53 protein-coding genes and 1 tRNA gene (2 of these 54 running past the window's edge) are annotated in these 55,429 nt (G+C 69.6%); 26 read left to right on the top strand and 28 right to left on the bottom strand.

Annotated elements, in window-relative coordinates; translation table 11 throughout:
* The 3 genes in view from ACZ7OI_RS14535 to ACZ7OI_RS14525 are tightly spaced (at most 26 nt apart) and all read left to right on the top strand, a layout consistent with a single transcriptional unit that may run on beyond the window.
* On the top strand, nt 1-6 hold the 3' portion of the coding sequence (locus tag ACZ7OI_RS14535) for an NAD(P)/FAD-dependent oxidoreductase (RefSeq protein WP_470265173.1). The gene continues 1,380 nt to the left of window position 1, outside the view; 6 of the gene's 1,386 nt are visible here — the last part of the coding sequence; its start codon lies off the left edge, out of view; its stop codon occupies nt 4-6.
* 26 nt (nt 7-32) lie between these two features.
* A complete protein-coding gene (locus ACZ7OI_RS14530) occupies nt 33-1,343 on the top strand; it encodes a cytochrome P450 (RefSeq protein ID WP_470264664.1) in 1,311 nt (436 codons plus the stop codon).
* Complete coding sequence (locus ACZ7OI_RS14525) at nt 1,340-1,750, top strand: VOC family protein (protein ID WP_067588281.1); 411 nt, start codon at nt 1,340-1,342, stop codon at nt 1,748-1,750. Before ACZ7OI_RS14530 ends, ACZ7OI_RS14525 begins: the two co-directional genes overlap by 4 nt.
* A 20-nt stretch (nt 1,751-1,770) precedes the next feature.
* Here ACZ7OI_RS14525 and ACZ7OI_RS14520 read toward each other — a convergent pair whose 3' ends face one another.
* Together ACZ7OI_RS14520 and ACZ7OI_RS14515 are read right to left on the bottom strand one after the other, a co-directional pair.
* A complete protein-coding gene (locus ACZ7OI_RS14520; protein WP_470264663.1) occupies nt 1,771-2,625 on the bottom strand; it encodes an acyl-CoA thioesterase in 855 nt (284 codons plus the stop codon).
* A 3-nt stretch (nt 2,626-2,628) separates the two neighbouring features.
* A complete protein-coding gene (locus ACZ7OI_RS14515) occupies nt 2,629-4,068 on the bottom strand; it encodes an MFS transporter (protein WP_470264662.1) in 1,440 nt (479 codons plus the stop codon).
* Between the two features lie 83 nt (nt 4,069-4,151).
* Here ACZ7OI_RS14515 and ACZ7OI_RS14510 point away from each other — a divergent pair, with 83 nt between their 5' ends.
* Nucleotides 4,152-4,610, top strand: a complete 459-nt coding sequence (locus tag ACZ7OI_RS14510; RefSeq protein ID WP_470264661.1) for a VOC family protein — start codon at nt 4,152-4,154, stop codon at nt 4,608-4,610.
* On the opposite strand, the gene ACZ7OI_RS14505 is transcribed toward ACZ7OI_RS14510, so the two are convergent.
* Genes ACZ7OI_RS14505 through ACZ7OI_RS14495 form a run of 3 tightly spaced genes read right to left on the bottom strand, consistent with a single transcriptional unit; the run spans nt 4,585 to nt 7,336 of the window.
* A complete protein-coding gene (locus ACZ7OI_RS14505; protein ID WP_470264660.1) occupies nt 4,585-5,049 on the bottom strand; it encodes a PaaI family thioesterase in 465 nt (154 codons plus the stop codon). The two genes, ACZ7OI_RS14510 and ACZ7OI_RS14505, sit on opposite strands and share 26 nt — an antisense overlap.
* On the bottom strand, nt 5,046-6,635 hold the full coding sequence (locus ACZ7OI_RS14500; protein ID WP_470264659.1) for a (2,3-dihydroxybenzoyl)adenylate synthase: 1,590 nt from the start codon (nt 6,633-6,635) through the stop codon (nt 5,046-5,048). The genes ACZ7OI_RS14505 and ACZ7OI_RS14500 overlap by 4 nt, the downstream gene beginning before the upstream one ends.
* Nucleotides 6,636-6,652: 17 nt before the next feature.
* A complete protein-coding gene (locus tag ACZ7OI_RS14495; protein ID WP_470264658.1) occupies nt 6,653-7,336 on the bottom strand; it encodes a GNAT family N-acetyltransferase in 684 nt (227 codons plus the stop codon).
* A 162-nt stretch (nt 7,337-7,498) separates the two neighbouring features.
* Here ACZ7OI_RS14495 and ACZ7OI_RS14490 point away from each other — a divergent pair, with 162 nt between their 5' ends.
* Nucleotides 7,499-7,987 carry an enediyne antibiotic chromoprotein gene (locus ACZ7OI_RS14490; protein WP_470264657.1) on the top strand — a complete coding sequence of 163 codons (489 nt, stop codon included), beginning with the start codon at nt 7,499-7,501 and terminating at the stop codon, nt 7,985-7,987.
* Between the two features lie 387 nt (nt 7,988-8,374).
* Here the strand turns inward: ACZ7OI_RS14490 and ACZ7OI_RS14485 are convergent, their stop codons facing one another.
* Nucleotides 8,375-8,872 carry a nuclear transport factor 2 family protein gene (locus tag ACZ7OI_RS14485; protein ID WP_470264656.1) on the bottom strand — a complete coding sequence of 166 codons (498 nt, stop codon included), beginning with the start codon at nt 8,870-8,872 and terminating at the stop codon, nt 8,375-8,377.
* Between the two features lie 50 nt (nt 8,873-8,922).
* On the opposite strand from ACZ7OI_RS14485, the gene ACZ7OI_RS14480 reads away from it, so the two are divergent.
* The gene (locus ACZ7OI_RS14480; RefSeq protein WP_470264655.1) at nt 8,923-9,558 is read left to right on the top strand and encodes a TetR/AcrR family transcriptional regulator; all 636 of its coding nucleotides are present in this window, start codon (nt 8,923-8,925) and stop codon (nt 9,556-9,558) included.
* A 132-nt stretch (nt 9,559-9,690) separates the two neighbouring features.
* Here the strand turns inward: ACZ7OI_RS14480 and ACZ7OI_RS14475 are convergent, their stop codons facing one another.
* From ACZ7OI_RS14475 to ACZ7OI_RS14450, 6 genes are all read right to left on the bottom strand, one after another.
* Nucleotides 9,691-10,326, bottom strand: a complete 636-nt coding sequence (locus ACZ7OI_RS14475) for a TetR/AcrR family transcriptional regulator (protein WP_470264654.1) — start codon at nt 10,324-10,326, stop codon at nt 9,691-9,693.
* 4 nt (nt 10,327-10,330) lie between these two features.
* Nucleotides 10,331-10,900: a D,D-peptidase/D,D-carboxypeptidase VanY-N gene (gene vanY-N, locus ACZ7OI_RS14470; RefSeq protein ID WP_470264653.1), complete on the bottom strand. Its 570-nt coding sequence runs from the start codon at nt 10,898-10,900 to the stop codon at nt 10,331-10,333.
* A gap of 611 nt (nt 10,901-11,511) precedes the next feature.
* Nucleotides 11,512-12,288 (bottom strand): alpha/beta fold hydrolase, encoded by a 777-nt coding sequence (locus tag ACZ7OI_RS14465; RefSeq protein ID WP_470264652.1) that lies wholly within the window; start codon nt 12,286-12,288, stop codon nt 11,512-11,514.
* A gap of 37 nt (nt 12,289-12,325) precedes the next feature.
* Nucleotides 12,326-13,225: an aldo/keto reductase gene (locus tag ACZ7OI_RS14460; protein ID WP_470264651.1), complete on the bottom strand. Its 900-nt coding sequence runs from the start codon at nt 13,223-13,225 to the stop codon at nt 12,326-12,328.
* Nucleotides 13,222-14,067, bottom strand: coding sequence for a helix-turn-helix domain-containing protein (locus ACZ7OI_RS14455; RefSeq protein WP_470264650.1), 846 nt, complete (start codon nt 14,065-14,067; stop codon nt 13,222-13,224). The genes ACZ7OI_RS14460 and ACZ7OI_RS14455 overlap by 4 nt, the downstream gene beginning before the upstream one ends.
* Before the next feature lie 955 nt (nt 14,068-15,022).
* The gene (locus tag ACZ7OI_RS14450) at nt 15,023-17,131 is read right to left on the bottom strand and encodes a hypothetical protein (RefSeq protein ID WP_470264649.1); all 2,109 of its coding nucleotides are present in this window, start codon (nt 17,129-17,131) and stop codon (nt 15,023-15,025) included.
* Nucleotides 17,132-17,660: 529 nt separating this feature from the next.
* Between ACZ7OI_RS14450 and ACZ7OI_RS14445 the strand changes: the two genes are divergently transcribed.
* The gene (locus ACZ7OI_RS14445) at nt 17,661-18,590 is read left to right on the top strand and encodes a hypothetical protein (RefSeq protein WP_470264648.1); all 930 of its coding nucleotides are present in this window, start codon (nt 17,661-17,663) and stop codon (nt 18,588-18,590) included.
* A gap of 1,014 nt (nt 18,591-19,604) precedes the next feature.
* Nucleotides 19,605-19,853 carry a tyrosine-type recombinase/integrase gene (locus ACZ7OI_RS14440; protein WP_470264647.1) on the top strand — a complete coding sequence of 83 codons (249 nt, stop codon included), beginning with the start codon at nt 19,605-19,607 and terminating at the stop codon, nt 19,851-19,853.
* 136 nt (nt 19,854-19,989) lie between these two features.
* On the opposite strand, the gene ACZ7OI_RS14435 is transcribed toward ACZ7OI_RS14440, so the two are convergent.
* The 3 genes from ACZ7OI_RS14435 to ACZ7OI_RS14425 form a co-directional block, all read right to left on the bottom strand.
* Nucleotides 19,990-20,063, bottom strand: a tRNA-Pro gene (locus ACZ7OI_RS14435).
* Nucleotides 20,064-20,311: 248 nt separating this feature from the next.
* A complete protein-coding gene (locus ACZ7OI_RS14430; protein WP_470264646.1) occupies nt 20,312-21,082 on the bottom strand; it encodes an enoyl-CoA hydratase/isomerase family protein in 771 nt (256 codons plus the stop codon).
* A complete protein-coding gene (locus ACZ7OI_RS14425; RefSeq protein ID WP_470264645.1) occupies nt 21,079-21,969 on the bottom strand; it encodes a PaaX family transcriptional regulator in 891 nt (296 codons plus the stop codon). The genes ACZ7OI_RS14430 and ACZ7OI_RS14425 overlap by 4 nt, the downstream gene beginning before the upstream one ends.
* A 121-nt stretch (nt 21,970-22,090) precedes the next feature.
* Between ACZ7OI_RS14425 and ACZ7OI_RS14420 the strand changes: the two genes are divergently transcribed.
* Complete coding sequence (locus ACZ7OI_RS14420) at nt 22,091-23,728, top strand: ABC-F family ATP-binding cassette domain-containing protein (protein WP_470264644.1); 1,638 nt, start codon at nt 22,091-22,093, stop codon at nt 23,726-23,728.
* A gap of 75 nt (nt 23,729-23,803) precedes the next feature.
* Here the strand turns inward: ACZ7OI_RS14420 and ACZ7OI_RS14415 are convergent, their stop codons facing one another.
* Entirely contained in the window at nt 23,804-24,751 is a 948-nt protein-coding gene (locus tag ACZ7OI_RS14415) for a methionyl-tRNA formyltransferase (protein ID WP_470264643.1), read from the bottom strand.
* 137 nt (nt 24,752-24,888) lie between these two features.
* Between ACZ7OI_RS14415 and ACZ7OI_RS14410 the strand changes: the two genes are divergently transcribed.
* Both ACZ7OI_RS14410 and ACZ7OI_RS14405 read left to right on the top strand, forming a co-directional pair.
* Nucleotides 24,889-26,226, top strand: coding sequence for a lysine N(6)-hydroxylase/L-ornithine N(5)-oxygenase family protein (locus ACZ7OI_RS14410; protein WP_470264642.1), 1,338 nt, complete (start codon nt 24,889-24,891; stop codon nt 26,224-26,226).
* A 23-nt stretch (nt 26,227-26,249) separates the two neighbouring features.
* The gene (locus tag ACZ7OI_RS14405; protein WP_470264641.1) at nt 26,250-26,459 is read left to right on the top strand and encodes an MbtH family protein; all 210 of its coding nucleotides are present in this window, start codon (nt 26,250-26,252) and stop codon (nt 26,457-26,459) included.
* A 50-nt stretch (nt 26,460-26,509) separates the two neighbouring features.
* Here ACZ7OI_RS14405 and ACZ7OI_RS14400 read toward each other — a convergent pair whose 3' ends face one another.
* The 3 genes from ACZ7OI_RS14400 to ACZ7OI_RS14390 form a co-directional block, all read right to left on the bottom strand.
* Nucleotides 26,510-28,270 (bottom strand): ABC transporter ATP-binding protein, encoded by a 1,761-nt coding sequence (locus tag ACZ7OI_RS14400; protein ID WP_470264640.1) that lies wholly within the window; start codon nt 28,268-28,270, stop codon nt 26,510-26,512.
* 424 nt (nt 28,271-28,694) lie between these two features.
* On the bottom strand, nt 28,695-30,386 hold the full coding sequence (locus ACZ7OI_RS14395; protein WP_470264639.1) for an ABC transporter ATP-binding protein: 1,692 nt from the start codon (nt 30,384-30,386) through the stop codon (nt 28,695-28,697).
* Between the two features lie 514 nt (nt 30,387-30,900).
* Nucleotides 30,901-31,788, bottom strand: a complete 888-nt coding sequence (locus ACZ7OI_RS14390) for a DMT family transporter (RefSeq protein ID WP_470264638.1) — start codon at nt 31,786-31,788, stop codon at nt 30,901-30,903.
* Between the two features lie 43 nt (nt 31,789-31,831).
* Here ACZ7OI_RS14390 and ACZ7OI_RS14385 point away from each other — a divergent pair, with 43 nt between their 5' ends.
* The 6 genes from ACZ7OI_RS14385 (at nt 31,832) to ACZ7OI_RS14360 (ending at nt 37,241) form a co-directional block, all read left to right on the top strand.
* On the top strand, nt 31,832-32,332 hold the full coding sequence (locus ACZ7OI_RS14385; RefSeq protein WP_470264637.1) for a mycothiol transferase: 501 nt from the start codon (nt 31,832-31,834) through the stop codon (nt 32,330-32,332).
* Nucleotides 32,333-32,356: 24 nt separating this feature from the next.
* Nucleotides 32,357-33,067, top strand: coding sequence for an MBL fold metallo-hydrolase (locus tag ACZ7OI_RS14380; protein WP_470264636.1), 711 nt, complete (start codon nt 32,357-32,359; stop codon nt 33,065-33,067).
* A gap of 521 nt (nt 33,068-33,588) precedes the next feature.
* The gene (locus tag ACZ7OI_RS14375) at nt 33,589-34,404 is read left to right on the top strand and encodes an ABC transporter permease (RefSeq protein ID WP_470264635.1); all 816 of its coding nucleotides are present in this window, start codon (nt 33,589-33,591) and stop codon (nt 34,402-34,404) included.
* Nucleotides 34,389-35,093, top strand: coding sequence for an ABC transporter ATP-binding protein (locus tag ACZ7OI_RS14370; RefSeq protein ID WP_470264634.1), 705 nt, complete (start codon nt 34,389-34,391; stop codon nt 35,091-35,093). The genes ACZ7OI_RS14375 and ACZ7OI_RS14370 overlap by 16 nt, the downstream gene beginning before the upstream one ends.
* Nucleotides 35,080-36,090 carry an ABC transporter substrate-binding protein gene (locus tag ACZ7OI_RS14365; protein ID WP_470264633.1) on the top strand — a complete coding sequence of 337 codons (1,011 nt, stop codon included), beginning with the start codon at nt 35,080-35,082 and terminating at the stop codon, nt 36,088-36,090. Before ACZ7OI_RS14370 ends, ACZ7OI_RS14365 begins: the two co-directional genes overlap by 14 nt.
* Nucleotides 36,087-37,241 (top strand): LLM class flavin-dependent oxidoreductase, encoded by a 1,155-nt coding sequence (locus ACZ7OI_RS14360; RefSeq protein WP_470264632.1) that lies wholly within the window; start codon nt 36,087-36,089, stop codon nt 37,239-37,241. The genes ACZ7OI_RS14365 and ACZ7OI_RS14360 overlap by 4 nt, the downstream gene beginning before the upstream one ends.
* 51 nt (nt 37,242-37,292) lie before the next feature.
* Here ACZ7OI_RS14360 and ACZ7OI_RS14355 read toward each other — a convergent pair whose 3' ends face one another.
* The 3 genes from ACZ7OI_RS14355 to ACZ7OI_RS14345 form a co-directional block, all read right to left on the bottom strand.
* Complete coding sequence (locus ACZ7OI_RS14355; RefSeq protein WP_470264631.1) at nt 37,293-37,964, bottom strand: GntR family transcriptional regulator; 672 nt, start codon at nt 37,962-37,964, stop codon at nt 37,293-37,295.
* Nucleotides 37,965-38,024: 60 nt separating this feature from the next.
* Nucleotides 38,025-39,287: an alpha-hydroxy acid oxidase gene (locus ACZ7OI_RS14350; protein WP_470264630.1), complete on the bottom strand. Its 1,263-nt coding sequence runs from the start codon at nt 39,285-39,287 to the stop codon at nt 38,025-38,027.
* Between the two features lie 141 nt (nt 39,288-39,428).
* Nucleotides 39,429-40,373: a helix-turn-helix transcriptional regulator gene (locus tag ACZ7OI_RS14345; protein ID WP_470264629.1), complete on the bottom strand. Its 945-nt coding sequence runs from the start codon at nt 40,371-40,373 to the stop codon at nt 39,429-39,431.
* A 152-nt stretch (nt 40,374-40,525) separates the two neighbouring features.
* Here ACZ7OI_RS14345 and ACZ7OI_RS14340 point away from each other — a divergent pair, with 152 nt between their 5' ends.
* A complete protein-coding gene (locus ACZ7OI_RS14340; RefSeq protein ID WP_470264628.1) occupies nt 40,526-41,983 on the top strand; it encodes an amidase in 1,458 nt (485 codons plus the stop codon).
* Here ACZ7OI_RS14340 and ACZ7OI_RS14335 read toward each other — a convergent pair.
* The gene (locus ACZ7OI_RS14335) at nt 41,952-42,806 is read right to left on the bottom strand and encodes an alpha/beta hydrolase (protein WP_470264627.1); all 855 of its coding nucleotides are present in this window, start codon (nt 42,804-42,806) and stop codon (nt 41,952-41,954) included. The two genes, ACZ7OI_RS14340 and ACZ7OI_RS14335, sit on opposite strands and share 32 nt — an antisense overlap.
* Entirely contained in the window at nt 42,803-44,020 is a 1,218-nt protein-coding gene (locus tag ACZ7OI_RS14330) for a metal-dependent hydrolase family protein (protein ID WP_470264626.1), read from the bottom strand. Before ACZ7OI_RS14330 ends, ACZ7OI_RS14335 begins: the two co-directional genes overlap by 4 nt.
* A 53-nt stretch (nt 44,021-44,073) precedes the next feature.
* On the opposite strand from ACZ7OI_RS14330, the gene ACZ7OI_RS14325 reads away from it, so the two are divergent.
* On the top strand, nt 44,074-44,646 hold the full coding sequence (locus ACZ7OI_RS14325) for a TetR/AcrR family transcriptional regulator (RefSeq protein ID WP_470264625.1): 573 nt from the start codon (nt 44,074-44,076) through the stop codon (nt 44,644-44,646).
* Here the strand turns inward: ACZ7OI_RS14325 and ACZ7OI_RS14320 are convergent, their stop codons facing one another.
* The gene (locus ACZ7OI_RS14320; RefSeq protein ID WP_470264624.1) at nt 44,647-45,402 is read right to left on the bottom strand and encodes an IclR family transcriptional regulator; all 756 of its coding nucleotides are present in this window, start codon (nt 45,400-45,402) and stop codon (nt 44,647-44,649) included.
* Nucleotides 45,403-45,441: 39 nt separating this feature from the next.
* Here ACZ7OI_RS14320 and ACZ7OI_RS14315 point away from each other — a divergent pair, with 39 nt between their 5' ends.
* Entirely contained in the window at nt 45,442-46,344 is a 903-nt protein-coding gene (locus tag ACZ7OI_RS14315) for an acetaldehyde dehydrogenase (acetylating) (RefSeq protein ID WP_470264623.1), read from the top strand.
* Entirely contained in the window at nt 46,341-47,366 is a 1,026-nt protein-coding gene (gene dmpG, locus ACZ7OI_RS14310) for a 4-hydroxy-2-oxovalerate aldolase (RefSeq protein ID WP_470264622.1), read from the top strand. The genes ACZ7OI_RS14315 and dmpG overlap by 4 nt, the downstream gene beginning before the upstream one ends.
* Here the strand turns inward: dmpG and ACZ7OI_RS14305 are convergent.
* Entirely contained in the window at nt 47,360-47,965 is a 606-nt protein-coding gene (locus ACZ7OI_RS14305; RefSeq protein ID WP_470264621.1) for a TetR/AcrR family transcriptional regulator, read from the bottom strand. The two genes, dmpG and ACZ7OI_RS14305, sit on opposite strands and share 7 nt — an antisense overlap.
* A gap of 91 nt (nt 47,966-48,056) precedes the next feature.
* Here ACZ7OI_RS14305 and ACZ7OI_RS14300 point away from each other — a divergent pair, with 91 nt between their 5' ends.
* The 5 genes from ACZ7OI_RS14300 (at nt 48,057) to ACZ7OI_RS14280 (ending at nt 53,634) form a co-directional block, all read left to right on the top strand.
* Nucleotides 48,057-48,986, top strand: a complete 930-nt coding sequence (locus ACZ7OI_RS14300; RefSeq protein ID WP_470264620.1) for an oxygenase MpaB family protein — start codon at nt 48,057-48,059, stop codon at nt 48,984-48,986.
* Nucleotides 48,987-49,053: 67 nt separating this feature from the next.
* A complete protein-coding gene (locus ACZ7OI_RS14295) occupies nt 49,054-50,079 on the top strand; it encodes an LLM class F420-dependent oxidoreductase (protein ID WP_470264619.1) in 1,026 nt (341 codons plus the stop codon).
* 186 nt (nt 50,080-50,265) lie between these two features.
* On the top strand, nt 50,266-51,573 hold the full coding sequence (locus ACZ7OI_RS14290; protein WP_470264618.1) for an MFS transporter: 1,308 nt from the start codon (nt 50,266-50,268) through the stop codon (nt 51,571-51,573).
* The gene (locus tag ACZ7OI_RS14285) at nt 51,570-52,985 is read left to right on the top strand and encodes a pyridoxal phosphate-dependent decarboxylase family protein (RefSeq protein WP_470264617.1); all 1,416 of its coding nucleotides are present in this window, start codon (nt 51,570-51,572) and stop codon (nt 52,983-52,985) included. Before ACZ7OI_RS14290 ends, ACZ7OI_RS14285 begins: the two co-directional genes overlap by 4 nt.
* 46 nt (nt 52,986-53,031) lie before the next feature.
* On the top strand, nt 53,032-53,634 hold the full coding sequence (locus tag ACZ7OI_RS14280) for a hypothetical protein (RefSeq protein WP_470264616.1): 603 nt from the start codon (nt 53,032-53,034) through the stop codon (nt 53,632-53,634).
* 12 nt (nt 53,635-53,646) lie between these two features.
* Here ACZ7OI_RS14280 and ACZ7OI_RS14275 read toward each other — a convergent pair whose 3' ends face one another.
* Both ACZ7OI_RS14275 and ACZ7OI_RS14270 read right to left on the bottom strand, forming a co-directional pair.
* Nucleotides 53,647-54,372: a dienelactone hydrolase family protein gene (locus ACZ7OI_RS14275; protein ID WP_470264615.1), complete on the bottom strand. Its 726-nt coding sequence runs from the start codon at nt 54,370-54,372 to the stop codon at nt 53,647-53,649.
* 133 nt (nt 54,373-54,505) lie between these two features.
* On the bottom strand, nt 54,506-55,429 hold the 3' portion of the coding sequence (locus ACZ7OI_RS14270; RefSeq protein ID WP_470264614.1) for an MFS transporter. It continues 783 nt past the right edge of the window; 924 of the gene's 1,707 nt are visible here — the last part of the coding sequence; the start codon falls outside the window, past its right edge; its stop codon occupies nt 54,506-54,508.

The raw sequence follows: 55,429 nt of genomic DNA, 5'->3' as shown, positions 1-55,429 counted from the left end.
TGCTGAGGGCGGCCGCCGGGAAGGACGGCAGCGTGCGCACTGACGAACCGGCGGGGTGCCCGTTCACCTCCGCCGCCGACGAGGACTTCGACCCGTTCAGCGGCGCCTACCACGAGGACCCGGCGGAGGCGCTCGCCGCGGCGCGCGCGGAGCGGCCGGTGTTCTACAGCCCGCGCATCGACCACTGGATCGTGACCCGCTACGCCGACGTGCAGCGCGTTTTCTCCGACGCGGCAACGTTTTCCGCGGCCAACGCGATGGACTCGATCCGGCCGCCGGGCCGGGTCGCGCTGCGGGCGCTGGTGCGGCGCCGGTTCGCCGGAGCCCCGGTGCTGGCGGTGGAGGACGAGCCGGGGCACCGGCGGCGGCGCCGCGCGCTGGCGCGGCCGCTCACCCGGACCCGGGTGCGCGCGTGGGAACCGCGCATTCAGGCGCTCGCCGCCGCGCACATCGACCGGTTCGCCGAGCGCGGGCACGCCGACCTGATGGCGGAGCTGCTGTGGCCGGTGCCGTCGCACGTGATCCTGGCGTTCATGGGGATTCCCGCCGAGGACATCCCGAGAGTGCACGAGTTCTCCGTGTCGCAGGCCCGGTTCACCTGGGGCGAGCCCACCGAGGAGGACCAGGAGCGGTCGGCCGACGCGCTGGGCCGGTATTGGGAGTACACCGAGGGATTCGTGGCCCGGCTGCGCGAACAGCGCTTTCCTCCGGGCTGGATCGGCCACGCGGTGCGCGCCCAGCGGCGTGATCCCGAGCTGTTCTCCGACAACTACCTGCGGTCCCTGGTGCTCAACGGATCGACCGCGGCGCACGAAACGACCGCCGGGGCCGCGGCGCACGCGGTGCGCGAACTGGCGTCCCGTCCCGGCCTCTGGGCCGCCGTGGCCGCGGATCCGCAGCTGGCCGCCCGCGCGGTGGAAGAAACGCTGCGCTACCGGCCGGCGGTGGTGTCCTGGCGGCGCCGGGCCCGGCACGCCACGACACTCGGCGGGGCGGAGCTGCCCGCCGGGGCGAATCTGCTGCTCGTCACGGCGTCGGCGAACCGCGACGAACGAGCCTTCGACCGTCCCGGCGAATTCGACCCGGACCGTCCCGGCGCCCGGCGGCACCTGACCTTCGGCGACGGCGACCACGTGTGCCTCGGCGCGCACCTCGCCCGGCTCCAGGTGCGCGTGCTCGTCGAGGAACTCGCCCGCCGCTTCCCGGACTTGCGCCTCGATGCGGCCGACCCGGCCGGGCACGCGCCCAACACGTCGTTCCGCACCCCGGCGCGGCTGCCCGCGCGGTGGTCGGTCGCACGCCCTGTCCCGGACCCGTCCGGGACTCTAAAATCGTTGCCATGACTGAGAAATCTTCCTTTTTCCCGTGCCTGCTCTACCGGGACGCCGCGGCCGCGATCGACTGGCTCAAGGAGACCTTCGGGTTCACCGAGAACTTCCGCGTGCCGGGCCCGGACGGCAGCGTCGTGCACGCCGAGCTGGGCTGGCGCGGCGACACCGTGATGGTCAACTCGGCGGGCGACGGGCCGCGGCTGGCGACCGAGATCGGCCAGGCGGGCACGTACCTGGTGGTCGACGACCCGGACGCGCACCACGCCCGCGCGGCGGCCGCGGGGGCGGAGATCGTGCGCGAGCTGAAAGACGAGGACTTCGGCGCGTCCCGCGGCTACGCCGCGCGGGACCCCGAGGGCAACGTGTGGGTGATCGGCACCTACCAGCCGGGCACGGTGCCGGTTCCGCCGCCTGCGTGACCGGGCGCCGGGCGGACCGGCTAGAGCCGGTCCGCCCGCTCCCGCACCGCGGTGCCGAGCATCTGCTGCCCGGCCGACGCCAGCAGCCTGCCGTCGCGCGTCCACACCGAGCCGCGGCCGTGGAACGTCCCGCGGTGCGCGGCGGTCCCGGTCGTTTCCACCAGCAGCCATTCGCTGTCCGAGCCGCATCCGTGGAACGCGACGTACAGGTCGATGCTCGGGGCGAACAGCACCGTTTCCCGCTCGGGGAACGCGTTCATCACGGCGGGCCATTGCAGGCTGTCGAGCAGGATCACCGAGCGCCCGGCGTCGACCCAGCAGTCGTCGAAGCGCCGGCGCGGCTCGAACCGGGCCCAGCAGCGCACCCGGGGCTCGCCGTCCGCCCCGCCGGTGCGCCCGGAAAGCTCGCGCAGGGTCACGTTCCGGTGCCAGGCCGGGACTCCTCGTCCTTCGGCGGCGAGATGGGTGCGCAGATCGGGCACGCCGTCGGGCCCGGGAGCCGAGGGAGCGGGCGTCCAGTCCGCGTTGGGCCCGTCCAGGCCGGACTGCGCCGCCCAGACCAGCGCTTCCAGCACCGGACGATCCGCCCCTTGCTCCATCCGCACTCGCACGGCGGTCGCGCGCCGCGACGCCCGCAGCACCTCCGTTCGCACCCGCACCGGCCCGAATCTCGGCCGGGCGAGGAATTGGCAGGAGAGGCTGACCGGCTGCGCCTGCCCGGCGTCCGCCGACGCCGCGCGCAATGCGATCGCCGCGAGATATCCGCCGTTCGGGCCCATGAGGTCCCAGTCGCGGCTCAGCTCCGCTTGAAAGCGACGTTCGCCGGGTTCAGCGGGCAGTTCGGAGAGTGCGGTGTCCTCGGCCAGGTCTCCCACGCTTCACTCCGTCGCCGCGGACGCCTGCTCGGCGGGCGCCGTCCGGCCCGGCAGCAGGAAAGCCACGAGCGTCCCGGCGAGCAGCAGCGCGCAGCCCACGAGCATCGCCCGGGTATACCCGGCGGTCAGCGTTTCGGCCGCCGGGCCGGCGAGGCCCGCCGTGGTGGTCGCGGCGACAGCGGTGAGCACGGCGAGCCCGAGCGCGCCGCCGAACTGGCGCGTGGTGGAGATGATCCCGGACGCCAGGCCCGCTTCCGCCGGCTCGATCCCGGACGTCGCGGCGGCGGTGACCGGCACCATCACGAGGCCCATCCCGAGCCCGATGGCGAGAGTCGGGCCGAGCAGGTCGGCCGCGAAGCTGCCGCCGGCGGGACATTGGGCCAGCCACGCGGTCCCGGCGGTCGCGATCAGCCCGCCCGCGATGAGCAGCGGCTTCGGCCCCCGGGCGGGCAGCAGTTTGGTGGAGATCCCGGTGCCCGCGGCGATGGCGACCGACATGGGCAGGAAGGCGAGGCCTGCCTGCAGCGCGTCGTAGCCGAAGACCCGTTGCAGCAGAAGCGAAACGAAGTAGAAGACGGCTATCGTGCCGGCGCCGCCGAGCGCGGCGAACAGGTTGGCCGGCCCGACGTTCCCGCGCCGGAAGATGCCCAGCGGAACGATCGGCCGCGGCGCCCGGGTTTCGGCGACCGCGAACGCCGCGAGCAGCAGCACGCCCGCCGCGAGCGGGACGAACACCGCGGGCGAACTCCACGAATTACCCTCGAGCTGGGTGACCCCGAGGATGACCGCCGCGAGCCCGGCGGTGACGGCGACCGCGCCGGCGAAGTCCGGCTTGCCCCGGTCGCGTCCGGGGACGAATTCGGTGAGCGACCCGAGGGCGAGCAGCAGGATGACCGCGCCGAGCGGCACGTTCACGAACAGCACCCATTGCCAGCCCGCGGCATGGGTGAGCAAGCCGCCGATCACGGAGCCGACGGCGCCGCCCGCGGCGGCGGTCGCGCTCCAGACGCCGATGGCCTTGGTGCGCCAGGCCGGATCGGCGAATCCGGTGGTGACCACGGTGAGCGTGGCCGGAGCGAGGACGGCGCCGCCGAGGCCTTGCACCGCCCGGGCGACGACCAGCCACGTGCCGTTCTGGGCGAAGCCGCCGAAGAGGCTCGCCGCGATGAAGAGCACGAGCCCGAACAGGAACATCCGGCGCCGGCCGAACAGGTCGGCGAACCGGCCGCCGAGCAGGAGGAAACCGGCGAAGGCGACGGCGTAGGCGTTGACCACCCACTGCAGGCCCGCCGGGCTGAGCCCGAGGCTGTCGCGCATGCTCGGCAATGCGACGTTCACGATGGACACGTCCAGCACGACCATCAGCTGGGCGAGGCACGCGACTGCGAGCACGATGCCGTTGCGCGCGGGTTTCCCCGCTGGGGTCAGTCCGCCTTCGGCCATGACAGTCCCTCCAGAGAAGATCGGCTTGCCATATAGTGGCGGCGGAACCGACGCCACCGCAACGAACAACCGGGGGAATCGACATGGCAGGCAACGACAATGCCGGATTCCGCGGGATCGGCCCGTACTTGTACTACGAGGACGCGGCGGCCGCGCTGGAATGGCTGGCCGAAACGTTCGGATTCACCGAGGTCGCGCGCTATGCCGACGAGGGCGGCGTCGTGCGCGAAGCCGAAATGCGGGCGGGCGACGCGCATATCTCGCTGCACGGTGCGGATCCGGGTTATTGGGCGGAACAGGGCGTGCCCGGTCCGGTGGGGCACATGTGCATTGTGTACGTCGACAATGTGGACGCGCAGTGGGAACGGATCCGCGCGGCCGGCGTCGACGGGGTCGCCCCGGAGGACAAGCCGTACGGCGCGCGGATCGCGATGGTCACCGATCCCGGCGGGCACCAATGGACGTTCTGGCAGCACCTGAGCGACACTGTCGAACTGGACGACGGATGGAGCGAGATCAAGGCCGAGCCACCCGGGCTTTGAGCCGCTGGGCGGTCGCCGCGGAGAGCACGCGGAACGACGCTTCCGCGTGGGTGCACGCACGCGCCGAATCGTCCGTGATCGTCGCTTCGGCGCGCACTTCCCCGGAGCCGCGGGAAAGCACGGCGCCCCGCACGGAGTAGCCGGAGCCGATGCGCAGCGGACGCCGGAAGTCTGTCGTCATCGAGGCCGCCACGGCGAAATCGCCCGTTTCGCTCACCACCGCCCAGGCCATCGCCTCGTTCAGCACCGCGAGCGCGATCCCGCCGTGCACGAAGGTCGGCGCGCCGGACTGGTTCTCGCCGAAGCTGAACCGGGCGTGCACGACCTTCGCGACGTCGTCGTAGTCGAAGGGGATGCGCAGCCCGGATTCGTTGGTGGGACTGCAGACGAAACAGTGGGTTTCCCGATGAGTCGTCCCGGTGAGCCTGTGCACGGTCATGGACTGGCCTCCCGCAGCAACCGTTTCTTGTCTATTTTGTGCGCGCCGGTCATCGGAAGGACGGCGACGACGTCGAGCCGGTCCGGCAGTTTGTACGCCGCCGCGCCCTGTTCGTGCAGGAAGGTGCGCAGCTCTTCGAGTTTCGGCGGTGTCGCGGCGGGCACGACGAACGCGCGGATCCGTTCGCCGAGCGCGGGATCCGGTTCCGCGACCACCGCCGCCGTCGCCACCCCGGGGTGGCGTTCCAGCAGCGCTTCGAGCTCCTGCGCGCCGACCTTCTCGCCTCCGCGGTTGACGATGTCCTTGATCCGTCCCGTCACCTGCAGCTCGCCGCGCGGGGTGAGCCGCACCAGGTCGCCGGTGCGGAAGAATCCGTCCGGGGTGAAAGATCGCGCGTTGTGCGCGTCGGCCCGGTAGTAGCCGCGCAACGTGCACGGACCGCGGTAGAGCAGTTCGCCCTCTTCGCCTGGTGCGACAGCGTTTCCGTCGTCGTCGACCACCAGCAGCTCGTCCGCGGCGAACAGGGGAGTGCCCTGGGTGGTGGCGACCGTGTCGGCCGGGGCGCCGGGCCGAGTGCAGCACAGCACGCCCTCGGCCATCCCGAACCAATGGGTGATCCGGCATCCGGCATCCGCCATCTCCCGCGCGAGCTCCGGGCGCAACGCCGCGCCGCCGACCTCCAGCAGGACCTTCTTCAAATCAGCCCCGAACAGCGGGGCAAGCTCGAACCACACCGGCAGAAGTGCGGGCATGAGCGTTGTCAGCGTTACGCCTTCGGCCTCGATCAGCGGCAACGCGTCGTCGGGACTCGGCGTCGGACTGAGCACCACGCGTCCGCCCGAGCGCAGAGTGCCGAGCACGCCCGGACAGCCGAGCGCGGCGTTGTGCCCGGCGGGCAGCGCCGCGAGATACACGCTGTTTTCGTCCGCTGAAAGCACTTCGGCGCAGGCGCGCAGCTGACAGGCGTAGTCGTCGTGAGTTCGGGGGATCAGCTTCGGCACGTCGGTCGTGCCGCCGGACAACAGCAGGAACGCCACGTCTTCGCCGCGCGGCGAAGGCAGCGGCCGCGGCGGGGCGGAGATGTCGGCGAGCCGGAGGTGCGGACCCGGATCTCCGTCTGTCACAACGAAATCGAGGTCCGGCGCGTTCTTGGCCACCTCTCCGGCCAGCGTCCGGTAGTCGAATCCGCCGTGCTCGGCAGGCCCGAAATACGCGCGGGCGCCGGTGAGTTCGGCAAAGCAGCCGATTTCCAGCGCGCGGTGTGCGGGCAGCGCGAACACCGGCACGACGCCCAATCGGAACAGCGCCAGCGAGACCTCGACGAACGCGACCGTGTTCGGCAGCTGCACGACGGCCCGGTCGCCGGAACGCAGTCCGAGTTCGGCGAGCCCGGCCGCGAGTTCGTCGGCTCGCCGGTCGAGTTCGGCATACCCGACGCGGCGTTCTCCGCTGACGACCGCGATCCTCGTGCCGTCGCGGCGTGCCCAGCCCCGCGCGAGGTCGGCCAGCGTCTCCCCGGTCCAGTAGCCCTCGGCGCGGTACCGGGCGGCGTATTCCGGCGGCCACGGCTGTGCTCCGGCCAGCATGGGCGTTCCCCTCCCGGTCAGCTTGCGGTGATCGACTGCGGAGGACCGGCAGTTGCACGCCCGGCCGCCGCGCCGGGCGCGTTCCGGCCGAGGAACCACAGGTCGATGCCGCTGACGGTGACGGTGCGGTCGAGGTCCCAGCCGAGCGCGCGGTAGAAGCGGACGTTGGCCTCGGTGTCGGTCTCGCCCCAGGACGGGCTGCCGTCGGCGTCCATGATGCCGATCAGGTGGCGCATCAGGGATTCGCCGATGCCGCGACCCTGGAACCGCGGTTCGACGCCGACCGGTCCGACGTGCCAGTGCGGTGCGGGGAGGTCGTGCAGCACGTAATGGGCCCGCACGTAGTCGCCGATCGCCGCGTCGCCGGCCGACGGCGCGGTCCCGGCGGTGATTTTCGCGGCGTCGCCGGGAAAAGTGGCGCCGATGCAGTGTCCTGGCGGACTGGCTGCGGCGGTGCCGACGAGGCAGCCGCGGTAGAACGCGCCGAGCTGCGGAGGCGCCTGCCGGTGGAAGAAGGCGGTCCACACCGCTTGCATCCCGGCCAGCCGGTCGAGCGGCTCCGCCCCGAACATCGCGTAAGTAGTGGGGTTGTCGCGCATCGCGCGGGCGGTGAGCCCGGCCGCGGCGAGCCGTTCGGTCTTGCGCAGTTCGCGGATTTCGAGCCGGGGAAGGTCGTCCGGCGGCGGCGGTAGCTGAGGCACCCGGACACGGTAAAGCCGTCCGCCGCGCGCGGGCCAGCACTGTGCAAACGGGAAAGACGTTCGCCCGCAACGGGATTCGCGCCGTTGACAGATGGTGACCGGACTGTCACCGTTTACGTTTGTCGACATCGGCGAAGTGTTGCCAAATCACCGTCGGAATTCTTGATCAAGAACCTCTCTGTCCCTTGTGAAAGGAGCTTGTCCCGCATGTTTCGCGATCGTCAGAAACGCCTGCCCCTGCCGGTAAAGGCGGCCGGCCTGCTCGCCGCCGCGGCGGCCGCGGCCGTCCTCGGCTCCGTCCCCGCGTCGGCGGCCGGCCCCGAGGTTTCGGTGGCCCCGGCGACCGGACTGGCGGACGGCCAGCAGGTCGCCGCGACCGGCACAGGCTTCCATCCCGACACGAACGCCTTCGTCGGCCAGTGCGCCACGGTCGATTCGAAGATCCTCTGCAACAACGACACGCTGACTCAGGTGAAGGCCGACTCTTCCGGAACCGTAAAGCAGTCGCTCGCCGTGCACGCCCAGTTCACGGGCACTGACCCGGAAACCGGCACCGCGGTGGGCACCGTCGACTGCACCAAGGTCTCCTGCCGGATCGGCATCACCCAGGACCACGAGACCGGAGCCAGCGCGGCCATCTCGTTCAGCTGACATGACTGTGCGGCGCGGTTCCCGGACCGCGCCGCACAGCCCCGCTTCGTCGCCTGCGGCGGGGAGCGGTACGGAACCGCGGCGCGCGAATCGTTGCCAGGGCGGGACAATCTCGGAATAGCAGTTCAGTTCTGGGCGAACAGCATCGGGTTCAGGAGCTGACGGTGGCGGGGGACTGTGCGTTTAGCAGGTGAACCGCCGGCCGGTTCCCAGACGTGGCAACGGTTCGGCTGCTGTCTGCACTCGGAGCTGGGCGGAGGGATTTCGGCTGCGATTGCTGACCATGGACGAGTTCGCCGCCGAAATGGTCCGGCATATCTTCGCCGGGAATGCAATGCTCCGACATCGGCATTCCACGAGACCGCGGTTGTCCTGTCCTGTCCGGTTCTACGAGGTAGGTGCCAGGGCCCGCTGGAAGACGCCGAAATTGCCGGTCATCCACAGCGTCGTCAGCTTGACGCCGGCGATGCGCCAGCCGTCCGCGGTCCGTTCGAAGCGGTTCGTGTAGTACCCGGTCACCACCAGGTCGCTGTCCCCGGTGTTGTTCGGGAGGTGGTGCGCGGCCCGCACATAGGCGACGCAGGTGGCCCGATCGTCGCCGTCGAAGGTGATGACGAGGTTCGTCATCATGTGCTGCGTCGCCGCGAAGGACTCCATTCGCGGCGCGGTGCTCGCCACCCAGTCGTCGGCGCGCACGCGGACGACGGGCTGTCCGAAGCCGTCGCTGAAATCGACGTCGACTTCGTCGGTGAAGCAGCTGCGAAAGAGCGCCCAATCGCGGGAGTCGGTGCCGGTGGCGTACCGGAGCTGGACGTCGCCGATCTCGGCACGGTCGCGCAGCCGTCGCGCGTCGGCGTTGGCGGGCAATTCATGTGACAGTGTCATTCGAACCACCTTCGGCCGTTCAGCTGACATTGTCAAGTAGAATCGGCGGCGTGACCCGGACCGAGACGGCTGCAGCAACGCGGCGAGCTCTCCTGCGCGCCGCGACCGACCTGCTCGACGAGGGCGGGCCCGGCGCCGTGACCCTGCGCGCGGTGGGGGCCCGGGCCGGCGTGTCGCGCGGCGCGCCCTACGGGCATTTCGAGAACAAAGAACACCTGCTGACGCAGCTCGCGATCACCACATGGGACTCGCTGGCGGATGCCGTGGAACAGCTTCGCGCCGATCCCGGCGTCACTCCGGCGACCCAGCTCGAGCGAGCGGTGCTGGCGCTGATCGACGTCGCTCGCCGGTGGCCGCACCGGTACGCGCTGATGTTCGGCACACCGGCGGACACCCCGGCCGCCGTCGAGGCAGCCGGCCGCCTCGAGAACGACTTCCTCACCCTCGTCGCGGACGTCGTCGGCGAGTCCGCCGCGCCTCGGTACGGTGCCTTGCTGATGTCCAGCGCGCACGGCATCGCAGGCATGGAACTCAGCGGCCACCTGGCGAAGGACACGTGGCAGGTCGACGTGGAGCAGCTCGTGCGCATGCTGGTCGACGGCATCCGCCTCGGCGCGAAGGAGGCCGGCCGCACCGCTGATCGGCCAAGCCCGCCAGCATCATCCTCCAAGTCCCGCCACCGGTAGCAGTGAGCGACGCCGGACGAAACCCGCTCGATGTGTTTGACGGCACCTGTTTCGACGACCAATCTTCGTCACCCGGGGTCCCTCCGCATTGTCGCCCGGCTGCTGAGCCGGGCTTACCTCGCCGTCTTCGCGCTACCGCGCTTTCTTGGTCGTCCTGCGGAGTTTGCCGCGCAGCGTGCGGAGCGCAACCGGTCCTAGGTCGTCCATTACCTCGATGAGCACGGCCAGCCGGTCGAGCGCGTCCAGAGCGGACTGGGCCCCGTCCGGGTCGACGCCTTCGTACAGTTCCAGTCCGACGAACCCGGCGCCCACCGCGCGCGCGAGGCCCGCGGTGTCGACCACCTCGGATACCGGGGAGTCGGCCAGCAGCCTTGTCAGAGCTTGCTCGATCGGGGCGATCCACAGCTGCAGCGCCGTTGCGGTGGCTTCGGCGAGCTCGGGGTCGGCCTGGGCGCCGGCGAGCATCTGGGCGAGCACCGTGACGTTGCCCTGGGCGCGTTCGTCCGCATGCAGGGCGCGGCCGAGTGCGAGAAGCTGCCGCAGGTCGGCGACCTGGTCGAGGCGTTCGACAAACGGCTCGACCCGGGCCTGGGTCGCGGCGAGACACGCGGCCCGGAGCAGGTCGTGGACGGTGCCGAAGTGGTAGAAGACCAGCGCCTGGTTGACCCCGGCGGTGGCGGCGATGCTCCGCGCCGTGGTGCCGTTGAGGCCGTGCGTGCGGATCGTCTCGATCGTGCCGTCGATCAGGCGTTGTCGGGTGTCGGCCACGACATCACCGTAGAGGCCTCGACAGCCGGGGACCGACGGCACCCGGGTGAGGCAGTCGCTCCGGCGGCCCGGCGGGCCGGTACTCGAAATGCCACCATTCGTTGTCGTACACCCGATACAGGCGATGGCGCGCACCATGCCGCTCCAGCCAGCGCGAACCCTCGACGGGCCGCACATCCAGAGCAGTCCCCGCGACATGCCGGGACTCGTCCGGCGGCAGCGCCCGCAGCCGGGCCGCAGCCGCCGACCCGCTCCGGCGGACTTCCTCAGCGAACAACCGTGCCTGTTCGCCGGCATCCCGGTGTCCGGAAGTGAGGCCGATCAGCTCGCCGTCTCGCCATAACGCCTGCGTGCGCGCCGCGATGAACGCAGCCCGGGTCGCCGGCGTCAGGCCGGCGAGGTCCTCGGCGGGGAAACGCATGGCCAGCGCCCACTGACAGGCCGTTCGCCGTGCTCGGCCCGGCGTGATCACGAACGCCACCGGCAGCAGCGCCACTGCCAGCATCCGGGTGATCGCCTTGTACCAACGATCGCGGCGGTGCGCACAGCCGAGACCAGGACGGACGCTGGTCATGACAACCCCCATTCGCGTCGCGCACGCGACGCCCCACCTTCGCTTGAGCAGTTGCTCAAACCTGAGCATAGACGAGATTTGAGCAACTGCTCAAGAGGTCTTGTCGTCGGCCTGCTCCACGCCTCGTCGGCCTGCTCGGTCTATTGATCCTGGGGGTGCTGCTGCAAGAACGCGCGCGCCGTAGGACTTACCAAGATGTCCTCGCTGTCACGCGTGAAGGACCGTCCTGGTCGACTTGCGCATGCGACGTTCGGAAAATGCGCAGGGAAAAGAAACATTTCAACATTTTCTATCCATAAACAACCGGCAAATGTGGAAAGCGGCCTTCCGGAGCGCTCGCGGTGTTTCCCCTTGGGGCAGTCGAGCTATCCGACGCCGCGGCCGATGTCCTGCCCATCGCGCACGCGAACAACGCAGAGACCGCACCAGCGCTCACCGCGCCACGCGCCGGTGCGATTCCTGGTCGCACACAGTCACCAGGGGCGAAACTCAAGATTGACTGGCATCAAAACCGTCGTTACGCGGTGCCGAATGCGAATATGCGGGGAGACGGCGCAGGAATCGGATGGGCGAAATCCGTGCCGCGTATAGCCTTCAGCTGGCGTGGGGCGCTATCCGCGGGGGAGCGCGGCGGCGAAGTCCAGGATGAGTTCACAGACCGCCGCGGGTTGTTCCAGCGGTGCGAGATGCCCGGCGCCGGGGATGACGACGAGGTCGTTCGTGCGGAGGTCGCGGGCCAATGCGTTGCCTCCCTGGAAGAAGTCCGGCATGTCGTGCTCGCCGACCCCCACCACTGCCGGTACGGACAGTCCGCGCAGCGCTGCCGGGTCTTTGGCGAGCGGGTCCTCGGCCTGGGGTGCTTCGCTGTGGGAGAGCTGGGCTTCCAGCTGGTCGCGCATCATGCGGGCCGCGTGCGCTTTCACGTCGCGGGAAGCGTTGTCCGACGTCCACGCTTCGACTCCGGCCTGTACGGCAGCGTCGATGTCGCCGATCTCCAACGCTGCTTTTTCGCGGTCCCAAGCTTTCTGGAGGTCCGCGGACGGTCGTTGATCATGGGGGCGGTATCCGATGAGCACCATGCCCTCGACCCGGTCGCGTGCGGTGACAGCGACCTGGAGCGAGACCAGCGCGCCGAGGGAGTTGCCTGCCAGCACGAACCGGTCGACCCCGAGATGGTCGAGTGTGTCCAGCACGTCCGTCCATGGCACCGCGTCGCGGTGGTCGCGCGCGGTCGCCGCACCGTGGCCTGGCAGGTCCAGGGCGATCGCGCGGACGCCGCCCGCGGCGAGCAAGGGCAGGTGCGCCTGCCACATGGTGCGGTCCGTCGGGCGGGCGTGCAGCAGCACGACCGCCCGTCCGTGACCGGCCTCGTCACCAGGCAAAAGCATCAGAAGGGTCCTTTCGATCGAATGCGCTGGGTCGCGTTCACCCCGCGTCGGTGAGCTCGTCGACGTCCTGGGAGCTCAGGCGCAGCGTCGCCGCCGCGATGTTGTCCTCCAGATGCGCGACCTTGGACGTGCCGGGGATGGGCAGCATGACCTCGGACCTGGCCAGCAGCCAGGCGAGCGCGACCTGACCGGTGGTGCTCCGGTGCGCGGCGGCGACCCGGTCCGCCGCCCCGCCCGGCCCGGCGGGAGCGCCGGCTCCCACCGGCGCCCACGGGATGAAGCCGATGCTCTCGCGGGTGCAGTAGTCGAGAACGTCGGCCGAGCTGCGGTCGGCGAGGTTGTAGCGGTTCTGGACGGTCGCGATGTCCGCGATCCGACGGGCCTGCTCGATCTGGCCGACGGTCACCTGGGACAGGCCGATCGCGATGATCTTGCCTTCGTCCTGGAGGTTCTTCAGTTCGCCGATCTGGTCCTCCAGCGGCACCTTCGGGTCGACGCGGTGCAGCTGGAACAGGTCGATCTGCTCCAGGCCGAGGCGGCGCAGGCTCAGCAATGCCTGTTGCCGCAGGTATTCCGGTCGTCCCAGCGGCGGCCAGGCCTTGGGGCCCAGGCGCACCGGACCGTGCTCGGTCTCGAGCATGTCGGGCCCGTTGCGGGTGAGTCCAGCCTTGGTCGCGATCAGCACGTCGTCGGGATAGGGATGGATGGCCTCGCGGATGATGTCCTCGCTGACGTGCGGCCCATAGGAATCGGCAGTATCGATCAGCTGGACACCGAGTTCGACCGCGCGGCGCACCACGCGGACGCACTCGTCGCGGTCGCGGGGTTCGCCCCAGACGCCGAGTCCGGTGAGCCGCATGGCCCCGAAGCCGAGACGGGCGACCTTCTTGCCGCCTATAACGAAGCTTCCGGCGGCGTGGGCTGATGGTTCGGTCACTGGTGAAGGGTTCCTTTCTCCGTGGCGGTGTCCTGCTCGGCCAGCCTGCGCAGCAGGAGCAGGCCGTCGGCGGCGGCACTGCCGGGTTCGGCGCTGTAGACGGACAGGTGCTGCCCAGGTGCGCTGGTCACCGCCAGCGCCTCGAAGTGCAGACGCAATTCGCCCACCCGCGGGTGGCGGAAGTGCTTGTCCTCCTGGGTGCGCGGGCGGACCTCGTACCGGGCCCAGAGGCTCGTGAAGGCGGGGCTGCGCACGCTGAGTTCGCCGACGACCCGTTCGACGCGCTCGTCGCCGGCGAACCGGGTCGAGACGTCCCGCAGGTTGGCGACGGCTACCTCGGCCGCGGTGTCCCAGTCGCCGTAGAACTCCCGCGCGAAGGGATCGAGGAAGATCATCCGCAGCAGGTTGTCGAACCGCGCGAATCCGCTGTAGAGGGCTTGCGCCATCGAGTTGGCGGCCAAGATGTCCTGTGCGGGCCCCACTATGAACGCCGGTACGTCGTGCAGGCTGTCCAACAGACGCAGCAGTTCGGCACTGACGGTCGCCGTGGTCGTCGCCGGCACCGGCGTGGGCAGGCCCAGCCGGAACAGATGGCTGGCCGCAGCTTCGTCGAGACGCAGCGCCCGCGCGATCGCCTGGAGCACCTGCTCGGAGGGATGCCGCTCCCGGCCCTGTTCCAGGCGGATGTAGTAATCCGTGCTGACGCCGGCAAGCAGGGCGACCTCCTCCCGCCGCAGACCCGGCACGCGCCTGCCGGAGTCGTCGGGCAGCCCGACCTCCCGCGGTGCCGTCAGGTGGCGGCGAGCCCGCAAATAATCACCGAACTTGTTGTCGCGTTCCACGCCGTTCACACTAAGCCGGGCAATTGGCCGGCGGGTGGGTGCGCCGCACCCACCTCCGCGGGGCCGCGATGGGATATGGCCGCGGCGGGCGGAGAGGATTGCCCACCCGACTGCCTTCACCCGCCAAGTCCGCCGCAACACCCGCAGCCTGGTCACGACGCCGCCTCGAGCGGCGATTGCGACTTCGCCAGCCGAATCCCGTCACCACCGTCGGACACCTGCTCGGCTTGTCCGAGAACGACCACGATTTCCCTCTGACACAAACAAAAACGGAGGCGTTGCCGGGGATGCGGCCGGTGGAGTTGGACGGGTTGACGGCGGAGCCGCGTGTCGGCGGTCTTTCGGGCGACGGGGTTCAAGGCTGCTGCGGGCAAGTCGTCGTCACAGTCAAGCGACGCGCCGCCTGTTCGACCGAGCGGCGTTCATCGCCACTGGATCGGCCCAGCGTGTTGGACAGTGGTCCCCAAATGGTCCCCAAGCGGTGTTCCCGCAGCTCATGGACAAGATCAAATCTCGAACACAAAAAAGCCGCCCGACCTGGGCTTTCACCCAAGCCAAGCGGCTTGTTCGTCCGGTCGGGCTGACAGGATTTGAAGCTGCGACCCCTTGACCCCCAGGCACTTAACAGGGTTAAAACACCTGGTCGAGCGGTTCTTCTGCCTGACTATCGGAGACCGCAGGCGTGCGCGAACGTCCGCAGGCGTCCGGGTCCGTTGTCAGGCAGTTCGTCAGGCAGCGACAGGAGGTCGGCGACGAAGATCTCCAGGTTTGCGGCGAAATCATCTACGGCACCACGGTCGGGGCGCGGCACATGTCCATGCACGGGGGCACTGCGCATCGTGTAGCAGCGGTAAAGAACGCGGCCGGCGCTTCGTCCTCGTACGTGCGCGGCTCGACGGCAACGAGCTGTCGCCGTGTCTGCTCACGCCCGTCAGGGGCTTGTGCGCGACTGCGCTCAGGTTTTGCGGACGGCGCCAGTAAAGCCGGCGATGAAGAGGGTGGCGAAGGCCCAGGCGAGGAGTCGGAGTGCCCATCCGATGGTGGTGAGCCATTGGCCGGTGGTGGTGTTGGTGGTGTCGCAGTGGGTGCGGGCGCCGGTGGAGATGAGTGGAGTGCCGAGGTCGAGTCCGACGCCGATGCGTTCGATGAGGGTGCAGTCCGTCGGTGTGGGGTTGGGTGGTGTGTGGATTTGGGCGAGGCCGCCGTGGGCACCAAGGACTGCGGTGATCACGGCGGCGGTGATGAGGGCGGCGAGGAGGCCGAGGAGCGCTCGCCAGGGTTGGTAGCCGTAGCCGAGGGTGAGTCCGGTGATGCGGGCCCAGGTGCGTTCGGTGCGTCCGGTGAGGGCGTGGCGTTGGATTTGGTCGCGGCGTTGCTGGATCAGTACTCGCCGTGCTTCGTGGTCGTGCCCGGCCGCCCGTAGTCCTGCGGCCAGCTGCTGATACGGCTGGGCGGCGTAGGCGGGTGTGGCCTCGCGCAGGAGCCGCAGCCAGGAGTCGGTCGAGATCCCGGCGGGCAGCCCGTTGTAGACCAAGCCGTCGACAGTTAGCCGGGACTGTGCGCTGCTGAGATGCTCCAATCGGCTCGGGGCGAATGCCAGCGTGCCCCCGACCTGAACACCGTTCAGATCGATCGCGGCACCCTTGCCACCACCGGTTACCGAGAACCCTGCGCGCAGGAACACCTCCCCGGAGACTTGCAGCCCATCGGCGTGGAGGGCGGGTCCGGAGTCGTTGCGCAGTGTCGCCCCGCTGCACCCTAGCTGCCCGCCGATGCGGCCGCCGAGCAGTCGGACCGCCCCGAGGCCGCCAGTGCCGGTTGCCGAGAAACCATCACGCAGGAACACATTCCCGTTGGTCTGCAGCCTGTCGGCAGCGAGGGCGGGTCCGGAGTCGTTGCGCAGTGTCGCGCCGACGCAGTCCAGCTGCCCGCCGATGCGGGCGCCGAGCAGCCGGACCGCCCCGTGGTCGCCGGTTCCGGTTGCCGAGAATCCTGCGCGCAGGAACACACTTTCGTTGGTCTGCAGCCTGTCGGCAACGAGGGCGGGTCCGGAGTCGTTGCGCAGTGTCGCCCCGTGGCAGCTCAGTCCGCCGTCGATGCGGGTGCCGAGCAGTCGGACCGCCCCGAGGTCGCCTGCGCCGGTTGCCGAGAAACCATCGTCCAGGAAGACACTTTCGTTGGTCTGCAGCCCATCGGCGTGGAGGGCGGATCCGGAGTCGTTGCGCAGTGTCGCCCCGCTGCACCCTAGCTGCCCGCCGATGCGGCCGCCGAGCAGTCGGACCGCCCCGCTGCCGCCAGTGCCGGTTGCCGAGAAACCATCGCCCAAGAAGACATCCCCGGAGACTTGCAACCCATCGGCGTGGAGGGCGGGTCCGGAGTCGTTGCGCAGTGTCGCGCCGGCGCAGTTCAGTCCGCCGTCGATGCGGGCGCCGAGCAGTCGGACCGCCCCGCGGTCGCCGGTTCCGGTTGCCGAGAATCCTGCGCCCAGGACCACATTCCCGTTGGTCTGCAGCCTGTCGGCAACGAGGGCGGGTCCGGAGTCGTTGCGCAGTGTCGCCCCGCGGCAGCTCAGTTGACCGATTTGAGCGTCGTTCAGACGAACGGCCACACCTGCAATGCGGGCGACCACGTTCGCGTCGTCGAGGGTGAGGCCGCTCGCGACTAGTCCTCCGCCGGAGAGTGGCGTTTCAGTGGGATGTTCAAGCCAGCAGTGCGGCAGAGCGAGGTTGGCGAGATGGCTGCTGTCCGCAGTCATTCCTTCGTCTAGCAGGCAGTTGTTGAGGGTCAGCGAGACGGTGGTGGTGATGTTGTCCAGGTCAACGCGACCGGAGATGCGGACGCCACGCACCTGCAGCCCGTGTGGGTCCGGGTCGGGGGCTAGTCGGCCGCGAAGGATGTCGCGCACGACCCACGCGCGGATCGTGCGCGTCTCTCCCCATGTTCTCATCGCAGCTTCGTCTGCGGGGTTGTCTACGCCGAGGTCGAGACCCTCACCGCTCTCGACGTGCTTGATCAGTTCGCGTTCTAGAGGCGTCAGTGGTTCCGGAGTGTCTGCGGGCGGCATGGCTATGGAGTCGGTAGGCAGGCATACGCGCGTTACTGCCCGGCGAGCGCAGTGGTACCGATGTGGACCGCGAATAGACCGCGAACAGTCGCAGACGGCCGGACAGCCCCGGACACAGCCGGACCAAACAAGTGCGGCCCCTGTCCAGGTTCTGCCTGTTGAGGGGCCATTTTATGCAGGTGCTCGCGAGTGGCCCCAGCGAGATTCGAACTCACACTGGACGGGTTTTGAATCCGGCCAGGAACTGTGCTCCGACCTGCGCCTGAGCGCCCGGCATCGGAAATTCGGGGGCGTATCGGGGGTGGGCGTCGTGGATCAACCCCCGAGCAGCGGTCATCAGCGGCAGACCTGCCGAGCGCACAGCAGGTCTTCGCGCCCGGCTAGATCTGGCGAGACTTCCGGTCTCGGCGGGGCGCTCCGGTTGAGCTGTCGTCGCCCAGTCGGGCAGTAGCATCAGCGACGTGGCAGACAACGAGGGGGAAACGCACGGCCTCCCGGACGAACTGGCGGCGATTCGGCGGCGGGCTTCGTGACCGCGGCGACCGACTGGATATCGGCTGTCTCCACCGCGTTGGCGATGGGGTTTGCCGGAGCGGCGGCCGTATTCACGGCCAAATCGGCCGGCTCGGCGAAGAGGCAGGTCGCTGCCGCAAACGAGCAGGTGAAAATCGCAGAAGCCGCGTCGCAGCGCCAGGAGGAGCGGGCCAGGGCTGCCGAGCAGCGCGCCGACCGAGCCGAGACGAGAGAGCGTGCGCAGAGCGAAGCGGCCGAAGAAAGGTTCCTGAAGGCGCAGCTGGACGCGCGCGCGCCGTACGTCTACATCCGCGCGAGCGGCGGATACAGCGGCAACGGCGAGATCACGCACAACCGCATGGTTGTTGCGGACGCTCCCAGGATCGCGGCACTTTCAAGCGCGGAAAGAGGTCTGGCGGGAGACTTTTCGCAGTCAATCTTCATGGAGCGAGCGTTGGGCGCGGAAACCTTGACCGCGCCAGCGGAAGAGAATTATGTCTTTATCGTTACCGCGACCGTTGAAGTTGTGAACGTATCCGGGTTTCCGGCACGGATAGACATTGTCGACAGCGGCGGGTTCGACGTGTTCCGGCAGTCTGCCGGACTTGACACGATTGTCGCTCCGGGTGAAAAATACCGCATGGTTTTCAGGCGGCTGATCAACGCGGTAGACGTGCATGCGGTCGGACCGAATCCGGGTGTAGCCGATTTTGACAACTCGACACCGCGCGCGAAATTCTGGGTTCGAGACCTCGGGATGAACACCTATGACGTTCACATTCTGACCTTCGACCTGCGGTTCTTCATGAGGGATGGTTCGCGATTGCTGGCATCAGGCATGCCAGCGTACGAGTGGAACCAGACCGCCGAGATTCTGCCGCCGCGAATTTACGAGCGCATTGACGCGGCCAAGAGGGCGGCTCAGCAGGACAATGGTGGAGTGTAATGAATAAGCCGAAAAAGGGGTACCCGGCAAGCTTCGATCATTCCGCGTTCGCGCACTTGCCGGAATACGCGAAAGCGTCGAAAGCGATCGACGTCCTTGCGTGAAGCATGCGTGATCTAATGGGGAGCTGACGCTGGTTCAGTGGCTCGAGCTGGTGCGCGAGATGGCTGCTGCGCTGCCTTACGGCGACGTGTGCCCTGACTGCAGGACGCTTGAGCGCATGACAGCTCCGATGCGTGCTTCCGTGGAGGGAAAGACGCTCAACGGTACCTATGTTTGTGCACGGTGCGGGCTTGAGTGGGCTCGCACTTGGCCGCTGTCTCTGCCGTTCCTGCTGAATCCGTGACCGCTGGCTCGGCGGCTCGGCGTACCGCGCGGACAGTGGTATCGGAGGCATGGCGGACGAGGAACTGGCCGATCGTGTAGCTCGGCTGGAACGGCAGGTGGCGGAGCTGCGGGAGAGCGCTGCCGACGCGGGTGCCGCCCGTCTGCTCGCCGCGGGCGCGGATCGCGCGTCGCCGAGGTCTGCGCGGAGCTGCGGGCTCATACGGGGGTCCTCAACGCGCTGCGCGAAGACCGAATCAGCCTCCGCGAGGAGATGCGGCGTGGGTTCGCGACTGTCGACCGTTCGCTGGGGAAGATCATCGAGCTCCTGAACCCGGAGGACCGCGGCTAGTCGCCTGTGCGCGGCGAGAGCGGCGGCGCAAGCTCTCCCGTGCGCCGGTCCGGGGTGGGTCAGAAGAGACGGAGCTGGTGTTCGTCGCGTCGAGTCCGCTCGGCGAGGGAGTCGCAGCGGCCGCAGGTCACAGGCCCGTCGGTCGGAGCGAGTTGCTGGGGGTTCCAGCCGTTCTGCCCGGCGCCGCAGGCGGGCAGCCACTGGTCGGGCACCCATGCGGTGCACTGTGCCGGACGGGGCCTGGCCATGGAGGTCGTGAGCGTGCCGGGCGGTCCAGTCGGCCAGATCGTTCGGTGTGAGCGGGCCGCGACGGCGGTGCGGCGGCATGCGGCGCTGGAATGTTCGCAGCGGTGGTGTCGAAGCTGGGGTATGACCACCTTCGCCGCCACGACTTGCGGCATACGGGATTGACGTGGATGGCGGACGCCGGTGTTCCAGTGCATCACCTGAGGAAGATCGCGGGGCACGGCTCGCTCACGACGACACAGCGGTACTTGCATCCGGATCGCCAGTCGGTGACAGATGCGGGCGAGCTGCTGACCAAGCATCTGCGATCGCCGCGACCGGCCCGGCTGCATGCGGTCTGAGCGAGCTGAATGGCGGGTGTGGTCCCCAAATGGTCCCCAAGGCTCCCACCGGCGCTCCGCCTCAAGATCAAATCTCCAAAGCAAAAAAGCCGCCCGACCTGGGCTTTCACCCAAGCCAAGCGGCTTGTTCGTCCGGTCGGGCTGACAGGATTTGAACCTGCGACCCCTTGACCCCCAGTCAAGTGCGCTACCAAACTGCGCCACAGCCCGGACTCCTCACTCCCCGAGGAACCCCTCGTGGAGTGCGATGTGACTACTCTAGCGGGTCCCAAAACCGGCTCCGCAACGAGGTCTCCATTACCCCCTGACCTGCGCAAACCCAGGCAAACGAGGCTCCCGACCGCGAGAGGCAAGACGACACCGCCATGATCAACCGCGCCGGAAGCCCCAGCAACACACGGCCGCCAAAAAACCAGCCCTGGCCCCCACACGAGGACCAGGGCTGGAGAGCAACCCGCTCAGCGACCGGTGAACCGAGCCTTCCCCGGCCCCTCGGCCAGGAACGACTTCACCGCACCCCGCAGGTCCTCCGTGTTGTACAGCTCCGCAGCGATAGCCGTCACCTGCGAGTTCGCCTCCGGCACTCCGCCGTGCTCGAAGTGCGCCAGGACCTGCTTAGTCGCGGCATGCGCTCGCGTCGGCCCCTCGGCCAGCTGACGGGTGAACTCCCGCGCAGCCTCGTCGAAACCCTCATCCGGAAGCACCCGGTTCACGACATTCCAGCGTTCGAGCGTGGCTGCGTCAAAAGGAGAACCGGTGAACACGAACTCCTTCGCCCGCGCCACCCCAGCCCGCGCAGCAAGACGCTGCGTCCCACCCATCGTCGGCGTAAGGCCGACCACCTTCTCCACCAAGCCGAACTTCGCGCGCGAAGCAGCCAGCAACAGATCGCAAGCCATCGCGACCTCGAAAGCCCAGGTCAGACAAAGACCGTGCGCGGCGAAAACCGTCGGAAACGGCAGTGCGGCAAGGCGATCCGGGACGGAGAGCATCTCATCGAAGAGCACCTTCGCCTCAGCAGGCGAAGACTGCGCGTCGAACAACGCGACATCGACACCCCCGCTCACGACCCGGCCTTCCGCGCGGATCAGGAGGGCTCGGGCGGGAGTCTCTTCCAGCGACCCGATCGCGTCCAGAAGCGCGTCCTGGAGCGGTTTCGTGTAGAGGTTGAGCGGCGGCTCGTCGATGGTGAGCACGGCGAGCCCGCCGTCGCGTTCCAGCCTCGTCATGCTTGCTCCTCGTTCGCGGTGAGTTCGTCCCAGTACGCCTGCGCGGCCGGCCGCCATTCCACGTGCTTGCGGTGGAACAGTTCCGCCGCCTTGGCTCCGCTCCAGGTCGCGGGCAGCAGTTCGGCCGGCAGTTGCGGGTCGAGGAACGGGAAGCGGCGCCACTCGTGCACCAGTTCGGTCTGCGCGCGCAGGATTGCCTGCGAGCCGGAGGGCGACACGCCGGTGAAGCGGTCGATGAAGTCCTCGTACCGGTCGGTCAGCTCGGACAGGTCCCACGACCGCGCGACCATGCTTTCCTGGTCGCCGATCGCGCCGTACTCCGCGGTGAAGGACATCGCCTGCGCTTCGAGGCCCAGTTCGGCGACGATCTTCTGCGCTTCGGGCTCGCGGCTCGGATCCGGGCTCACCCAGACGCCCGCCACCGGCGAACCGAAGCCGGCCCAGGTGAGACGGGTGCGCAGGCGGTGGCGCAGGTCGCGCTTCGCTTCCGGGACCGAGACGATCAGCATCAGCCAGCGGTTCTCCCAGGCGTGCGCGTCGCGGCCGAAGGCGTATATCCGCTCGGCGCCCTCGGTGAGCAGGCGCCGTCCGGGTGGGGTCAGGGACCAGCGGACGCGGCGGCCGATGCGTTCGGACACCAGCCAGCCCTCGCCCGCGGACCGGGCGAGCGCCTGGCGCGCGGACTTCTCCTCGATGTCGAGCATGCCGAGGGATTCGACCAGCATCGACGTCCACACCGGACGGTCGCGCGGCAGCACGTACTCGCCCAGCACGGTCATCAGCAGCGACCGAGCGCTGGCGTGGCTCACCTCGCGCCGTCTGCTGACGGTCGGCCGGGGAGCCCGCTGCTTCCCCCGGCCGAACGGGACGGGGGCGGGTTCCGCCATCGCTTTTCACCGACCTCACTGCTCTCGTTGGACCCGGCAACCCGCCCAGAGTACCCACTCGGAGTGACGGAGCCGACACGCGGCACGCGGCGCGAAGGACACCCGTAAACTCGGCTCCGATATGAGCGCCACACTCGTCGCGAAGGACCTGGCCGCGGGCCACGGTGACCGCGTTCTCTTCTCCGGTCTCGATCTCGTCGTCGCCCCGGGGGAGGTGATCGGCCTGGTCGGCGTCAACGGCGCCGGCAAGTCCACCTTGCTGCGGACGCTGGCCGGGCTGGCCCGCCCGGAATCCGGCGAGGTCCGGCTGAACCCGCCGACCGCCACCGTCGGGCACCTCCCGCAGGAGCCGGAGCGGCGCGCGGGCGAGTCGGTGCGCGCTTTCCTCGCGCGCCGCACCGGTGTCGCGACCGCGCAAACCGCCCTCGACGCGGCGACCGATGCGCTTACCGCGGGCGCGGACGGCGCCGACGACGCATACGGAACCGCGCTCGACCGGTGGCTCGCGCTCGGCGGCGCCGACCTGGACGACCGCGCCGGCGAGGTCGCTGCGGACCTCGGGCTGGCCGTCGACCTCGACCAGCCGATGGTTTCGCTCTCCGGCGGGCAGGCCGCGCGCGCCGGGCTGGCGTCGCTGCTGCTCAGCCGGTACGACATCTTCCTGCTCGACGAGCCGACGAACGACCTCGACCTCGACGGGCTCGCCCGGCTGGAGCGGTTCGTCACCGGGCTGCGCGCGGGCACCGTGCTGGTGAGCCACGACCGCGAGTTCCTGGCCCGCACGGTCGACCGCGTGGTGGAGCTGGACCTGGCGCAGCAGCAAGTGAAGACGTACGGCGGCGGGTACGAGTCCTATTTGGAGGAACGGGCGGTCGCGCGGCGGCATGCGCGCGAGGACTACGAGGAATATGCCAATACCCGCGCGTCGCTGGAGGCCCGGGCGGGCATGCAGCGCGCGTGGATGGAGAAGGGCGTCAAGAACGCGCGCCGCAAGGCGACCGACAACGACAAGATCGGCCGCAAATTCCGCAGCGAAGCCACCGAGAAACAGGCCTCGAAGGCGCGCCAGACAGACCGGATGATCGAGCGGCTCGACGTTGTCGAGGAGCCCCGCAAGGAGTGGGAGCTGCGGATGGAGATCGCGGCCGCTCCGCGCGCGGGCGCGGTGGTCGCGACGCTGCGGGGCGCGGTCGTGCGGCGCGGCGAGTTCACGCTCGGGCCGGTGGATCTGCAGATCGATTGGGCGGACAAGGTCGCCATCACCGGCGCGAACGGCGCGGGCAAGTCCACGCTGCTGGCGGCGTTGCTCGGCCGGTTGCCGCTGGACGAAGGCAATGCCGCGCTCGGGCCGGGCGTGGTGGTCGGCGAGGTCGACCAGGCCCGCCGGTTGTTCCTCGGCGATCTTCCGCTGGCGGACGCGTTCGCGCGGGAGGTTCCGGCGCTCGCCGACGCGGACGTCCGTACCCTGCTGGCGAAATTCGGGCTCAAGGCCGCGCATGTGCTGCGTCCGGCAGCGACGCTTTCACCTGGCGAGCGCACCCGGGCGGCGTTGGCCTTGCTGCAGGCGCGCGGGGTCAACCTGCTGGTGCTGGACGAGCCGACCAACCATCTGGACCTGCCCGCGATCGAACAGCTCGAGTCCGCTTTGGACGATTACCCCGGGACGCTGCTGCTGGTGACGCACGATCGCCGGATGCTGGACGCGGTTTCGGTGACGCGGCGGCTGGAAGTCGACGGGGGCAAGGTTTCCGAGCGTTAGCTGTCGCTCGCGAAGCTCGTACTGCGCTGATCGACGGCGGCCCGCTCATGGCGGACAGCCGTCGATCAACGCCGCCTACGGACGATCGGTGAGATACCCGCCCATAGTCGTGAAGTACTCCGCCGCCGAAAGCTCCCGGTCGTCCGCCGTGCGGACGCGTTCGATCCGCAGCCCCGGCGACTGACCCCGCCGAGCCTCCCGTCCGGCGACGATCACCACGCCCTCGCCTTCGCGGATGAAGATGCGGCCGGGAGTCCCGCCGTAGCGACCGTCCGAAACCGACGCGCGCACGATGCGCAGTTGCTCGCCGCGGTGGTAGGCGAAGGCGTTGGGATACGGGTCGGATTGGGCGCGCACCAGGCGGTCCAGTTCCTCGGCCGACCACGTCCAGTCGATGAGGCTGTCGCGCGGCGCTCGCTTGTGGAAGAAGCTCGCCTTCGTCCGGTCCTGTGCGATGGGGACGACCGTGCCGGAGCCGATCAGGCCCAGCGCTTCGGTCACGAGCGGTTCGATGAGGTCCACGGTGCGGTGGAACAGATCCGTGGCGGTGTCGCGCGGGCCGACCGGGACGGCGCGCTGGGCCACGATGTCGCCCGCGTCGAGTTCGTCGTTCATCATGTGCGCGGTGACGCCGACCTCCGGCTCGCCGTTGATCAGCGCCCAGATGATGGGGGAGAAGCCGGCGTAGGCGGGCAGCAGCGAATCGTGCACGTTGAGCGTGCCGTTGCGGGGCAGGGCGAAGATTTCCGGCGGCAGCCAGGTGCGCCAGTTGTTCGCGACGATCAGGTCCAGGTCCGCGGCCTTCAGTTCGTCGAGCAGTTCGGCGTCGTCCGGGCGGGTGCGCAGCAGGGTGCGGATCCCGTGCTGCTGCGCCAGTTCGGCGACCGAATCGCTCCAGATCCGTTCGTAGGCGTGGTCGCTCGGCGGGTGGGTGACCACCAGCCGCACGTCCTGGCCTGCGTCGAGGAGGGCTTTCAGGGTGCGGTGTCCCCAGGTCTGGTAGCCGAACATGGCCACGCGCATCGGCGGTGCACCTTTCGTGGTCGGGACGAACATCACCCAGACAGTACTAGTTGAGGCTTACCTAAGTTAGGTTAGGGTTTCTTGAGCATTGGTCAGTCGAGAACGGTGATGCGGCAGTGCCGCGCTAGGGGACTTTCATGTCACGAGCAGGGGTCGAGGACAGCCAGGTGCCGGTATACGACGTGGTCGGAGTCGGGTTCGGGCCGTCCAACCTCGCGCTCGCGATCGCCCTCGCCGAGCACAACGCGGGCTCGGGGGAGACGGTCACGGCGCACTTCCTGGAGCGCCAGCCCCGCTTCGGCTGGCATCGCGGGATGCTGATCGACACCGCGACCATGCAGGTGTCGTTCCTCAAGGACCTGGTGACGATGCGGAACCCGGCGAGCGCGCTCACCTTCCTGAGCTACCTGCACGAGAAGGGGCGGCTGGTCGATTTCATCAACCACAAGACCCTGTTCCCGCTGCGCGTCGAGTTCCACGACTACTTCGAATGGGCCGCAGCGAAGGTCGACGACCTGGTGTCCTACGGCAGCGAGGTCGTCTCGGTCGAACCGGTGCGCGACGGCGACGAGATCGCGTTCTTCGACGTGCGTGCCGAGGTGGACGGCGAGATCACCGAGCTGCGGGCGCGGAATCTGGTGCTGGGAACAGGATTGCGGGCGAAGCTGCCGGACGGTGTCGTCGCCGGGGAGCGGATCTGGCACAACAGCGAACTGCTGCACCGCGTCGAATCGTTGCGCGGCACGGACGCGCGCCGGTTCGTGGTGATCGGCGCCGGTCAGAGCGCGGCCGAGGTCGCCGCCTTGCTGCACGACGAATTCCCGCGCGCCGAGGTCTGCGCGGTGTTCGCCCGCTACGGTTACAGCCCAGCCGACGACAGTGCGTTCGCCAACCGGATTTTCGACCCCGAGGCAGTCGATTCCTTCTATGCGGCAAGCGAACCGGTCAAGGAGCGCTTGATGGGATACCACGGCGCGACGAACTACTCGGCGGTCGACCTGGACCTCATCGACGAGCTGTATCGGCGGCGGTACCAGGAGAAAGTGCTCGGCGTGGAACGGTTGCGGCTGTTCAACGTTTCGCGTCCGGTCGAGGTTGCCGACCAAGGTACGCACGTGCGCGCGACTGTCGAATCGCTGGCGACCGGCGAACGTTCGGTGCTGGACGCCGACGCCGTCATCTACGCGACCGGCTACCTGCCCGCCGACCCGACGCCGTTGCTCGGTGGCTTGGCGGGCCAATGCCGCCGGGACGACGAAGGCCGGTTGAAGGTCGAACGCGACTACCGGATCACCACTGATCCCGTTGTGCGCGGCGGCCTCTACCTGCAGGGCGGCACCGAACATACGCACGGCATCACGTCGTCGCTGCTGTCGAACACGGCCGTGCGGGTCGGGGAGATCCTGCAGTCCATTGTGGACCGGCGGGCGGCCGAGGCCGACCCGGTGGAGTACGCGGTAAGCGGGATTCGCTGAGCGAGCAGGGAAAGGACCGAGCTATGACGAATCCGTTCGAAAACCCCGATGGCGTTTACCGGGTGCTCGTGAACGACGAGGGCCAGCACAGCCTGTGGCCGGATTTCGCGCCCGTGCCGGACGGCTGGCGGACCACCTTCGGTCCGGATGCGCGGCAGGCCTGCCTGGACCATATTGAGCGAACCTGGACCGATCTGCGCCCGCTCTCGCTTCTCGCCTCCGACGAGTCCTGATGTCCGTGAGGGGAACCCTGATTCCCTCAAGGTTCCCCTCACGGAGCGCTTCAGTCCGTGGTGCGCAGGCCGGACCAGGCGGTCCAGAGCGTCGCATACCGGCCGCCAGCGGCGACCAGTTCGTCGTGCGTCCCCGATTCGACGACCGCGCCGGCGTCCAGGACGACAATGCGGTCTGAAGCGGCTGCCTGGGTCAGGCGGTGCGCCACGATCAGACCGGTACGGCCTTCGAGCGCCGCAGCTGCGGCGGACTCGAGCGTTTTCGCGCCCGCGCTGCCCGCCTCGGCCGTTGCCTCGTCGAGGATCGCCACCGGTGGGTCGGCGAGTACGAGCCGGACCAGCGCCAGTTGCTGAGCCTGGGTGACGGTCAGTCGATGCCCGCCCTCGCCGACGACCGTCGCGAGTCCCTCTGGCAATGCCTCGACCCACTCGGCTGCGCCGAGTTTGGCAAGTGCAGCCCGGAGATCGTCGTCGCTGGCTTCGGGTGCGGCGAGGCGGAGATCGTCGGCCAAGGGGCCGCTGAAGACGTGCACTTCCTGGCTGATCAACGCCACCGCGCGACGGGTCGCGGCCGGGCCGAGTTGATCGAGCGGAACGCCTCCGATCGACACTGTGCCAGTGCTCGCCTGGTGGATTCCGGCGATCAGCTTGGCCAGCGTCGTCTTCCCGGCCCCGCTCGCCCCGACCAGCGCGACCCGCTCTCCGGGGGCGACTTCGAGGTCGACGTCGCGCAGTACCGGATGGTCGTCCGCATAGGAGTGTCCAATGCCGACTGCCTTCACCGACGCGTCGACCGGACGCCCCACCCGGGTCGGTTCGGCCGGTGAAGGCAGATCCGCCACGCCGATCAGCCGGGACAGGCTCGCGGTCGCTGCCTGTGCGTCGTCTACCAGTGCGAGTGCGGTGTTGATCGGCCCGAAGAGGCTGTGGAAGTACAACGCGGCGGCCGTCGCGACACCGACTGTCGCGAGATTCGCTCCCACCAAAAGAAAACCGGCTGCGAGTACCGCCGACAGCCCGACGAACTCGGCGAGATTCAGCCGTCCGTAGAACCGGGTGGCGAGGCGGACACCGCGCAGAGCGAGTTTCACTGCGCCGTTGGACCGTTCGCGGACCTGGTCGACGTGCGCGTCCGCGAGGCGGAACGCGCGGACCGTCTTGGCTCCGCCGATGGTGTCGAGAAGTTGTTGCTGCTGAGCTCCGACGGCGGTTCGCTGGGCGGCGTACAGCGGCGTCGCGCGGCGGACGTACCAGCGGACGGTGTGCAGTTGGATCGGGACAGCCAGCAGGGCCGCGGCGAGGAAGCGCCAGTCGAGGATCGCCATCGCGACCAGGGTGAGGACGATCGTCAGCACCGAGCGGGCCAGCGCGGGCAGTGCTTGGCGGACTGCTTCGGCGACGACCGAGACGTCGTTGGTGACGCGGGTGGTGAGGTCGCCGGAACCGGCCTTTTCGACCTGTTCGAGCGGGAGGCCGAGCGCACGGTCGACGAACCGTTCGCGCAGGTCGGCGAGCATGGTTTCGCCGAGCCGGGCGAGCATGGAGACGCCGATGGCGGTGGCGATCGCGGACGTCACGGCGACCAGGACCAGCCCGGCCACCGGGTACGCGAGCGCGGATGCGGGCTGGCGGGTGGCGACGAGGTCGACGACCCGGCCGAGCAGGGGAGCGGTGAGCAGTCCGATCGCGGTCGCGCCGACCACGAAGGCGAAGGAGCCGGCGGTGCGGCCTTTCGCTTGCCGCAGCAGGTCGAGGAGGACGGCGCGGATGCGTGGTCCGGTGGCGACGGGGAGGAGTTGGCGTTCGGTCATAAGGGGGCCGCTGTTCGGTGGGCTGTTTCGGCGGGGACGAGGTTGGCGTGGCTGCTGTCGGCGGTGGGGAGGGGTTCGTGTTCGGTCATGAGGGGACTGTCGTTCGGTAGGGCGATTCGGCGGCGATTAGTTCGGTGTGGCTGCGTTCGGCGATGGGCCGGGGTTCGCGTTCGGTCACGTGAGCACTGCCGATCGGTGGGCTGCTATGGCGGGGACCAGGTTGGCGTGGCTGTGTTCGGCGACGGGGAGAGGCGCGCGTTCGGTCATGCGAGGATCGCCGTTCGGCGGGCCGTCTCGGCGGGGACGAGTTCGGCGAGCGGCAGGGGTTCGTGCACGCTCATGAGAGGACCGCTGTTCGTAGACAGCCTTGGCGTGGGCGAGTTCGGCGTGGCTGCCGTCGGCGAGGGGAGGAGTTGGCGTTCGATCACGACAACACCGCTGCTCGGTAGGCGGCCTCGGCGCGGACCAGTTCGGCGTGGCTGCCTTCGGCGACGACCCGGCCGTCTTCGATCAGGACGACCCGGTCGGTCGCGGCGAGCAGGGCCGGGCTGGTGGTGACCACGATGGTGGTGCGGTTTCGGCGAAGGTCCGCGACTCCGGTGGCGATGCGGGCTTCGGTGACGGTGTCGACGGCGGTGGTCGGGTCGTGCAGGACCAGGACCGGAGCCTCGGTGGCGAGCGCCCGGGCCAAGGCGACGCGTTGTCGTTGCCCGCCGGACAGCGATCGGCCGCGTTCGGTGATCGTCGTGGCGGTGCCGGACGGGAGAGTCGCGGCGACCTCGTCGGCGGCTGAGGCGGTGAGCACTCCGTCGGGGATGGCGGGCATTCCTCCGCGGACGTTGTCTTCGACGGTTCCCTCGAACAGATCGGTGTCGTGCGCGGCGACGAGGACGACGTCACGGAGCCGGTCGGGGTCCACAGTGGACAGGTCTGCCGCGTCGATGCGGACGGTTCCGCTGGTGGGGTCGGCGAAGCGGCCTAGGCAGTCGAGGAGATCGGTGGCTGTGGCGGGGTCGGTGGTGACGATGCCGAGCAATTCGCCGGGTGGGACGGTGAGGTCGAGTTCGCGGAGTTTTCCGTGCGATACGGCGGAAAACGTCACGGTGCCGCGAGCCGGGGCGGGCAGGTCGGCGGTTCCGTCCGGGACGGCCGGCGGTGCGCTGAGCACCGCGGCGACTCGGCCGGCGGAGGCGCGGCCTTGGGCGAGCTGGCCGTTGACCCAGGCGAAGATGGCGAACGGCGTCTGCAGGAACTGGGCCAGCCCGACCGCGGCGACCAGGTCGCCGACCGAAATCTCGCCGTTCGCCGCCAGCGAGCCGCCGACGAGTGCGACGATCGCGATGAAGATCCCGGTGAGCGCGAGCAGCGCGCCGTTGTGCCACGCCTGGGCGCGCGCCGCGCGGATGGTCGCTTGCAGGGAATTCCGGCTGGTGCGCCGATAGCGTGCCGTCGCCGCCGGTTCCGCGCCGATGCCCTTCAGCACGCGGAGCCCGTTGACGAGATCGGCGGCGACGCCCGAGGCGTGCGCGGCGCGTTCCTGTTCCAGTTCGCTGCGCTTCTCGAGCGGTTTGCCGATGAGGTGGGCGAGGAAGAGCAGCGGCGGCGTGCCGAGGAGGACGAGCAGCCCGAGCGGCACCGACATCCGGAGGAGCGCGACCGCGCTCACGACCAGCCCGGCGAGCGCCGCGATGCCGAACGGAAGGACCGCGTTGATCATCCCGACGCGGCGGGCGTCCGAGGTCCCGACGCTCACCAATTCCCCGGCGAGCGAGCCGGTTTCCGCGCCGCCGCGAGGGTGCAGGACCCGGCGGCTGACGGCGAGCCGGATCTCGTGCGCGGCCCGTTCGGAGGCGCGCTCGGCGGCTCGTGCGCCGAAGCGGTAGCTGTAGGAGAGGACGAGGAAGACGACGGCGAGTACGGCCAGCCAGCCGAGGAGGGTGAGTGCCGAACTGTCGCTGACGGCGCGGTCCAGCACGACGCCGATCACTACTGGGACGAGTGCTTCGCCGCCTTGGTGGCCTGCGGCGAGGACGGAGGCGGCGAGGACGGATTTCCGTTGGCCGGTGACGACGTTGCGGAGGACGTTGCGGCCGGTGGTGGGTGGGGTGGTGGTCACCTGGGCCTCCGCGTGGGGCGAGTGGCGGCGAGAGCGGGTTGCCGGGTGGTCGCGCGGGGCGGCGTGTGTTTTCCGGTGGTGGGTGCCGGGACGAGTGTTTGGCCGCTTAAGCGGAGTGTGGAGAGGAGGGGTTTCTGTTGGTCGGTGACGGCGCCGTGCGGGAGGGTGGTGGGTGCCGTTGCCGGGACGAGCGCCTCGCTGCTTTGGTGGCCTGCGGCGAGGATGAACGTCTGTCGGCCGATGTTGGCGCTGCGGAGGACCTCGCAGTCGGTCGTAGCTGGGGCCGGTGCCTCCGCGCGAGGTGGGCGGAGGTCGGGCGGCTGGTGGCGGGGGCTGGTTTCCGTTGCCCGGTCGCGCCGGGTGGCGGCGTTCGCGCCGGTCGTGGGTGCAGTCGTGGTCACCAGCGCCTCCGTTCGTGCGGGCGAGGCTGGTCCGTTCGCCGATTGCTCCCGTTTGTCCCGCCAGATACAAAGGCTAGCCTAACCTTCGCGGCGCGGGTCGGCGGGAACCGGGCCTACCGGTGGGCGTCGTGGCCGGCGGGCTCGGCCTCTGGCGGCTGCTCTTCAGCTGAAGCGGCTGGTTCGGGCTCGCCGAAGCGGGCCAGCGCCAGCGCGGCGGCTACCGCGAGGACGAACCCGATCAGCGCGACGACCGCGAACCCCGGCCGGGTTCGGTCGCCTAGCAGGACGACGCCGATCAGCGACGGCATGACTGTTTCGCCGAGCACCATCATCGCGGTGGCGGTGGTCACGCTGCCGCGTTGCAGGGCGGTGGCGAAGAACAGCATGGCCAGCGCACCCGCGACGGCGACGACGTACAGGGCGGGATCGCGCAACAGGTCCAGTGGCGCGAGGCTGGGGATGACCCGTCCGGCCACTGCGACGAGGCCGAAGCACAGTCCGGCGACCAGCCCGAGCCCGGCAGTGCGGACGCGGTCGCCAGCGCGGCCGACGAGGAGTCCGGCGATCCCGAGCACGACTGCGGAACCGGCCAGGGTGAGGCGGAAGCCCAGGCCGACCTCGCTGGAGCCTTCGCTTTCTGCCGAAGAACCGAGCAGCGCGAGACCGGCGCATACGACGCCGACGGCGGTCCATTCGCGTGCCCCGAGCCGGACGCCGAACACCCGCACCGCGACGGCTGTCACCGCGAGGCTCGCGGCTTGCGTGGCTTGCACGAGAAACAGCGGCAGGACGTGCAGGGCGGCGATCTGGGCGACGAAACCGACGCCGTCGAGCACCAGGCCGACGACGAACTTCCACTGCCGCAGCACTCGCAGCAGCAGGCGCGGGTCGACCCCGGCACCGCCCTCGTCGGGCGCGGCCTTCGCGGCCACCGCCTGCATGACCGAAGCGACGCCGTAGGCCACCGCGGACAGCAGCGCGCACAGAAATCCCCACACCATGACGCCGAGGGTATTCCTCTCCGGTGCCAGTAGAGTCGGGGCCATGGCGGAGGTAGCACGCGTCTGGCCGGATCCGCTCGACGGCGACGAGTTGACCGTGCAGACGCGGTTCCTGGACTTCCTCCGGGCGACCGCGGTGCGGAAGGTCGCCGGGCTGACCCGGGAGCAGGCGGCCGCGACGCCGTTGCCGAGTTCGCCGCGGACCAGCGCGCTCGGCGTGCTCAAGCACCTGACCGCGGTCGAGCGGTGGTGGCTGGTGATCGAGGCTGGCGGGTCCGACGAGCCTTCGCTGTGGCCGGGGTCGCCGGATCCGAGCTGGGATTTGACGCCCGAGGACGACGTCGCCGGGGTCGTCGCGGCTTATCGCGCGGAGCGGGAACGGGCGGCAGCGGCGCTGGACGGGCTGACGCCGGAGGACCGGACGCGTCGGTCCGGGGACTTCACCGTCCGCTGGGTGCTGGCGCACGTCGTGCAGGAGACCGCGCGGCACGTCGGGCATCTCGACGCGCTGCGGGAACTCGCCGACGGCTCCGTGGGGGAATGAGCGGCGACCGTTAGGCTGCGGGGCATGGCAGACCAGCTCTACTTCCGCCAACTGCTCGCCGGCCGCGACTTCGCCGTCGGGGACCCCGTCGCGACCCAGATGGTGAATTTCGCTTACCTGATCGGAGACCGCGAAGCGGGCGAGGCGGTGCTGGTCGACCCGGCGTACGCGGTGGGCGACCTGGTCGAGACGCTGGAGTCCGACGGGATGCGGCTGACCGGCGTGCTCGCCACGCACCATCACCCCGACCACGTCGGCGGCGACATGATGGGCTTCTCGCTGCCGGGCATCGCGGAACTCCTCGCGCTGCGGCCGGTGCCGATCCACGTCAACGCTCAGGAAAGCGAATGGGTGCGCCGGGTGACCGGCGTTTCGGACACCGACCTGCGCGCTCACGAGCACGACGACGTCGTGACGGTCGGCTCGATCGACATCCGGCTGCTCCACACGCCGGGGCACACGCCGGGAAGCCAGTGCTTCCTGGTCGGCGACCGGCTGGTTTCCGGGGACACGCTGTTCCTGGAGGGCTGCGGCCGGACCGATTTCCCGGGCGGCGACGCGGACGCGATTTTCCGCAGCCTGCAATGGCTGGCGACGCTTCCGGGGGATCCGGTGGTGTATCCGGGACACCAGTATTCGCCGGAGTCTTCGGCGTCGCTGTCGCGGGTGAAGGGGACGAATTTCGTGTTCCGGCCTCGGTCGCTGGAGGAGTGGCGGCTGATGTTCGGCGGCTGAGCCGGATTTCTGTCCGAGCCGCTGGCAGTTCGGCTCGGCGCGCGTCGCCGGAGGCCGCCGGTGGGGTCGGCCCGGTGGTTGCGCGGAAGTGGTGCGGGCTTGTGGGGTGGGCTCGGTTTGGCTGCGCCGACGGGGTGCGCGGCGACGGGTCGGGACGAAGAACGCTTGCAGTGCCTGGAAAATGAACATAGTGATCTTGTACCCCACAGCACCGACAATTTCGCGCTGTCCGGGCCGCCGGTGTTCGGCGCCAGCCCGGGAAACCCGTCCCGCATCCCGGGCGTTCGCGTACTCGCCCGGTGAACAAACCCCGTACACCGGCGCGCCGGTTCCAGTGCGTGAGAGCCGTCCGGCGCGACATTGACTTCACCCGTCCGGGGATCGAAGCTCGGGGGCATGAAGCGCGGCGTCCTCCTCGTGTGCCGCCTGCACGTCGACCTCCGGCAGCAGGCGAGCGCGGTCTGTCTGTCCCGCCGCTGAATTCCCTTCCCTGAACCGAAAACCCCACCCGGGAGAAATCCGTGTCGATTTCCACCACGGGCGTGCTGCCGCGCGCCGAAACGGCCGCGCCCCAGCGCGCACAGCGGCGGCGACGGCCGTCGCTGCGGCGCTGGATCAGCCCGGTCGCGCTGGTCGCGGCGTGGCAGATCGCCAGCTCGACCGGCGCGCTGCCGCCCGACAAACTCAGTTCGCCGTGGACTGTCCTGCAAGCCGGCGTCGACGTCGCCCGCAGCGGCGAGCTCGGCAGCGCCTTCGTTGTTTCGCTGGGCCGCGTCGGCGCGGGGTTCGCGCTCGGGGCGCTCGCCGGGCTGCTGCTCGGGGCCGTCGCGGGGTTGTCCCGCTGGGGCGAGGCGCTGGTCGATCCGCCGGTGCAGATGTTGCGCACGTTGCCGTTCCTCGGGTTGATCCCATTGTTCATCCTCTGGTTCGGGATCGGCGAAGAGACCAAAATCGTGCTGGTAGCCCTGGGCGTGGCGTTTCCGTTGTACCTGAATGTCCACTCGGGAATCCGCACCGCCGACCCGCAGCTCGTGGAAGCCGCGCGGGCGCTGGGATTCACGCGCGGCGAACGGCTGTGGCACGTCGTTTTGCCGGGTGCGCTGCCGCAGGCGCTGGTCGGGCTGCGGCAGTCGCTCGGGGTCGCGTGGCTGGCGCTGATCGTCGGCGAAACGGTGAACGCGGACGCCGGGATCGGTTACCTCATCAACAATGCCCGCGAGTTCCTTCGCACCGATGTCGTGGTGGTCGGGCTCGTGGTCTACGCCGTGCTGGGCCTCGTCACCGACGCGCTCGTCCGGCTGCTCGAAAGGAGGGCCTTGCGATGGCGAGCCTGGTAGTCGAGGTCCGTGACCTCTCGAAGAAGTTCGGCGACCACACTGTCCTCAATAGACTCAACCTGGACATCGGCCGCGGCGAGTTTGTCGCGTTGCTCGGGCGAAGCGGGTCCGGGAAGTCGACGCTGCTGAAGGTGCTGGCCGGGCTGGATCAGGAGATCGACGGCGCCGCCAGCGTCGACGGGACGGTTTCCGTCGCGTTCCAGCAGCCGCGGTTGCTGCCGTGGCGCAAGGTCTGGCGCAACATCGTGCTCGGTCTGCGTCAGGACAACGACCGCGCCGTCGCGGAGAAAGCGCTGGCGGAAGTGCGGCTGGCGGAGCACGCCGAGAAATGGCCGCTCACGCTCTCCGGCGGTGAGGCGCAACGGGTTTCGCTTGCCCGGGCGCTGGTCCGCGAGCCGGATCTGCTGCTCCTGGACGAGCCGTTCGGCGCACTCGACGCGTTGACCCGCCTGGCGATGCACCGTCTCGTCGAGGATCTGTGGCGTACGCACCAGCCCGCAGTGCTGCTGGTAACCCACGACGTTGACGAAGCGCTCGTGCTCGCCGACCGGATCCTCGTCCTGGGCGAAGGCCACATCGTCGCCGAACACGTTCTCGGCCAGCCGCGTCCGCGGAAGGCCGCCGATAACGCCGAGGTGCGCAGCCGCGTCCTGGCCGATCTGGGAGTGACCGAAGGTGCACCTGCGTAACGTCCTGGCCGCGGCGCTTCTGCTGACCGGGCTCGCCGCTTGCTCGTCGTCCACTTCGGACGGTCGTGCGCCGGTGCCCGCCGCGGTGTCGCCGGCCGAGTTGAAGAAGGTCACGCTTCGCGTCGGCGATCAGAAGGGCGGGGTGAAATCCCTGCTCACGGCGGCGAATCAGCTGAGCGGCACCCCGTACCGGATCGAATGGTCGACGTTCACCTCCGGACCGCCGTTGCTGGAGGCGGCTTCGGCGGGCGCGGTCGACGTCGGCCGGGTGGGCAATACGCCGCCGATTTTCGCGGCGGCGTCGAAGGCGAAGATCTCCGTGGTGAGCGTGGCGAAGAGCAATGTGGAACGGGAAACCATCCTGGTGCCGCCGGATTCGCCGCTGACCGATGTCGCGTCTTTGCGGGGCAAGACGGTCGGCGTCGCGAAGGGGAGTTCGGCGCACGGGCAATTGCTCAACACGCTGAAGAAGGCTGGTTTGTCCACAAAGGACATCAAGATCTCGTTCCTGCAGCCGTCCGAGGCGTTCGCGGCGTTCACCCAGCACCAGATCGACGCGTGGGCCATTTGGGACCCGTACACCGCCCAGGCCCAGATCGACGCCCACGCCAGGGTGCTCGCGGACGGTCGCGGCGCGTCCAACGGGCTCGCCTTCGAGACCGCCAGCACCACGGCGCTGGCTGATCCGGGCAAGAACTCGGCGATCAAGGATTTCGTGCAGCGCGTGGTGAAAGCCCAGCTGTGGGCCAATTCGCATCCAGACGATTGGGCGCGCGCGTGGGCGGCGGAAACCGGGCTGAAGCCGGAGGTCGCGAAGAAGGCCGTTTCCGCCGGACGGGACCAGCCGATTCCGCTGGACGATTCCGTCGTCGCGTCCGAGCAGCAGCTCGCCGACGCGTTCACGAACGAAGGCACGCTGCCCGGGAAGGTCGACTTCGCGGCGTTCGTCGACCGCCGTTACGGGCCCGACATCGAGGCCGCGAGGAGGAACGGATGAGCGTCAAACTGCACTGGTTCCTGCCGACCACCGGGGACGGCCGGACGATCGTGGAACGCTTCCACGCCAACAAATCCCAGGGCCCGAGCGCGCAGCGGCCGGCGGATCTGGACTATCTCGCGCAGGTCGCCCGCGCGGCCGAACGGCTCGGGTTCGAGGGCGTGCTGACCCCGACCGGGACCTGGTGCGAGGACGCCTGGCTGACCACCGCCGCGCTGATCCGCGAGACGAATCGGCTGAAGTTCCTGGTCGCGTTCCGCCCTGGCGTCATCTCGCCGACGCTCGCCGCGCAGATGGCGGGCACGTTCCAACGGCTGTCCGGCGGCCGGGTCCTGCTGAACATCGTGACCGGCGGCGACGCGATCGAACAGCGCCGCTTCGGCGACTGGCACGACCACGACGCCCGCTACGCCCGGACTGACGAGTTCCTCTCCATCGTGCGCGGCGTGTGGTCGGGCAAGCCGTTCGACTTCGCCGGCGACCACCTGCGCGTCGAAGGGGCTACGACGCTCGCCGCGCCGGATCCGGTGCCCCCGCTGTACTTCGGCGGGTCCTCGGCGGCGGCGCTCCCGGTCGCCGCGCGGCACGCCGACGTCTATCTGACCTGGGGCGAGCCGCCGGCGCAGGTGGCGGAGAAGATCGGCAAGGTGCGGGAGTTGGCGGAGGAGGCCGGTCGCACGGTGCGGTTCGGCGTCCGGCTGCACACGATCGCGCGCGACACCTCGGCCGAGGCTTGGGCGGAGGCGCAGAAGCTGCTCGACGCGTTGAATCCGGAGCAGATCGCGAAGGCGCAGGCGCAGCTGGCGGCGAGCGAGTCGGTCGGGCAGCGGCGGATGGTCGCGCTGCACGGCGGCAAGGCGGGGACGACTGCGCGGGAGCTGGAGATCCATCCGCATCTGTGGGCTGGGATCGGGTTGGTTCGCGGTGGTGCGGGCACGGCGCTCGTGGGCAGTTACGCGGAGATCGCGGATCTGATCGAGGAGTACCACGACGCCGGGGTGTCGGAGTTCGTTCTGTCCGGGTACCCGCATTTGGAGGAGGCGTACTGGTTCGGCGAGGGAGTGCGGCCGGAACTGGCTCGGCGGGGGTTGCTGGACGAGGTTCCGGTGTTGCGGGCGGTGCCGGGGGAGCAGGCGGTGGCGGCTCAGTAGGGGAGTCGTGAGGCTCAGCACGGTTCTCGCCGGCATAGGCACTCACGAGACCTAGTCTCCGGGCAGCAGGTGGGGCACCTCGTTCCGGCGGCGCAGCGCGAGGTGCATCATCGCGCGGCCGCCGAGTTCGAGGTCGTCTTCCAACGCCTTGAGGGCGGTCTGGCCGCCGACGCGGAGCTGGCCGACGAGGTGCCGGTGCGTCGCCGCCAGATGCTCGGCCGAGGATTCGGCCCGGATCGTCGCGAGCATGCAGTTCAGCTCGTTCGCGCACGCCTGGTGCGAGGCGACGACGCGAGGATTTCCGCTGGCGGCCACGATTTCCGCGTGCACCGCGCTGTGCGCTTCGATCACGTGCCGCCACGGCGTCTCGGCGGTCAGCGCTTCGAGGTGCCGCACGGCCTGGTCGACGGCGTCGAAGTTCGCGTTCTGGAGCAGTGCCAGGCGCAGCGCGCCCAGTTCCAGGATCGACCGGTACGAGCACATCGCGTCGATGCGTTCGGAGGTCACCGCGGGCACGACGATTCCCTTGTTGCGCTGGTGTTCGAGAAGCCCCTCGGACACCAGCGTCTGCAGCCCGGACCGCACCGAATGCCGTCCGGCGCCGAACCTCGCGCTCAGCGATTCCTCGGTGAGCCGCGTCCCGGGTTCGAGGACGCCGTCGAGGAGATCGTCGCGGAGGGCTTGCGCGATGCCGCCCGGCGTACTGCCCGCCTGATCGCGCACTTCGCCACTCGTTTCAGCAGAACTTCCCACAGCCGCCGCCGATCTTAGCCGAGCCCGCCGTCAAAGCCGGGCGGGCAGCCGGAGGGAGGCGTGTTCCGGGCTGATCTCGTCGGTGCGCACGACGCCGAGCAGCCGCAACGTCCGCGTGTACTCGGCGCGGAGGATCTCGATCGCACGGTCGACGCCCTGCTCTCCTGCCGCCATCAGGCCGTACAGGTAGGCCCGGCCCACCATCGCCGCCGACGCGCCCAGTGCCCGTGCGGCGACCAGGTCGGCACCGGTTCGGACGCCGGTGTCGAGGATGATTTCGCAGTCGTCCCCGACGGCGTCGACGACGCGCGGCAGCAGTTCCAGCGGCGTCGGCGCGCGGTCGAGTTGCCGGCCGCCGTGGTTCGAGAGCACGAGCGCGTCGACGCCGGAACCGGCCATCTCTTTGGCGTCGGCGACGCTCTGGATCCCTTTGACGATCAGCTTTCCCGGCCACAGTTCGCGCAGCCACCGCAAGTCTTCGACGGTCAGGGACGGGTCGAACATCGTGCCGATCAGCTCTTCGACCGTGCCGTCGAAGTTGTTCAACGCGGCGAACTGCAGCGGTTCGGTGGTCAGCAGGTTCATCCACCAGGACGGCCGCACGGCGATCCCGGCGAGCGTGCGGACGGTCAGCGTGGGCGGGATGGTCAGTCCATTGCGGACGTCGCGCATCCGCGCCCCGCCGATCGGGGTGTCGACTGTGAGGACGAGTGCTTCGTACCCGGCTTTCGCCGCGCGTTCGACGAGCGCTTCGCTCGCGGCGCGGTCTTTCCAGAGATAGAGCTGGAACCACTGCCGCGCGGATGGTGCGCACGCGCGGACTTCTTCGAGATCGGTGGTGCCCATCGTCGAGAGCACGTACGGGATCCCGGCGCGAGCGGCCGCGCGGGCGACGGCGATCTCGCCCTCGTGGTGCATCATGCGCGTGAAACCGGTGGGCGCTAGCACAAGCGGCAGCGCCGACTGTCCACCGAGGACTGACGTCCCCGGGTCTACTTCGGTGACGTCCTGCAGCACGCGCGGATGCAGCTCGACGTTCTCGAACGCCCGCCGTGCCCGGCCGATGCTGATCTCCTGCTCCGCCGCGCCGTCGACGTAGTCGAACACCGGCCGGGGTGTGCGGCGGCGCGCGATGGTGCGCAGGTCGTCGATGGTGTGCGCGGTGGCGAGGCGGCGCTCGCGGACGTCGAACCTCGGTTGCCGGAATTTCAGCAGCGGCCGGATCTCCGACGGCCGGGGCAGCCGTCGCTTGATCGTCCGCCGGGGCAGGTGCTCGGGTTCGAACGTCGTCATCCACAGCCTCCTGGCCGCCGAGTAAATCGGTACACAATGTGTGAGAGGTGAACTGCTTACTGCACCGCCACTTTGGGAATCATGGGCAGGAGGAGTCAAGCACGGCGGCACGGACAGCGCAAGGATTGTGACACAATCCGATCAGTGGCGCGCGGCCTCCAGCGCGCCGAGAGTGTCGAGATCGTGCTCGAGCGCGTGCCGGGCCAACGCGGTCCGGTTCGGGCAGTCGAGCTTCACCAGCGACGATTCGACATGACTGCGCACTGTCCGGATCGCGATCCCCAGCGCGGCCGAGATCCGCTCGTTCGACCATCCGCGCGCCACCAGCCCGACCACGTCCAGCTCCCGCCCCGTCAACGGCCCAGGCTCGGGCACGCGGGAGATCCGCAGCAGCACTCCGTCCGGAGGGCGCAGCCGCGCCAGAACCCGCCACCAGACGCCGTCCGCGTCCCGATGCCGAAACCCGGTCCGCGCGCCGCACCGTGCGGCGAGGCGGAATTCGCGCTCGCTGAGCGGCAGCCGCTCCACCGTGGTTGACCGCACTTCGAGCTGAGTCCGCGAAGCGAACACCACCACGTCGGCCACGGAATCGCCCGGTTCGGCGCCGGGGTCGGCGAGCGCGGCGAAATCGTGCGACAGCATCGTGAGCGCGAGGACGGATCCGTCGTCCAGCGGCCGGTCGTGAGTCGAACTCAGCGCTACGAAACTCCGTTCCGGACCAGCGCCCGGCGTGAGTGGCAAGGTCAATCCTTCGCGGAAACCGTACGGCTGAATGCCTTCCCGGTACGTCCTGGTCTCATGGGCCTCCGGGACGTCGACGAAGCGCAGCGGCAGGCCCAGCCGGGCCGCGCGCAGGTGGATCGGGCATTTCCAGCGGTAGGTCGTGGTTATGTAGCCGAGCATGTCCGCCGGGTAGCCGAGGTTGACCGTCGCGGTGCGCTGTCTGGTGCCGCTCACCAATGCGGCGCAGGCGAAACCGAGCTTGTCCCGCACCGCGCGGAGCGGAGCTTCGACGGGGAGTTCGCCGCGGCCCGCCGCGCGCACCTCCTGGGCGAGCCGTGCCCACCACTGCACATCCGCGGTCATTTCCGAACCTCCGCTGCCGGACGGAGCATGAACGCCCGCCGTCCGGAAAGTCAACGGGCGCACATCCGCGGCGGGAGCGGAACGGCTTTTAGGCCGATGCGACCGCCCGCGCCAGCTCGTAGCGTTCCGGATCCCCGGCTGAAGGAGACTCGATGAACCTCGACGAATACGCCGCCCTCGACGCGACCGCGCTCGCCGCGGTCATCGCCACCGGCGAGGTCACCGCCGAGGAGGTCGCCGCCTTGGCGATCCAAGCCATCGGCACCGTGAATCCGGAGCTGAACGCGGTCGCCGAGGGGCCGTTCGAGCGCCCGCTCGGCTACTCGCCCGACGGCCGGTTCGCCGGGGTCCCGTTCGCGATCAAGGACCTCGTCCTGCACGCCGCCGGAGTGCCGACCCGGATGGGCACCCGGCTGCTCGGCAAGGGCGTCGTGCCGCCGGAGGACACCCATCTGATGGAGCGGTTCCGCGCGGCCGGACTGGCGACCCTGGCCGTCACGACCACGCCGGAGCTGGGATTCAACGGCAACTCCGAAGCGCTGGCCTACGGTTCGACCCGCAACCCGTGGAACACCGGGCACAGCGCGGGCGGCTCCAGCGGCGGTTCGGCGGCGCTCGTCGCGGCCGGCGCGCTCCCGATCGCGCACGCCAACGACGGCGGCGGGTCGATCCGCGTGCCCGCCGCCTGCAACGGCCTGGTCGGCCTGAAGCCGACGCGCGGCCGGGTGCCCGCCGGGCCGGATTTCGCCGATCCGCTGTACGGAATGGGTGTCGAACTCGCGGTGTCGAGGACAGTCCGGGACACGGCGGCGCTGCTCGACGAGGTGGCGGTGAGCTACCCGGGCGACCCGTACGTTCTCGCGCCGCCCGCGCGCCCGTGGCGGGACGAGGTCGGCGCCGAGCTGGGCCGGCTCAGGATCGCGGTGCACACCGAATCCTGGGCGGGCAGCTACGTCGACCCGGAGGTGGCGCGCGCCGTCGAGGCGGCCGCTGAGGTGCTCGAAGCGGCGGGCCACCACGTCGAACGCGCGACGCCGGTCTTCGCGTGGGAGTCGTTCCTGCACGCGAATCACGTGCTGTGGTCGGGATTCCTGGCCGGTGCGGTCGCCGGAATCGAGGAGATGACCGGGGTCACGGCGAGCCCGGAGAATCTCGAACGCACGTCATGGGCGTGTGTCGAGTACGGCCGTTCGATCAGCGCGATGGAACTGACCGCGGCGCTGGGTGCGATGAACGTCGTGTCCCGTGCGGCAGGCCGGTTCTTCACCGGATACGACCTGCTGCTGACCCCGACAATCAACACCCCGGCGCTGCCGCTGGGCCGCCTGGACGCGAACGCCGATCTCACCGCGGCCGAGTGGACGAAGCAGCTTTTCGACGCCTGCTCGTTCACGCCGTTGTTCAACCAGACCGGTGCTCCGGCGATCAGCCTTCCGCTCGGCCAGTCCTCGCGGGGCTTGCCGATCGGCGTTCAGCTGGGCGGCCCGGTCTGTTCGGAATCGCTGTTGCTGCGGGTGGCGGCGTTCCTGGAGGAGGCGATGCCGTGGGCAGACCGGCGGCCCGCTGTCCACGTGGCGTCTATTGGGCCCGGCAGGTCCGGAGGTAACTGAGGAACGAGGACTGCAGGCCAGTCACGTGCGTTTCGCGTAGGACCGCGCTGGTGACGGCCCCGTCACGGGACGTGAGGCGGTGCAGGAAAGTCGCAGTGTGCTTCGCGAGGCTCTGGTAGACGGCCAGGTCTCCGAACAGCTCCTGGTCGTTGACGGTCACGTGCAGCTTGGCGGCGGGCAAACTGTCGCCAAGTTCGACAAGCTGCGCGAAAACCTGACTGTCCTCGCTGACGACGCCAGGGCTGCCCGCTCCGATGCTCTCGAAGAGCGGGCAGCCGCTGAGCCACGCGTAGAGGCTGAAAAGCCCGCCGTAGGAATAGCCGAAGAGGCCGTGACCGCTCGCGGCCGCGTGGTAGCCGCGTTCGATCAGCGGGTGCAGTTCGTCGGCGAGGAAGGACAGGAACGCGTCGGCGCGGCTGTCGCGCAGTTCGGCGAGGTAGGCGTCGGCCTCCTCGCGGGTCATCCTGCCGGTTTCGATTCCCATCTCCACGGCATCGACGAACTCCGGGGCGACGGGTTCGCCGGGCGGCACGAGGTCCCGGTTGCGCAGCCGCGCCCAGTCTTGTGCTTCCTCGCCCGCGTAGCCGACGCTGACCTGGAGATAAGGCTGGATCGGCTGCATGGGATCCGCCTGGGTGACGATGAGCGGAGCCGTCTGGCCCACGGCCCAGTTGCCGTCGAGCACGTAAACGACCGGTGCCCGCGTCTTGGTGTGGTCGTAGCCTGGCGGCGTGGTGACCCAGATGCCGTAAGTGTGCCCGCTGCGGGAACGCATTTCGAAGTAGTCGGTGTCGGCGAGGCAGCCTTGCCACAGAGTGCTCATCGGAGGTCCTTTACTACGCGTCCGGCTTGGACGACGACAACGGCGTTCGCGGGATCGGCGAACAGCTTCCGATTTTCGAGCGGATTTCCGTTCCACAGCACGAGATCTGCCTGCAGGCCGGGCGCGATCACTCCCACCTCGCCGGAGAGGCCGAGGATCTCGGCGTTGGTTTTCGTCGCCGCCACGAGAGCTTCCATCGGCGTCTCCAGGTCTGCGCGCAACGTGAGCTCTTCTCCTCGGCGGTCCTGCGCCGGACCGATGAGATCAGATCCGAGCCCGATCCGCACTTCGGCTTCCTTGGCGGCGGCGAGCGCCTCGGCCATCCGCTCGCGGACACCCAGCGCCCGATCGCGGATCGACTCGCCCAGACCGGCTCCGGCGGTGTCGCGCAGCAGATGCTCGACGACAGCGAAAGTGGGCACCAGGGCAACGTCCCGAGCGGCCATCAGGGCGGCCGTGGACTCGTCGATATCGGAGCCGTGCTCGACACAGCGCACCCCGGCCTCGACCGCGTTCCGGATGCCTTCGTTGTTGTGCGCGTGCACCGTCACGTAAGTGCCCCGCGCTGCGGCTTCTTGGACGGCGACGGCGATTTCTTCGACGGTGAACTGGGTGTCGGTCAGCTTGTCGTGCGAGCTGACCACGCCTCCGGTCACGCAGAGCTTCAGGAAGGAGGCTCCGCGACGGAAGGCCTCGCGGACGTTGCTTCGCAGCTCGTTCGCGTTGCCCGACATCATCGACAGCGCGGCCAGGCCGGGTATGTGATGGCTGCTCCACAACTCGGTGGGTTCCCACTCGGGTCCGTAGTAGCCGTGCCCGCCGGTCTGGCACTGGACAGGTCCGCACGACAGCACGCGCGGCCCCCGGACCTTGCCCTTGGCGATCGCCGCGACGACTCCGCCGTCGATTCCGCCCGTGTCGCGGACGGTCGTGAAGCCCGCGTCGAGGGTGGCGCCGGCGGTGGCGAAGATGTCCGCCGCGATCTCGGCGGCGCTGAGCTGAAACGAGAACTGCGGCTGGATAGGGCTCGACAGACCCAGGTGAACGTGGGCGTCGATCAGACCGGGCGTCATGGTCAGCCCGGTGGCGTCGAAGCGTTCGCCGGTGCCGCCGGGCTGGGTGATCAACCCGTCCTCGACGGCGACGGTGGCGTCGGCGGGATCGCGACCCGATCCGTCGACGACCGTTGCGCCGACTATCTCAAAACTTCCCACGAGCCGTTCCCTCCGCCGTTGCAGCGTTCTTTTCCAATGGATAAACTGTGGAGGTGACCTTGTCAAGCACGGAAGGCAAAGGCGACGCCCGCGAGCGGCTCCTGGCCCGGCTTCTCGACGCCTTCGACGGGACCCTGCCTGCACCGGACGTGTCGCTCCGGGAGGTCGCTGCCCGGGCCGACACCAGCCACGCCCTGCTGCGCTACCACTTCGGGTCGCTCCCGGGTGTCTTGGCGGCGATGCTCGGGGCGCAGCGATCCCGGGACAACGAGGCGCTTTTCAAAACTGCGGGCCGGGGCACTTTCGAAGATCTCGTGGTGGCGGCATGGCGGACCTACACCCGCCCGGAGCAGCTGTCGCGGGTCCGGGGGTTTTTCCACGTCACCGGACTGGCCGCGTACCGGCCGGAGGACTTTCGCGAGTTCATCGATTCGCTCGACGATCTGACCAAGATGCTGGCCTCGCTCGCGGAACGCGAAGGGCTCGACGCCGAGGAAGCGCTGACCACGGCCACTGTCACCGTTGCCGCGATGCGTGGCCTGCTTTTGCAGGAAGTCCTGACTCCCGGAGCGCATTCGGAGGAGGCCCTTGCCTTGATCTTGCGCCTGGGCAAAGGGCAGCCCTGATCAGGTTTCGGAGACGGTCCGGGACAACGCCAGCGCCACCGTCCGCACCGCGGGCGCGACCCGTTCCGTCCGCATCCGGGTAGCCCATCCGGAGATCGACACCGCGGCCACCGCGAGCCCGTTCGCGTCGACGAGCGGGCTCGCCGCGCACACCACGCCGACGCCGGATTCCTCGCGCTCGAAGGCAATCCCGTCCTCCCGGATCCGCGCCAGCTGCCGCCGCAGCAACCCGGGCGCGGTGATCGTCCGCGGGCTCACCCGGGGCAGCCCGGCATCGATCACGCGCGCCACGACGTCGTCGGGGGAGCAGGACAGAATCGCCTTCCCGACGCCGGTCGCGTGCGCGGGGAACCGCCCGCCGGTGCGCGAGGGCAGATCTGGTGCGTCCGGCCCGCGCAGCACGTCCAGGTAGACCACCTCGGTGCCCTCCAGCACCGCGAGATGGACCGTGTTCCGCGTGGCCTCGCGCAGATCCGCCAGGTACGGCCGCGCCGCTTCCACCAGGCCGCGGCGGCGCACCGCGAGCTGGCCGATCTCGAACAGCCGCAGCCCGAGCCGGACCGAGGTGCCGTCGCGTTCCAGCAGGCCGGTCTCGGCCAGATGCCCGGCCAGCCGGTGCACGGTCGTCTTCGCGAGGCCGGTCCGGCGCGCCAGTTCGGACACGCCCAGTGCGTCGTCGCCGGGGCGGAAGGCTTCCAGCACGGCGGCGACGCGCGCGGTCACGAGCCCGTCGCCGTTCCGTCCAGTGGTACGCATGGGTTGAGTGTGCCCCATCCCGGCGAGCACCGTGGCGGCATGGCGGAACGCAAGGTGACGGCCGCGATCGTCGGCCCGGGCAACATCGGTACGGATCTGCTGGCAAAACTCCAGCGCAGCGAGCACGTGGAAGTGCGCTACATGGTGGGCGTCGACCCGGCGTCGGACGGGCTCGCCCGCGCCGCGAAGCTCGGGCTCGAGACGTCCGCCGAGGGCGTGGACTGGTTGCTGTCGCGCGCGGAGCTGCCGCAGCTGGTGTTCGAGTCGACGTCGGCGAAGGCGCACAAAGCCAACGCGCCGCGGTACGCCGAGGCCGGCATCCGCGCGATCGACCTGACGCCCGCCGCGATCGGTCCGCTGACGTGCCCGGCGGTGAATCCGCCCGACCAACTGACCGACCGAAACGTCAACATGATCACCTGCGGCGGCCAGGCGACCATCCCGATCGTGCACGCGGTTTCGCGGGTGACGCCGGTGACGTACGCGGAGATCGTCGCGTCGGTGTCGTCGCGTTCGGCGGGTCCCGGCACGCGCGCGAACATCGATGAGTTCACCGAGACCACCGCGCACGCGATCGAGAAGGTCGGCGGCGCGGACAAGGGCCGCGCGATCATCATCATCAACCCGATGGACCCGCCGATGATCATGCGCGACACGGTGTTCTGCGCGGTCGACCCGGACGCCGACTTCGACGCCATCAGCGAATCCGTGCACCGCATGGTGAAAGACGTCCAGCAGTACGTGCCCGGCTACACGCTCAAGGCCGACCCGCAGTTCGACCCGCCGCGGCCGGACTGGAGCGGCAAGGCCCGCGTCGGCGTCTTCCTGGAAGTCGCGGGCAACGGCGACTACCTGCCCAAGTACGCGGGCAACCTCGACATCATGACCGCCGCCGCCGCGCGCGTCGGCGATCTCTTCGCCGCTCAGGAGGTGGCCGCGTGAACAACACCGACGTCCGGCTGGTCGACACCACTCTGCGCGACGGCAGTCACGCCATGGCGCACCAGTTCACCGAAACGCAGGTCCGCGACACCGTCCGCGCGCTGGACGACGCGGGCATCTCGCTGATCGAGGTGACCCACGGCGACGGCCTCGGCGGCTCCACCTTCAACTACGGTTTTTCCTTGGTGGACGAGCGAAAGCTCATCGCCGCCGCGGTCGACGAGGCGAAGCAGGCGAAGATCGCCGTGCTCCTGCTGCCCGGCCTCGGCACGGTCACCGACCTGCGCGCGGCGGCCGACCTCGGCGCGGGCGCGGTGCGGATCGCGACCCACTGCACCGAGGCCGACGTGTCTATCCAGCACTTCGGCGCGGCGCGCGATCTCGGCCTCGAAACTGTCGGATTCCTGATGCTGTCGCACATGTCGACGCCGGAGGACCTGGCGAAGCAGGCGCGGATCATGGTCGACGCGGGCTGTCAGTGCGTGTACGTCGTGGACTCCGCGGGTGCGCTGATCCTGGACGACGCCTCCGAGCGGGTCGCCGCGCTCGTCGCGGAACTCGGCGACGAAGCCCAGGTCGGCTACCACGGGCACCAGAACCTGAGCTTCGGCGTCGCCAACTCGGTGCTCGCGTACCGCGCGGGGGCCCGGCAGATCGACGGTTCCCTCGCCGCGCTCGGCGCCGGTGCGGGCAACTCGCCGACGGAGGTTCTCGCGGCCACCTTCGAGCGGCTCGGCATCAAAACCGGGGTGGACAAAGACGTTCTGATGGAAGCCGCGGAGAACGTGGTGAAGAAGTACCTGACCCGGCTGCCGGTGATGGACCGGTCGTCGATCATCCAGGGCTACGCCGGCGTGTACTCCAGCTTCCTGCTGCACGCCGAGCGCGCGGCCGAGCGCTACGGCGTCCCGGCGCACGAAATCCTGTACAAGGTCGGCGAAGAACGCTACGTCGGCGGCCAGGAGGACATGATCATCGACATCGCGCTGCGGCTGCGCGACGAGCGGGCAGCCGCTCAGTGAGCCCCCGAGTCGAAAGCGTCCGCGCCGAGCACGAGCTTCACGCAGTGCTCGACGAGACGCTCGCGGCTCACCTTCAGCGTGCCGTCGAGGTAGGCGATGAACACGTTGCTGAGCGCGCCGACGAGACCGATCGCCACGAGCTGGCGGCCGGTTTCGTCGCCGCGCGAGAGCTGTTCCCCGACGAGCGTCGTGAACGCCGGGAGGAGGTGCAGGCCGCGGCTGGTCAGCGCGGGATCGGTCAGCGGCGCGAGCAGCAGCACGCGGCCCTTGCGCGGGTCGTCCAGCACCAGCTCCACGAACGCGGTGACCGCGCGTCCGGCACGGCGGCTCGGATCGGCTTCGCCGGAAACCGCGTCGGCCAGCGCTTGCCGGGCCTGGTCTCCGACGTCCTCGTAGACAGCGGCGACCAGGCTTTCCCGGTCGGCGAAGCTTTCGTAGAAGTACCGCTCGGTCAGCTTCGCGGACCGGCACACCGCGCGGACGCTCACCGCCGCGCTGCCCTGCGCGCCGAGCAGGTCGAGCCCGGCGGCGAGCAGCTGGGCGCGGCGCCGGGCCTTGCGGTCGTCCAGCGTCGTGCCCGCCCACGTGCGGCCCGGCATACCCGCTCCCGTCCCGAGTTGACTACAGCTGTTGTCACATCCTAACCTGACAACAGCTGTAGTCACTTCGCCGACCCGCCGAGGAGCCGCGATGACCCGGGAAGCACCTGAGCCGCTGGGACCGGACTCGCTGACCTGGAAGTACTTCGGCGACTGGCGCGGTCTGCTCATCGCGCTGTGGGCCGGGTCGATGCAGAACATGCACCCCGGGCTGGGCGCGGGCGTCGAGGAGCATTCGAGGTTTTTCGAGGAGCGGTGGCAGCGGCTTTTCCGGTCGCTGTACCCGATCGGCGGCGTGGTCTACGACGGCCCGCTCGCGCACCGCACAGCGCTGCAGGTGCGCGGCTATCACGACCGGATCAAAGGCGTCGACGCGAAAGGCCGCCGCTACCACGCGCTCGACCCGGACACGTATTACTGGGCGCATTCGACGTTCTTCGTCAGCACCATCCTGATCGCCGACAATTTCATGGGCGGCATCGGCGAAGAGGAAAAGCGCACGCTGTTCGACGAGCACGTGCGCTGGTGGCGGATGTACGACATGACGATGCGGCCGGTGCCGGAATCGTGGGAGGACTTCCAGCGGTACTGGAAGCACATGTGCGCCGAGGTGCTGGAGGACAACAAGGCCACGCGCGACGTGCTCGACCTTCGCGGCATCGCGAAGCCGCCGTTCTTGCCGTGGCTGCCGGATCCGTTGTGGACACCGGTCTCGAAGATCATCGCGAAACAATTCGTGTGGCTGACCGTCGGCCTGTACGACCAGGAAGTGCGCGACCTGCTCGGCTACCGCTGGACCGCGCGGGACGCCCGCCGCCACCGCCGCGTCGGCAAGCTGATCAACGCGGCGTTCGCGCTGCTTCCGCACGATCGCCGCTACCATCCGCGGGCGCGGGCGGGCTGGCGGCGCGCCCGCGGCGAACTGGCCCCGGGGACGCCGCCGGTCGAAACCCCGCGCCGCAATCTTCCCCCGCTCGCCGAGCGCGGGAAACCGGAGCACTACTCGCCGGACGTGCCGTGAAGGACTCCTTGAGGGACTCTGATTCCCTCAAGGAGTCCTTCACGGGCTTCGAGATCAGGAGGGCTTGATGAAGCTGGGCTTTCACCTCGGGTACTGGGGGAGCGGACCGATCCCGGGCGCGCGGGAGACCGTGCTCGAAGCGGAACGGCTCGGGTTCGACTCGGTATGGTCGGCCGAGGCGTACGGGTCGGACGCGTTCACGCCGCTGGCCTGGATCGGCGCGGCGACCAGCCGGATCAAGCTCGGCACCAACATCGTGCAGATGTCCGCGCGCACCCCGACCGCTACGGCGATGACCGCGCTGACCATGGACCACCTCTCCGGCGGCCGCTTCGTGCTCGGGCTGGGCGCGTCCGGGCCGCAGGTGGTGGAGGGCTGGTACGGCCAGCCGTACCCGAAGCCGCTGGCGCGCACGCGGGAGTACGTCGAGGTCGTGCGCAAGGTGCTGGCCCGCGAGGAGCCGGTGACGCTCGACGGGCAGTTCTTCCAGCTGCCGCTGCAAGGCGGGACCGGATTGGGCAAGCCGCTCAAGCCGACGGTGCACCCGCTGCGCGCCGACCTGCCGATCTACCTCGCCGCCGAAGGCCCGAAGAACGTCGCACTGGCCGCGGAAATCTGCGACGGCTGGCTGCCGCTGTTCTTCTCGCCCAAGTCGGACGGCTTCTACCGGGCCGCGCTGGAGGAGGGTTTCGCCCGCCCGGGCGCGCGCCGGAGCCTGGCCGATTTCGAGGTGGCCGCGTCGGTGCCGGTGATCGTGCACGACGACGTCGAGGAGGCGGCGAGCTTCATCAAGCCGGCGCTGGCGCTGTACATCGGCGGGATGGGCGCGAAGAGCGTGAACTTCCACCACGACGTCTTCGCCCGGCTCGGGTACGCGGACGTGGCGGACAAGGTGCAGGAGCTTTACCTGGCCGGGCGCAAGGAAGAAGCGGTCAAGGCGATCCCGACTTCGCTGGTCGAGGACACTTCGCTGATCGGGCCCGCGGAGAAGATCCGGGAGGAATTGTCGGCGTGGGAGGCGACGGTGGTGACAACGTTGCTGCTGCGCGGGGACGCGGGGTCGTTGGCCCGGGCGGCGAAAGCGCTGTCCTGAAAGCGAACCGCACGATCCCTCGTGAGCGGCAATTCCGGTGAGAACCGGCAGCGCCGCGCACGAGTCCGTAGTCGGCCCGGTACGGCCGGTGCATCACGACGGTGGCACGATTCCTCCCGACCACTACCGGGAACCGGCGAAGATCCATTAGGCATGCGTTCGTCGTTCCGCCTTCGAGGAGGACCTTTGGCGTCGCTGTCCCGCCGCACGAGATTCCGCTACTCGCTCGGCTCCTTCGTCACCGGCGGGTTCGGCACGGTGCCGGGGCTGCTCCTGCTGCCCTACCTCACCGACACGATGGCCGTGCCCGCGGCGGCGGCCGGGGTGATCGTGTTCGTGCCCAAGGCGTGGGACGTGGTCTTCAACCCGGTCGCCGGACGGCTGTCCGACGCCGACCTCGCGCGCACCGGCAGCAGGCGGCGGTTCCTGCTGCGCGGCGGGATCGGCGTCGCGATCCTGTTCGCCTTGTTGTTCGCGCATCCCGGCTTCGGCGCGCCGGTGTGGGACGCGGCGTATGTCGTGGCGATGTTCTTCCTGTGCGCCACCGCGTACGCGTTCTTCCAGGTGCCGTTCAACGCCCTTCCGGCCGAGCTGACCGATTCCGCCGAAGAACGCACGAAACTCACCAGCGTCCGGATCGGCGTGCTGGCGGTCGCGGTGCTGGTGTCCGGCGGCGGCGCCCCGGCGATCACCGACCTGCTGCCCGGCGTGGCGGGCTACCGGGTGATGGGCCTGGTGATGGCGGTGATCATCCTGGCCGCCACGCTCGGCGTCTACTTCGGCCTGAAGGGCGCGCCGGTCGGCTCGCTGCGGCCCAACACGGTGCGGCTCAAGGAATTGGCGCGCACCATCGCGCGGTGGCGGTCGTTCCGGTGGCTGCTGGGCGTCTACTTCATCCAGGCGCTCGGCATCGGCACCGTGCTGGCCGCGATCCCGTACTTCGCGCAGCACGTGCTCGGCGACCCGAGTTACCGCACCTACCTGTTCGTCGGGTTCGTCGGGCCCGCGCTCGTCACCATGCCGGTGTGGCCGCGGCTGGGCGCGCGCTGGGGCAAGCTCGCCGGGTTCCGGATCGCCACCACGTCGTTCTTCGTCGGGCTCGTGGCGATGTACTTCGCCGACCAGCTCCCGTTCGCCGCGACGCTGGTGTTCGTCGCGCTCGCGGGCGTCGGCTACGCCGGCATTTCGGTGTTCCCGCTGGCGATCCTGCCGGACCTGATCAGCGCCGAGGAGGAGCGGACAGGCGAGACCCGGGCGGGCGTCACGGCCGGCGTGTGGACCGCGTCCGAGACGCTCGGGCTCGCGCTCGGGCCGGGACTGTTCGGCATCGTGCTGCAGGCCGGGAGCTACGTGTCGAGCACCGGCACGACTGCCGCCCCGCAGCCGCCGTCGGCGATCACCGCGATCGTGATCGGCGCGTCGGTGCTGCCCGCGGTGCTGATCGCGCTCGGCATCCCGCTGCTGCGCCGTTCGGTCCTGGAGAAGCAGTCGTGAACGACGTCCTCGGGCGGCTGCGCGAACTCCGCTCCGGCGATCTGCCGACGCACGGCGGGCGCACGCTGGCCTACGTGTACGACAGCGGACTGTCCGAAGTGGACGAAATCGCCGCCGCCGCGCACGCGCTGGCCAGTTCGGCCAACGGACTCGACCCGACCGCGTTCCCCAGCCTGCTGCGGATGGAGAACGACCTGGTCGCCCGCGCGGCCGGACTGCTCGGCGGCACGCCGGACACGGTCGGCGCGGTGACGTCCGGCGGCACCGAATCGTGCCTGCTGGCGGTGCTGGCCGCCCGCGACTCCCGGCCGGACCTCGAGGTGCCGTCGATCGTGCTGCCGGAAACCGCGCACGCGGCGTTCCACAAGGCGGCGCACCTGTTCGGCGTGCGGAAGGTCGTCGTGCCGGTCGATCCGGAGACCTTCCGCGCGGACCCGGCGGCGATGACGGCGGCGATCGACGATTCCACCGTGCTCGTCGTGGCGAGCGCGCCTTCGTACGCGCACGGCGTCGTCGACCCGATCACGGAGATCGCGGCCGCGGCTTCGGCCCGCGGAGTGCGCATGCACGTCGACGCGTGCATCGGCGGCTGGGTGCTGCCGTACTTCGCGAAGCTCGGCGCGGACTTGCCGCTGTTCGACTTCCGTGTTCCGGGCGTCACCAGCATTTCGGTGGACCTGCACAAATACGCCTACTGCGCCAAGGGCGTCTCGGTGCTGCTGCACGCTTCCGCGGAACTCCGCCGGACGCATTTCTTCGCGAGCGCGGCCTGGCCCGGCTACACGATGCTCAACCCGACGCTGCAGAGCACCCGTTCCGGCGGCCCGCTCGCCGCCGCGTGGGCCGTCGTGCACCACCTCGGCGAGGACGGCTACCTGAAGCTGGCCGCACGCACCCGGGAAGCGGTGGACCGGATTCGCGCTGGGGTGGCTTCGATTCCGGGCTTGCGCGTGCTGGGCGACCCGGTGTCGACGCTGGTCGCGTTCGCCGGCTCGGACGGCTTCGACCTCTTCACCGTCGCCGACGAGATGAAGGCGCGCGGCTGGTACGTCCAGCCGCAGTTCGCGCACGGGACTTCTCCGCTGAACCTGCACCTCACCGTCACCGCCGCCAACCACGGCAGCGAGCCGGAATTCCTCGCCGATCTGGCCGCTTCCGTCGAGGCGGCGCGCGCGGAAGGCCCGGTGCGCGTCGATCCGGAGGTCGCCGCGTTCGTGGCCGCGCTGGACCCGGCGACGCTGACGTCCGAGCAGTTCGGCGGACTGCTCGCCGTGGCGGGCCTGACCGGCGCCGGCGGGCTGCCGGAGCGGATGGCACCGGTCAACGCGTTGCTGGCGGTCGCGCCGGAACCGTTGCGGGAGCGGCTGCTCGTGGAATTCCTGGGCGCGCTGTACACGCCGTCGCGAGACTAGATCATCGCGCGGCGCAACCGATCGGCCGGTTGCCCGTCCAAGGATCATGGGGAGTACTGAGGAAAACCGAAGACCGGGTTTGACGCTGGCCGCAGTCATGTTCCTGCTCGGCTGGCTGCTGGCCGCCGCCGTGAATTACTTCGCCCTGCCCATCAGCGGCGTGATCCCCTTGCCGGTCATCGTGCTGACGGCGGGAGCGTGGCTGCCCGCGGCGGCGGCCACCGCGATCAGCGCGTGGCTGGTGTGGCGGCGGCTGCGCTGGCCGGGGCTCGCCGGGTACGCAGTGCTGACCGCGGCGTTCGCGGTGCTGATGGCCAGCGCCAACTGGGTGCACTTCTACGCCACCACCTGGTACTCGATGCACCGGTCGGACTATGCCGAGGTGCTGAGCCATGTCGGCGATCTCAAGAAGGGCGAGAACCCGCCCGAAGGGATTTCGCAGATCAAGAGCGACCCGGGCCAGGAGGTGTGGTTCGTCCGCGCCTGGGCGGGGATTCCCGACTGCGCCGCGGGATTCGCGCACTTCAGCGGTTCGCCGGAGAAGTACCTTCCCGGCCGTCCAGTCGATTCGCACGACTACCTCGGCGGCCTGGGCTGCGCCATCCGGCCCACTGTCGAACTGGGCGACGGCTGGTGGTGGGTCGAATAAACGGCTCGGATTTCAGAGGGTCCGGCTGAGGAGGGGCATCAGCCGTTCCCAATGCCGTTGCAGGCCGGCGGGGTTGAAGGTGTCGGTGTCGGCCATGGTGAACCCGTGGACAGTGCCCGGGTAGATCTCGGACGTACAGCTGACCCCGGCGGCGTCGAGGGCATCGTTGAGCTCGCCGAGATTTTCGGGCGTCAGATCGGATTCGGCGTGGCCGAAGTGCGCCTCCGCGGCGATCCGGGAGAGGATCTCGGGCCCGGCGGCGCCGACCGGTGCGTGGAATCCGGCGACGGCGGCCACCTGATCGGGATGGGCCGCGGCGGTGCGGACCGCGAGGAGGCCGCCGATGCAATAGCCGGTCACCCCGACTGGTCCGGCGCTGACCTCGGGCTGGGCGGCGAGGAATTCGAGATAGGCGGCGGCGTCGCGAAGGGCCAGTGCGGGGGTGTGCGCTTCGATCAACGGCATCACGCGAGCGAAAACTCCGGAACGCTCCTCCGCTCCGATGAACTCCGGAAGTTCGAGCACCGGCGCCGGGCCGTGCCGGTAGAAGAAGTTGGGAACGAGCACGTAGTAGCCGTGCGCGGCCAGTTCGCGGGCCAGGTCCCGCACTACGGGCCGGATGCCGAAGCCGTCGGCGTACATCAGCACCCCCGGGTGCCGCGCGCCGTCGGCGGGGAACGCGGCGAACGCGTCGGCCTCGCCGTCAGGGGTGGGGATCCGCACAGTCTTATCGGGCATGAATTCTCCTGTCGTCGGTTGAGGTGGCTGTCGACACGACGAAGGAGGCGGTGCCCGCGCGGCGCTCAGAAGAGCACCGGGTAGCCGATCCGTGAGTGGCGCAATGCCGTCCCGGTAGTCATCGCTGATCAACCTACCCCATCGGACTGACCTGGTCTTGGTGGAAGTACCGCTTCCCCCGGGACGCCGACGCGAGCGCGGCGACCAGCGCCATCACCGCGGCCGCGACGAACACTGTGACGAGCCCGTCGTGGAACGGTCCGGAAATGAGGGTCGGGAAGAACTCCTTGCCGGTCAGCGCGGCGGAATCGGCGGGGGAGAGCTGCCCGAGCACGCCGGGTCCGACGAGGTGCGCCACCGGGTTGCTGCCCAGGAATGCGGCGAAGAGGGTGCTCACCGGCGGCAGCTGGGCGATGTTCGCGGCGACGTCCGCCGGGACGCCGTGCGCCCGCAGCCCGCCGGTGAGCGTCGACGGCAGCGAACCCGCCAATCCGGCGATCATCAGCGAGAAGAACACGCCGATGGACAGCGAAGTCCCGGAATTCTGGAACGTCGAGCGCATGCCGGACGCGACGCCGCGCTGGTGGTCCGGCACGCTGCTCATGATCGCGGAGGTGTTGGGCGCGGAGAACATGCCCTGCCCGATCCCGCTCAGCACGAGCAGCGCCGCGAAAGCCGGATAGCTGAAGTCCACCGGCAGCGCGAGCAGCCCGAGGAAGGACCCGGCGACCAGCAGCAGCCCGCCGGTGGAGAACAGCCGCGCGCCGAAGCGGTCGGAGAGGAATCCGGAGACCGGGCCGGCGATCAGGAACCCGGCGGTGAGCGGCAGCAGGTAGATCCCGGCCCACAGCGGGGTTCGCTCGTAGTCGTAGCCGTGCAAGGGAAGCCAGATTCCCTGCAGCCAGATGATGAGCATGAACTGCATCCCGCCGCGCGCGATCGCGGTGAGCAGCGCCGCGAGGTTCCCGGCGGTGAACGCGCGGATGCGGAACAGCGACAGCTGGAACATCGGCGACGGCACCCTGGTCTCGATCACGCAGAACGCCGCCAGCAGCGC

Source organism: Amycolatopsis sp. NPDC114503 (assembly GCF_055633655.1).
The sequence above is the reverse complement of the archived record's forward strand: the minus strand, read 5'-3'. Positions and strand labels throughout refer to the sequence as shown.

What these genes read in the sequence shown, in the direction of transcription:
- ACZ7OI_RS14525 (WP_067588281.1), top strand. Translation starts at nt 1,340, where the DNA reads ATGACTGAGAAATCTTCCTTTTTCCCGTGCCTGCTCTACCGGGACGCC.
- ACZ7OI_RS14515 (WP_470264662.1), bottom strand. Translation starts at nt 4,068, where the DNA reads ATGGCCGAAGGCGGACTGACCCCAGCGGGGAAACCCGCGCGCAACGGC.
- ACZ7OI_RS14510 (WP_470264661.1), top strand. Translation starts at nt 4,152, where the DNA reads ATGGCAGGCAACGACAATGCCGGATTCCGCGGGATCGGCCCGTACTTG.
- ACZ7OI_RS14505 (WP_470264660.1), bottom strand. Translation starts at nt 5,049, where the DNA reads ATGACCGTGCACAGGCTCACCGGGACGACTCATCGGGAAACCCACTGT.
- ACZ7OI_RS14500 (WP_470264659.1), bottom strand. Translation starts at nt 6,635, where the DNA reads ATGCTGGCCGGAGCACAGCCGTGGCCGCCGGAATACGCCGCCCGGTAC.
- ACZ7OI_RS14485 (WP_470264656.1), bottom strand. Translation starts at nt 8,872, where the DNA reads ATGACACTGTCACATGAATTGCCCGCCAACGCCGACGCGCGACGGCTG.
- vanY-N (WP_470264653.1), bottom strand. Translation starts at nt 10,900, where the DNA reads ATGACCAGCGTCCGTCCTGGTCTCGGCTGTGCGCACCGCCGCGATCGT.
- ACZ7OI_RS14465 (WP_470264652.1), bottom strand. Translation starts at nt 12,288, where the DNA reads ATGCTTTTGCCTGGTGACGAGGCCGGTCACGGACGGGCGGTCGTGCTG.
- ACZ7OI_RS14450 (WP_470264649.1), bottom strand. Translation starts at nt 17,131, where the DNA reads ATGCCGCCCGCAGACACTCCGGAACCACTGACGCCTCTAGAACGCGAA.
- ACZ7OI_RS14440 (WP_470264647.1), top strand. Translation starts at nt 19,605, where the DNA reads ATGTTCGCAGCGGTGGTGTCGAAGCTGGGGTATGACCACCTTCGCCGC.
- ACZ7OI_RS14430 (WP_470264646.1), bottom strand. Translation starts at nt 21,082, where the DNA reads ATGACGAGGCTGGAACGCGACGGCGGGCTCGCCGTGCTCACCATCGAC.
- ACZ7OI_RS14425 (WP_470264645.1), bottom strand. Translation starts at nt 21,969, where the DNA reads ATGGCGGAACCCGCCCCCGTCCCGTTCGGCCGGGGGAAGCAGCGGGCT.
- ACZ7OI_RS14420 (WP_470264644.1), top strand. Translation starts at nt 22,091, where the DNA reads ATGAGCGCCACACTCGTCGCGAAGGACCTGGCCGCGGGCCACGGTGAC.
- ACZ7OI_RS14415 (WP_470264643.1), bottom strand. Translation starts at nt 24,751, where the DNA reads ATGCGCGTGGCCATGTTCGGCTACCAGACCTGGGGACACCGCACCCTG.
- ACZ7OI_RS14410 (WP_470264642.1), top strand. Translation starts at nt 24,889, where the DNA reads ATGTCACGAGCAGGGGTCGAGGACAGCCAGGTGCCGGTATACGACGTG.
- ACZ7OI_RS14405 (WP_470264641.1), top strand. Translation starts at nt 26,250, where the DNA reads ATGACGAATCCGTTCGAAAACCCCGATGGCGTTTACCGGGTGCTCGTG.
- ACZ7OI_RS14400 (WP_470264640.1), bottom strand. Translation starts at nt 28,270, where the DNA reads ATGACCGAACGCCAACTCCTCCCCGTCGCCACCGGACCACGCATCCGC.
- ACZ7OI_RS14390 (WP_470264638.1), bottom strand. Translation starts at nt 31,788, where the DNA reads ATGGTGTGGGGATTTCTGTGCGCGCTGCTGTCCGCGGTGGCCTACGGC.
- ACZ7OI_RS14385 (WP_470264637.1), top strand. Translation starts at nt 31,832, where the DNA reads ATGGCGGAGGTAGCACGCGTCTGGCCGGATCCGCTCGACGGCGACGAG.
- ACZ7OI_RS14380 (WP_470264636.1), top strand. Translation starts at nt 32,357, where the DNA reads ATGGCAGACCAGCTCTACTTCCGCCAACTGCTCGCCGGCCGCGACTTC.
- ACZ7OI_RS14370 (WP_470264634.1), top strand. Translation starts at nt 34,389, where the DNA reads ATGGCGAGCCTGGTAGTCGAGGTCCGTGACCTCTCGAAGAAGTTCGGC.
- ACZ7OI_RS14360 (WP_470264632.1), top strand. Translation starts at nt 36,087, where the DNA reads ATGAGCGTCAAACTGCACTGGTTCCTGCCGACCACCGGGGACGGCCGG.
- ACZ7OI_RS14350 (WP_470264630.1), bottom strand. Translation starts at nt 39,287, where the DNA reads ATGACGACGTTCGAACCCGAGCACCTGCCCCGGCGGACGATCAAGCGA.
- ACZ7OI_RS14345 (WP_470264629.1), bottom strand. Translation starts at nt 40,373, where the DNA reads ATGACCGCGGATGTGCAGTGGTGGGCACGGCTCGCCCAGGAGGTGCGC.
- ACZ7OI_RS14340 (WP_470264628.1), top strand. Translation starts at nt 40,526, where the DNA reads ATGAACCTCGACGAATACGCCGCCCTCGACGCGACCGCGCTCGCCGCG.
- ACZ7OI_RS14335 (WP_470264627.1), bottom strand. Translation starts at nt 42,806, where the DNA reads ATGAGCACTCTGTGGCAAGGCTGCCTCGCCGACACCGACTACTTCGAA.
- ACZ7OI_RS14320 (WP_470264624.1), bottom strand. Translation starts at nt 45,402, where the DNA reads ATGCGTACCACTGGACGGAACGGCGACGGGCTCGTGACCGCGCGCGTC.
- ACZ7OI_RS14315 (WP_470264623.1), top strand. Translation starts at nt 45,442, where the DNA reads ATGGCGGAACGCAAGGTGACGGCCGCGATCGTCGGCCCGGGCAACATC.
- ACZ7OI_RS14305 (WP_470264621.1), bottom strand. Translation starts at nt 47,965, where the DNA reads ATGCCGGGCCGCACGTGGGCGGGCACGACGCTGGACGACCGCAAGGCC.
- ACZ7OI_RS14300 (WP_470264620.1), top strand. Translation starts at nt 48,057, where the DNA reads ATGACCCGGGAAGCACCTGAGCCGCTGGGACCGGACTCGCTGACCTGG.
- ACZ7OI_RS14295 (WP_470264619.1), top strand. Translation starts at nt 49,054, where the DNA reads ATGAAGCTGGGCTTTCACCTCGGGTACTGGGGGAGCGGACCGATCCCG.
- ACZ7OI_RS14280 (WP_470264616.1), top strand. Translation starts at nt 53,032, where the DNA reads ATGGGGAGTACTGAGGAAAACCGAAGACCGGGTTTGACGCTGGCCGCA.
- ACZ7OI_RS14275 (WP_470264615.1), bottom strand. Translation starts at nt 54,372, where the DNA reads ATGCCCGATAAGACTGTGCGGATCCCCACCCCTGACGGCGAGGCCGAC.